The sequence below is a fragment of the Candidatus Marivariicella framensis genome (genome assembly GCF_982709265.1).
Genome location: NZ_CEXPNT010000005.1, coordinates 57,672 through 104,288, shown reverse-complemented (window position 1 = coordinate 104,288; position 46,617 = coordinate 57,672). Strand labels below are relative to the sequence as shown.

The window sequence follows — 46,617 nt, the reverse complement described above, 5'->3', positions numbered from 1 at the left end:
TTTTGTTTAACAATATAGTCTCATTCCCCCATTTAAAAATAAAATATTAAACAAAGTCACTTTGTCAGACTTGTATTTATAGATTTCTATAAAATATCTTTATATTTAAATATATTATCAAAAACTAATGAAGGAAATAATCAAAAAAACAATTGTAAAGGTACATCTAGTTCTTATTACATTGATATTTTCCTCCTCATTGTTAAGTCAAAATATACCAAATAAATGGGATGAATTGGTTGCGTCTGACTGGGAATTAGCTTTGAAAAAATCAAATTACACTTGCATTCTCCCAATAGGGATCCTAGAAAAACACGGCCCTGGAATACCAATAGGATCGGATCTAATTAGATCTAGAGAATGGGCAAACCGTGCAACTAAAAATGAATACGCTGTTGTTTTCCCAGATTATTTTTACGGCCAAATTAACGAAGCTAAACAGGAATATGGGACTTTTTCACTTCCATCGAAATTAGCTATGGAATTATTAGAAGCTACTACTGCTGAAATAGCCAGAAATGGATTTAAGAAAATTATAATTATTAACAGCCACGGAGGTAATCCACAGATGATTAGATACTTTATCCAAAATCAATTAGAAAAGAAAAAAGACTACATTATATATTTCTTCGAACCTGATATCCCTTTAAAGATTGCTGATCAAATAAAAGCTACTAGAAAATCTGACCCTTCTACTGACCAACACGGAGGTGAAAGAGAGGCTTCGGAGATATTGTACTTAAGACCTGAATTGATTAAATTAAACAGAAGCAATGAGGAGTCTGGAGATAATCAGGCTCGCTTAAAACTACCGAAAACTTTATATACCGCAATTTGGTGGTATGCTTCTTACCCTAATCATTATGCTGGACAAGCCGAATTCGCATCAAAAAAATTAGGCCGTATTGTTACAGAGAACACCGTATCATCTCTTACAAATGCTATTAAAGCTGTTAAAGAAGATAGTATTAGTATAGAGATTCAAAAAGAGTATTTTGAAAAAGTTAAACAATAATTATTTGTATTATATATAAAATTAATAGATAATTTTGTTTAATTAATAGTTAAATAAATTATGAATATTAATCAACGTATTATACTGTTAATTTTATATTCCTTCATCTTATTTATACCAAATAGTTTAATTGCTCAAACTCCAAGTTCAACTGTAACAATTACTCTGAATGATGTTTCAGTTGAAGCGTTAAAAATCGAAATATTACAAACCAAAGCTCCTTATTCAATTAGTGTTTTAGACTTTCGAAAAACTCAAAAAATTAGTCAACAGCTTTCTTTACAGGAATACATAGAAAGTGTTCCGGGTTTATTTACTTTAAATGCTAATAATTTCGCCCAAGATTTAAGAATTTCAATTCGAGGTTTTGGAGCAAGGTCCGCTTTTGGAATTAGAGGAATTAAAATTATTGTTGACGGTATACCTGAAACCACTCCTGATGGTCAAGGCCAATTAGATAATCTCCCAATTGGTTTGATTAATAAAATCGAGGTACTACGAGGTCCTTCAGCAAGCTTGTATGGAAACGCATCAGGAGGTGTAATATATATTAATACTTTGGATAGTCTTTTAGGAGAACATCATTCAGTAAGATCGTTATTTGGCAGTTACAATTTGAAATCACATCAATTAATGAGTTTTTTAAATAATGAGAATACAAGCGCTGTAATTTATTTAAATAACACTCAAACCGATGGATATCGAAATCATAGTGGTCTAAAACAAAATATTTTTAATGTTAAATTGAAACATAAATATTCTTCAAAGTCATTTATCAACTTACAATTTAATTACACAAATAGTCCCATTGCCCAAGATGCCGGTGGTCTTACTTTAAATGAGGTTGAAGGTAATAGAAAACAAGCTAGACAACGTAATTTTGATTATAATACATTTGAAAAAATTGATCAATTAAAAATTGGTCTTAATTGGGTAAAAAAGTTTAGCCCAAAATGGGATCTAAATTCATATACTTTTTTCTCAACAAGAGATTTCTATGGAAAGCTTCCTTTTGAATTTGGAGGAATTATTGATCTGGATAGAAAATATTATGGACTAGGTAGTAGATTAACTTATTCAAAGTCTAATCAAAACCTGTTTCATCAATTCCAAATTGGTTTAGAATCAGCTTTTCAAATCGATGAACGAAATCGTTTTTTAAATTTAAAAGGCATACAAGGAACTAATGTTTTTAGTCAAATAGAAAGTTTTAATAATTTTGCTTTTTATTTTTTAGATGAGATGAGATTTAATAATTGGGTTTTTAGATCAAGCATTCGCTTTGATAATTTATCTATTGGAACTGATAATTTTATTTTTAATAAAAAGTATAATGTTTTTAATCCTAGTTTTGGATTAAGTCGTGAAATAAAAAACAATCAATACTTTTTTATAAACTTTTCTACTAGTTTTGAAACACCTACTTTATCTGAGCTATCAGCTAACCCTTCAGGAAGTGAGGGACTTAACTTAAAACTAGAACCATCAAAGGCGTTTAATTATGAATTAGGGTGGAAAGTGTCAAAACCTAAATTTTTAATAGAAGCAAGCCTGTTTTACATTATGAGTTCAAATGATATTTTACCTTATGAATTAGAAGATTTTCCAGGGCGATCATTTTATAGTAATACAGGAGCCACAAAGAGAATGGGGCTTGAATTATTCACTCAATTAAACTGGAAAGATTTTCAAATTAAGGGGAGTTTTACAAAAGCTAAATATACATTTGATGATGATAAAATAATTGATCAAGGTTTTGAATCTAATGATCTTCCAGGTATTCCTAGAAATCAGTTTTTTTTTAACATTACCCATACATCTAAAAATGAATGGATCACAAAGTTAACTTTTGAAAATATCGGAAATTTTTATGCTAATAATTCTAACACTGTTTTAATAGATTCTTATCAAAAAACTCGATTTCAAATGGGTAAATCATTAAGGCTTAAATGGGGTAAAATTGATCTTTTTGGTGGAGTTAATAATTTATTAAATCTAAAGTATTTTGATAACATTCGCTTAAATGCTTTTGGCTCTCGATATTATGAACCAGCAGCTACAAGAAATATTTTCACAGGATTTTCTTTTAGTTTTTAGTATACATAATCTAATTTATTGTTAGATAAAATATTAATGAGTTTATGATAGTGTAAAATAATGCTGGCAATGTCATTTTTAAAGGATCCCTAATTTTAAACCTTACATAAACAGCCATTATCATTAAAAAAGTGAGTCCGCCAGAAGAAATTATTAATAATTCATCAATAAACAATCCTACTAATAAACCTATCCCTCCAATAAATTGAAATCCACCAATTAAATATCTATAATCTTTATAGCCCCATCTTATATATTCTGAGATCATTCTTTTTGAATTAAAAGATCCTATACCGTAGAATACAAAAGAAACTCCACTAAAAAGAACTAAGAATAAACTTAAATCCATCTGTTATATTATTCCATAATTAACTCCAGCTACAAATAGTGAGAGTATAAGAAGGATAAATGATGGAACATATTTTATCAAGGGGTTTTTAACTTTAATATGTGCTATTTGAGCACAAACCATTAAAAAGGCCATTGATAAAGAAGATGCTAAAACCACCTCATTATAAAAAACACCAACAATTAATAGGGTTGAAAGTGATATTTTAGTAGCTCCAACAATATTTCTAATTATATCAGAAAGGCCATATTGTTCGAACTCTTTAACAATATTATCAAAACGAAAAACCCAAACATTAATAACTGAAACGGCTATAATTATTTGAGAATAAACAGCTAAATTTTCCATGGGTACAATCTATGAAAAATATACATTATCTTTAGTGATATATATATATAATCATGAAATTTTTTTTTAATATCCCAATTATTGTCATAGGATTAGCCCTAATAATTTTAGGGGCTAGGTGGATGATTGTTGATCAGCCCTGGATGTTAGACCAGGTTGCAAATGAAGAGCGTTTAGGTATTACTTTCGATCAATTATTTAATAATGAAATAAATAGTACTTTACCTGATTATCTTAAACAAATATATAGATTTTTTGGTTTATGGGTTGTTGTTATAGGTCTTTTTGTTTTTGGTTTTTCTAGGCCAGTTATGACATCAGACTCAAGAATTAGAGTTTTACTTCTTGTTATTGTTGGAATCATGTGCTACTCTGGATTAGCACTTGCAATTTTTTGGATTCCAAGTTCTCCATTCATTTATCTGGGTTGTACAATGGTAGTTTTACATGTGGCTTCTTTTTATGCCCACATTAATTATAAATAGTGTATTTTTTTTAAAACCCAATAAATAAGGTGAAATTCAGAATAATTTTGGGAGTATATGCATCAATAACTTCACTTTCAATAAATCTAATTTTATTAAGAGTTAGACAAAATATTGATATAATCATAATACCATAACATAAGCATGAAAAAAATAATAAAGATTCGGCATGTATATATAATTTAAATTTATCTAATTTTAAAAATAAATTAAATAATTATGGAAACTTATAAATGTAATATTTGTGGAATGGCTGTAAACGCTAGCTGCTCAAATTGTAATGAACCTTTAATTAACGATTCAATAAAGCTTGATGATGGAAGTACTGTTCAGGTTTCTAAATGTCCTAAGTGTGAGGGTAAAATAAAATCACCTATGTGTTGTGGAAGTGACATGTCTTGTAAGGCTTAATTTTAACTTAATTAAATAATATTTTCTTTTTTGATTAAGTTTAGTGCGGAACCTTCTTTGTACCATTCAATTTGTTGAATATTATAAGTGTGATTTGTCATGATAAGATCCTTTCTGCCATCAGAATGAATAATCTCTATTGATATTTTTTTTCCTGGAGCAAAGTCTTTTAAGTCAATTAAATTAAAAACATCTTCTTCTTCAATAAGATCATAATCTGATTCTTTGTCAAAGGTGATACCTAACATACCCTGTTTTTTTAAATTAGTTTCATGAATTCGGGCAAATGATTTAACTAAAACTACTTTAACACCTAAGTGTCTTGGTTCCATGGCAGCATGCTCTCTTGAAGAGCCTTCACCATAATTATGATCTCCAACAACTATTGTGGAGATATTATTTTTTTTGTATTCTCGTTGAGTATCTGGAACACCACCATAATCACCAGTAAAATGATTCTTAACAAAGTTTGTTTTTTGATTAAAAGCATTTACAGCTCCAATCAAACAATTATTTGAAATATTATCAAGATGACCTCTGTATCTTAACCAAGGCCCTGCCATTGAAATGTGATCTGTTGTGCATTTTCCGTCTGCTTTAATAAGTAATTTAAGATTATTAAGATTTTTTAAATTCCATGGATCAAAAGGAGCTAACAATTCAAGACGTTCCGAATCTTTAGAAATATTAATAACTACTCCAGAGCCATCTGCTATAGGTTCTAAATATCCATTTTCTTTAACATCAAAACCCAATTTGGGTAATTCTAATCCTTGGGGAGGATCAAGTTTGACTTCTTGACCTTCTGAATTAATCAGAGTGTCTTCCATTGGGTTAAAATCTAATCTTCCAGATATTGCAATTGCAGCCACCATTTCAGGTGAAGCTACAAACGCATGAGTGTTTGGATTACCATCTGCTCGTTTGGCAAAATTTCTATTAAATGAATGTATTATTGAATTTTTTTCTTGATTTTCAGAACCATCTCTTGCCCACTGACCTATACATGGTCCACATGCATTTGTAAAAATTTTAGCATCCAGGTCTTCAAATATTTGTAAAAGACCATCTCTTTCTGCAGTATATCTAACTTGTTCAGAGCCGGGATTTATTCCAAATTCAGCCTTGGTAGATAATTTTTTATCCACCGCTTGTTTAGCGATTGAAGCAGCTCTTGAGAGATCTTCATAAGAGGAATTAGTGCAAGATCCGATTAAGCCCCATTCAACTTTCAATGGCCATCCATTTGATTTTACTTTTTCTTTCATTTCTGAAACAGGAGTTGCTAAGTCAGGAGTAAAAGGACCATTAATATGAGGAGTTAGCTCATCTAAGTTTATCTCTATAATTTCGTCAAAATATTTTTCAGGATTTAAATAAACCTCTTTGTCAGCTTTAAGGTGAGACTTAACATTATTTGCAGCATTTGCAATATCGTCTCTTCCTGTAGCTCGAAGATATCTTTCCATAGACTCATCATATCCAAAAGTTGAAGTCGTTGCTCCTACTTCAGCTCCCATATTACAAATAGTTCCTTTTCCAGTACAAGAAATAGCTTCAGCTCCATCTCCAAAATATTCTATTATAGCTCCTGTACCTCCTTTTACTGTCAATATTCCAGCTACTTTTAGGATAATATCTTTAGCAGCAGTCCATCCATTTAATTTTCCAGTTAATTTAACTCCAATTAATTTAGGGAACTTTAATTCCCATGCCATACCTGCCATAACATCAACTGCGTCAGCTCCTCCTACACCAATAGCTAACATCCCAAGTCCTCCAGCATTAACTGTATGCGAATCAGTCCCTATCATCATTCCGCCTGGAAAAGCATAATTTTCAAGAACCACCTGATGAATGATGCCTGCGCCAGGTTTCCAGAATCCAATTCCATATTTATTTGAAACAGACTCTAAAAAGTTAAAAACTTCAGAACTTGAAGAGTTAGCAGCTTTTAAATCATCAAATGCACCTGATTTTGCTTGAATTAAATGATCACAGTGAACTGTTGTTGGAACAGCTACTTTATCTTTTCCTGCTTGCATGAATTGTAATAAAGCCATTTGTGCAGTTGCGTCTTGACAGGCAATTCTATCTGGGGCAAAATCAACATAGTCTAATCCTCTTTTGTATATTCCAGATAATTTATTTTTCCAAATATGAGAATATAATATTTTTTCAGAGACTGTTAATGGTCGCTTTAAAAGGGATCTAATTTCAGAAATTTTTTCATCTAAACTAGCATAATGATTTCTGATCATTTCAATGTCAAAGGCCATAATTTAAATATGTTTTCATGATTTATAGATAGCTAAAATACATTATTTATTGTGCATGTAAAAGGTCACTTATATAAAATTTAATGATGGACTATTATTTTTACTTATTATAGATAATTGTATTTTGAAATTATTTTTTTTTAAGGATTATTATAAATAATTTAACAATACTCACTTTTGTAGATAAAAAAATCAATAAAAACAAAGCCTAATATAATTTTTTTTATAAATTTGCACCCTCTAAAAACACTAAAGAAAAATTCAATTATGGCTAAAGAAACTTTCGATCGGTCAAAACCCCATTTAAACATTGGTACAATTGGCCACGTAGATCATGGTAAAACAACACTTACAGCAGCTATTACAAAAGTTTTAGCAGATGCTGGATTATCTGAAGCTCAAAGCTTTGATCAAATAGATAATGCTCCAGAAGAAAAAGAGCGAGGTATAACAATTAACACATCGCACGTAGAATATCAAACAGTAAATAGACATTATGCCCATGTTGACTGTCCAGGTCACGCTGATTATGTTAAAAATATGGTTACTGGTGCTGCTCAAATGGATGGTGCAATTCTTGTCGTAGCTGCCACTGACGGTCCTATGCCTCAAACTAGGGAACACATCCTTTTAGGGCGCCAAGTAGGTATTCCTCGTATTGTAGTGTTTTTAAACAAAGCAGATATGGTTGATGATGAAGAATTACTTGAATTAGTAGAAATGGAAGTCCGTGAATTACTTTCTTTTTATGATTATGATGGAGATAATTCTCCTGTAATTCTTGGTTCAGCTCTTGGTGCTCTTAACGGAGAACAAAAATGGGTTGATACCGTAATGAAACTTATGGAAGAAGTTGACACATGGATTGAATTGCCTAAGCGTGATGTTGAGAAGGACTTCCTAATGCCTGTTGAAGATGTATTCTCTATTACTGGTCGTGGAACAGTTGCAACCGGAAGAATTGAAACTGGTGTAGCAAATACTGGTGACGAAATTGATATTATTGGTATGGGTGCTGAAAAATTAAAATCTACTGTTACTGGAGTTGAAATGTTCCGTAAAATTTTAGATAGAGGTGAAGCAGGGGATAACACGGGGATATTATTACGTGGTATTGAAAAAACTGATATTAAAAGAGGAATGGTTCTTTGTAAAGTTGGTTCAGTTACTCCTCATGCCAAATTTAAAGCTGAGGTTTACATTCTAAAAAAAGAAGAGGGTGGACGTCATACACCTTTTCATAACAACTATCGACCTCAGTTTTATGTAAGAACAACTGATGTTACTGGAAATATTATTTTACCAAGTGGAGTTGAAATGGTAATGCCAGGTGATAACCTAACTATAGAAGTTAATTTAATTCAACCTATCGCGCTAAGTCAAGGGCTTCGTTTTGCAATTCGTGAAGGGGGTCGAACAGTTGGTGCGGGTCAGGTAACAGAAATTTTAGATTAGAAAAAAGTTTTTAAACTGACACAAAAGGTGTCTCGCTTTAGCGTGTGACGCCTTTTGTGTCAAATAAAAACGGGTTTAGCTCAGTTGGTAGAGCACTGGTCTCCAAAACCAGGTGTCGGGAGTTCGAGTCTCTCAACCCGTGCATAAAAAAAAGGTATAAATGATTACAATATTGAACTACATAAAAGAATCATTTGAGGAACTTCAAAAGAATGTTTCCTGGACACCTAGATCTGAGCTTCAACGTTTAGTTCTTATTGTTTTAGTTTTTTCAGTGCTTTTTTCTCTTTTAATATGGGGAGCAGACACATTGTTGTCTTCTATAGTTCAAACTTACTTTAACCTCATTAATGGATAGTTTATGACTGAAGTAGCAGATAAAAAATGGTATGTTGTTAGAGCGGTAAGTGGTCAAGAATCAAAAATTAAAGATTACATACTTTCTGAAATAGATAGGCTTGGTTATTCAAAGATGGTAGAAGATATTCTGGTTCCTACTCAAAAAATTGTACAAATTCGCAATGGAAAAAAAGTAAGTAAAGAAAAAACATATTTTCCAGGTTATATTATGATAAAAGCAGATCTGTCAGGAGAGGTTCCACACATAATTAAATCTGTAACTAATGTTATTGGATTTTTAGGTGAAACTAAAGGTGGTGAACCTGTTCCTTTAAGATCAGCTGAGGTAAATAGAATGCTTGGAAAAGTTGATGAATTGACTCTTGCTTCAGAGCAAATAAATATACCTTACATAAGTGGTGAAAATGTAAAGGTAATTGATGGTCCTTTTAATGGGTTTACAGGTACAATTGAAAAGGTTAATGAAGATAAAAGAAAATTAGAGGTTATGGTTAAAATATTTGGCCGTAAAACTCCTCTTGAGTTAAGTTATATGCAAGTTGAAAAAATATAAATGTTACATAATAAAAATAGGATTTAGCTTCCACTAGAATCGTATTTAATTTAATTAATATAATGGCAAAAGAAATAGAAAAAGTTCTGAAACTACAAGTTAGAGGAGGTGCAGCTAACCCCTCTCCACCCGTAGGTCCAGCATTAGGAGCCGCAGGAGTCAACATAATGGAGTTTTGTAAACAGTTTAATGCAAGAACTCAAGACAAACCAGGAAAAATTCTTCCTGTTGCAATTTCTGTTTATAAGGATAAATCATTTGAATTTGTTGTTAAAACTCCACCAGCTGCAGTTCAATTAATGGAAGCTGCAAAAAAGAAAAAAGGATCTGGAGAACCAAACAGAATCAAGGTAGGAACTGTTACATGGGATCAAGTTCGAACTATTGCTGAAGATAAAATGCCTGATCTTAATGCTTTTAATATCGATTCTGCAATGAAAATGATCGCTGGTACTGCAAGATCTATGGGTTTTACCGTCAAAGGAAATGCTCCATTTAATTCATAATTTTAAAATGGGAAAAATAACAAAAAATCAAAAAGAGTCTAGGTCTAAAGTAGACCCTACAACTTTTTACACTCTAGAAGATGCTTCTAAGTTGGTTAAAGAAATATCAACTACTAAATTTGATGCTTCAGTTGATTTAGCTATCCGACTTGGTGTTGATCCAAAAAAATCTAATCAGATGGTTCGTGGTATTGTGACTTTACCTCACGGAACTGGTAAAAAATTACGTGTTTTAGCTTTAGTAACACCAGATAAAGAGTCTGAAGCTAAAGAAGCAGGTGCAGATTTTGTTGGATTAGACGAGTATTTACAAAAAATTAAAGACGGTTGGACAGATGTTGATGTTATAGTTACTATGCCAAGTGTTATGGGTAAATTAGGTCCTTTAGGTCGTATTCTTGGTCCAAGAGGCTTGATGCCAAATCCCAAAACTGGTACCGTAACGATGGATATCAAAAAAGCTGTTACTGATGTTAAAGGAGGTAAAATTGATTTCAAAGTTGATAAGTCAGGTATTATTCACTCATCAATAGGTAAAGTTTCATTTAGTGCAGATAAGATTTTTGAAAATGCAGATGAGCTTGTGAAAACAATTGTCAAACTAAAACCTTCAACCACTAAAGGAATATATATAAAAAGTATTTATATGTCAAGCACAATGAGTCCAAGTGTTCCTGTTGAAGCCAAATTTTCATAGATTTTAAAAAATTAAAAATGAAAAAAGAAGAAAAAATAAAAGTTATAAATGATTTGACATTAAAATTAAAGGCGACAAAGACTTTATATTTAACAGATATATCTGGATTAAATGCATCTCAAACTACAGCTTTAAGACGTGCTTGTCATAAAGCAAACGTTAAATTGTCTGTTGTAAAAAATACAATGTTATCAAGGGCAATGGATGCTTCTGACAAAAATTTTGGAGAAATCAAAAATGTATTAAAAGGTAATACCTCATTGATGTTTTCTGAATCTGGTAATGTTCCAGCTAAGGTTATCAAAGATTTTAGAAGAAAATTAGATAAGCCAATTTTAAAAGCAGCTTTTATAGAAGAAGCAATTTATATTGGTGATGATCAGATTGATACTCTCGCAGCTATTAGATCAAGAGAGGAGTTAATTGGAGAAATTATTGGATTATTACAATCTCCGGCTAAGAATGTGGTTTCTGCATTAAAGTCTGGAAGCAGTAATTTATCTGGTATACTGAAAACGTTATCAGAGCGTTAATTCTGAAAAACAATAGTGTTTAAATAAACAAATAGAAATATAAATTATAAAAATTGGTAAAATGGCAGATTTAAAAGAATTCGCAGAACAATTAGTAAACCTAACTGTAAAAGAGGTAAACGAGCTTGCTAACATCTTAAAAGATGAGTATGGTATAGAGCCTGCAGCAGCAGCTGTAGCAGTTGCTGGTCCAGCAGCTGGAGATGGTTCAGATGCCGCAGAAGAGAAAACAGAATTTGATGTTATCTTGACAGCAGCTGGAGGAGCTAAACTAGCAGTAGTGAAATTAGTAAAAGAATTAACTGGATTAGGTCTTAAAGAGGCTAAAGGTTTGGTTGATGAAGCTCCTAGCGCAATAAAAGAAGCTGTAAGTAAAGATGAAGCTGAGGGTCTAAAAAGCTCCTTAGAAGAAGCGGGTGCTGAAGTAGAGATTAAGTAGTCACATTCACACAAGTTTAAGGTTTAGGCTTTTGTACAGTTCAATCGTCTAAACCATTTTGTGCTTATAAATATTGATTAATAAATAACATATAGTTCATCTAAAACAACTACAGATGCCAAGTATTTTAAAGAAAAGAGTAAATTTTGCTGCAGCCCAGCATACCCCTAATTATCCTGATTTTCTTGATATTCAAATCAAGTCTTTTCAAGATTTTTTTCAATTAGAAACTAAATCTGATGAAAGAAACGAAGAAGGACTTTTTAACACATTCCAAGAAAATTTTCCCATATCGGATACAAGAAATCAATTTGTACTTGAATTTATTGATTATTTTGTTGATCCTCCTCGATATTCTATTCAGGAATGTATTGAAAGGGGTTTAACATATTCTGTCCCTTTAAAGGCTAGATTAAAATTATATTGTACGGATATTGAGCACGAAGATTTTGAAACTATAGTTCAAGATGTTTTTTTGGGCACCATACCCTACATGACTCCTAGTGGTACATTTTGTATTAATGGTGCTGAACGCATAGTAGTTTCTCAACTTCACAGGTCTCCAGGAGTGTTTTTTGGTCAATCTTTTCATGCTAATGGAACTAAACTTTATTCAGCCAGAGTAATTCCTTTCAAAGGTTCATGGATAGAATTCGCAACTGATATAAATAGTGTTATGTATGCTTATATTGACAGAAAGAAAAAACTACCCGTTACAACACTTTTTAGAGCTATAGGATATGAAAGTGATAAAGATATACTTGAGATCTTTGATTTAGCCGAAGAAATTAAAGTTTCTAAATCAGGATTGAAAAAGGTGCTCGATAGAAAACTAGCAGCAAGAGTTTTAAAAACATGGCATGAAGATTTTGTTGATGAAGATACAGGGGAGGTTATTTCAATAGAAAGAAATGAAATAATAATTGATAGAGATACCATTCTTGAAAAAGATCATATCGAGCAAATAATGGAGGCTGGAGTTAAAACAATTCTTTTACATAAGATTGATGCGCATATGTCAGATTATGCAATAATTAACAATACTCTTCAAAAAGATCCAACAAACTCTGAAAAGGAAGCAGTAGAGCATATATATCGCCAATTAAGAAATGCTGAACCACCAGATGAAGATACAGCCAGAGGAATTATTGATAAATTATTTTTCTCAGATCAAAGATATAATCTTGGAGAGGTTGGTAGGTATAGAATGAACAAAAAGTTGGGACTAAATGTGGAAATGGACAAATTAGTCTTAACTAAATTAGATATCATTACCATAATAAAATATTTAATTGAACTAATTAATTCAAAAGCTGAGATAGATGATATTGATCATCTATCTAATAGAAGAGTTAGAACAGTAGGAGAGCAATTATCATCTCAATTTGGAGTTGGTTTAGCAAGAATGGCTAGAACAATTCGTGAAAGAATGAATGTTAGAGATAATGAAGTTTTTACACCCATAGATCTTATTAATGCAAAAACACTATCTTCTGTTATAAATACATTTTTTGGAACCAATCAGTTATCCCAATTCATGGATCAGACAAATCCTTTAGCTGAGTTAACCCATAAAAGAAGATTGTCTGCTTTAGGTCCAGGTGGATTGTCAAGAGAAAGAGCAGGTTTTGAAGTTAGGGATGTTCATTATTCTCATTATGGCCGTTTATGTCCAATTGAAACCCCCGAAGGTCCAAATATTGGATTAATATCTTCTCTTGGGGTATTTGCTAAAGTTAATAATCTTGGATTTATTGAAACTCCATACAGAAAAGTTGAAAAGGGCAAGATTAATTTATTTGAAACCAAATACCTTAGTGCTGAAGAAGAAGAAAATCAATTAATTGCTCAAGCCACTATACCTTACGATAAAGATGGTAATATTACTGCAGAAAGAGTAATTGCTCGAGATCAAGCGGATTTTCCAGTAGTTACTCCTGATAAAATTAATTATACTGATGTAGCCCCAAATCAAATTGCTTCGATATCTGCATCATTAATACCATTTTTAGAACATGATGACGCTAACCGTGCTTTGATGGGGTCAAATATGATGCGTCAAGCTGTGCCACTTCTTAGACCTGATTCACCTATTGTAGGAACAGGACTCGAACGACAAGTAGCTTCAGATTCCAGAGTTTTAATAAATGCTGAAGGAGATGGTATTGTTGAATATGTTGACGCTAATAAGATTACTATTAAATATGATATTTCTAAAGAAGAAGAAATAGTTAAATTTGATAGTCCAGTTATAAGCTATAACCTTATTAAATTTCGTAAAACAAATCAAGGAACTTGTATAAACCTTAAGTCTATTGTAAAAAAAGGAGATCGTGTTATAAAAGGTCAAGTTTTATCAGAAGGTTATGCAACAGAAAATGGTGAATTAGCTCTTGGTCGTAACATGAAAGTTGCTTTTATGCCATGGAAAGGATATAATTTTGAAGACGCTATTGTAATCTCTGAAAAAGTAGTAAGAGAAGACATTTTCACTTCTATTCATATAGATGAATACTCGTTGGATGTTAGAGATACTAAGCTTGGAACTGAAGAGTTAACTGATGATATTCCTAACGTTAGTGAAGAGGCTACAAAACAACTAGATGAAAATGGGATGATACGAATTGGAGCAGAGGTAAACCCTGGAGATATTCTAATTGGAAAAATTACTCCAAAGGGAGAGTCTGACCCTACACCTGAAGAAAAACTTTTGCGTGCAATTTTTGGTGACAAAGCAGGTGATGTTAAAGATGCTTCATTAAAAGCGCCTCCTTCATTACACGGAGTTGTTGTTGATAAAAAATTATTTACAAGATCTCTTAAAGATAAAAGAAGAAGAAATCAAGATAAACAGGAACTAGAAATTCTAGAAGAAAATTTTGAACTTAAGTTTGATAAACTTAAAGGTCTTTTAATTGAAAAGCTATTCACAATCCTGAATGGTAAAACATGTCAAGGGGTTCAGAATGACCTAGCAGAAGAGATTTTGCCAAAAGGAAAGAAGTATTCTCTCAAAATGCTCTCTGCGGTAGAGGATTATACTCACTTAACTAAGGGAGTTTGGACTACTACAAAAGAAACTAATTCTATGATTGCAGATTTGATTCACAATTATAAAATTAAAGAAAACGATTTACAAGGATCTTTACGTCGTGAAAAGTTCACTATTTCTGTTGGTGATGAATTACCTGCGGGAATATTAAAATTAGCAAAGGTATATATTGCTAAGAAAAGAAAATTGAAAGTTGGTGATAAAATGGCAGGACGTCACGGAAACAAAGGAATAGTTGCAAGGATAGTTCGTGAGGAAGAAATGCCTTTCTTAGAAGATGGGACCCCTGTAGATATTGTCCTTAATCCTTTAGGTGTTCCCTCAAGAATGAACATTGGTCAAATCTATGAAACGGTTTTAGGATGGGCTGGACAAAATCTAGGACAAAAATACTCCACACCTATATTTGATGGTGCATCAATTGATCAAATTAATGATTTAACTGATGAAGCCGGAGTTCCACGATATGGTCACACGTACCTTTATGACGGTGGTACAGGAGAACAGTTTGATCAACCGGCTACTGTGGGTGTTATATATATGCTAAAATTAGGCCATATGGTTGATGATAAAATGCACTCTAGATCTATCGGGCCATATTCATTAATTACTCAGCAGCCTCTTGGAGGGAAAGCCCAGTTCGGAGGACAGCGTTTTGGTGAAATGGAAGTTTGGGCTCTAGAAGCATACGGGGCATCAAGTACTTTGCAGGAAATATTAACTGTAAAATCTGATGACGTTATAGGTAGAGCTAAGACTTATGAATCGATTGTTAAAGGAGATTCACTTCCAGAACCTGGATTACCGGAGTCTTTTAATGTTTTAATGCATGAATTAAAAGGATTAGGACTTGACATTAGATTAGAAGAGTAATAAAAAATTAAGTAACATTTAGAAAGCAATTAAAAATGGCTAGAAACAACGAAGTAGTTACACAGAAAAAATTTAATAAAATTGTAATTGGTCTATCATCTCCAGAGGTGATACTAAATAGTTCAAGAGGTGAGGTCTTAAAACCTGAAACTATAAACTACAGAACACATAAACCAGAGCGTGACGGTTTATTTTGCGAAAGAATTTTTGGACCAGTTAAAGACTATGAATGTGCTTGTGGCAAGTATAAAAGAATTAGATATAAAGGAATAGTATGTGATAGATGTGGTGTAGAGGTTACAGAAAAAAAAGTTAGAAGAGATCGCGTTGGTCACATTCATCTTGTAGTTCCAGTAGCACATATTTGGTATTTTAGATCTTTACCAAATAAAATTGGATATTTATTAGGTTTGCCTTCTAAGAAATTAGATATGATTATTTACTACGAAAGATACGTAGTAATTCAGTCTGGAATTGCCTTAAATTCGGAAGGAGAGCCGTTACAAAAAATGGATTTTCTAACAGAAGAAGAATATTTAAATGCATTAGAACAAGTACCTGCTGAAAATCAATATCTTGACGATACTGACCCAGATAAGTTTATTGCTAAAATGGGAGCTGAGTGTTTAATTGAATTACTTAGTCGAATTGATTTAGAGAAACTATCATATGAGTTAAGGCATAAGGCAAATAACGAAACATCAAAACAAAGAAAAACTGAGGCTTTAAAAAGGCTTCAGGTTGTAGAAGCATTTAAAGATGCAAATGTACGCAGAGAGAACCTTCCTGAGTGGATGATTATGAAAGTAGTTCCTGTTATTCCTCCTGAACTAAGACCCTTAGTTCCCCTTGATGGAGGACGTTTTGCAACATCTGATTTAAATGACTTATATCGAAGAGTTATAATAAGAAATAATAGATTAAAACGTCTCGTTGAAATAAAGGCTCCAGAAGTGATTTTAAGAAATGAAAAAAGAATGCTACAAGAATCTGTAGATTCATTATTTGATAATACTCGTAAATCTTCTGCAGTTAAAACGGATTCTAATCGACCACTTAAATCTCTTTCTGATTCATTGAAAGGAAAGCAAGGTAGGTTTCGTCAAAATCTTTTAGGTAAACGTGTAGATTATTCAGCAAGATCAGTTATTGTTGTTGGTCCTGAACTAAAACTTTTTGAATGTGGTCTCCCAAAGGGAATGGCTTCGGAATTATATAAACCATTTGTAATTAGAAAACTAATTGAACGTGGAATTGTAAAAACTGTAAAGTCAGCTAAAAAAATAATAGACAGAAAAGAACCTGTTGTATGGGATATTTTAGAAAATGTTCTCAAAGGACATCCAGTTCTTTTAAATAGAGCTCCTACACTTCACCGTTTAGGAATTCAAGCTTTTCAGCCTAAATTAATTGAAGGAAAAGCCATCCAGCTTCACCCTTTAGTATGTACAGCTTTTAATGCAGATTTTGATGGTGACCAAATGGCAGTTCATTTACCGCTTGGACCAGAGGCTATATTAGAATGTCAGATGTTAATGTTGGCATCTAATAATATTTTAAATCCAGCAAATGGTCAACCTATTACAGTTCCATCTCAAGATATGGTTTTGGGTCTTTATTATATGACTAAGGCAAGAAAATCAACTAAAGAAGCTCCAGTTAAAGGAGAAGGTTTAGTTTTTTATTCTGTGGAAGAAGTTCATATTGCTCATAACGAGAAACGAGTAGATTTAAATGCTGTAGTGAAAATAAGAGCTAAAGATTTTAATAATAATGGAGAGTTAGTTTATCAAATTATAGAAACAACAGTTGGAAGAATCTTATTTAATGAGGTGGTTCCTGAAAATGCAGGTTTTATTAATGAAGTTTTGACAAAGAAAAACCTTCGTGGAATAATTGGTGAAATATTGAAAGTAACTAGTGTTCCCGAAACCGCAGAATTTTTGGATAAAATCAAAGATATGGGTTATGGTTTTGCATTTAAAGGAGGATTATCTTTTAGTCTTGGTGATATTATTATTCCTCCTGAAAAATCAAAAATGATTGATGAGGCTAATGGTCAAATTGAAGGCATTGTTGGTAATTATAATATGGGACTAATCACAAACAATGAAAGATACAATCAAGTAATTGACGTGTGGACATCTACAAACGCTACTCTTACTGAGTTAGCTATGAGTAGAATTAGTGAGGATCAGCAAGGTTTTAATTCAGTTTTTATGATGTTGGATTCTGGAGCTAGAGGTTCTAAAGAACAAATAAGACAATTAACTGGGATGAGAGGTCTTATGGCTAAGCCTAAAAAGTCAAATGTAGGTGGTGGAGAAATAATCGAAAATCCAATCCTTTCTAATTTTAAAGAAGGATTATCAATTTTAGAATATTTTATTTCTACTCACGGTGCTAGAAAAGGTCTAGCAGATACTGCATTAAAAACAGCAGATGCAGGATATTTAACTCGACGACTGGTTGATGTTTCTCAAGATGTAATTGTTAATAATGAAGATTGTGGTACTCTTAGAGGAATTTTAGTTAAACCGTTGAAAAAAAATGAAGAAATAGTTGAAAGCTTAGGAGATAGAATTTTAGGTCGAGTTTCCTTGAATAACATAATTAATCCTTCTTCAGGAGAATTAATAATCGAGTCTGGAAATCAAATTACTGATTCAATAATTACTCAAATTAATGATGCTCAAATTGAATCTGTAGAGGTTCGTTCACCATTAAGTTGCGAAGCTAAACGAGGAATATGTGTTAAATGTTATGGAAGAAATTTAGCTACTGGAAATATGGTTCAAAAAGGAGAAGCAGTAGGTGTAGTTGCTGCTCAATCTATTGGAGAACCAGGAACTCAATTAACTCTCAGAACTTTTCATGTGGGAGGAGTTGCTGGAAATATTTCAGAGGAAAATAAAATAGTAGTAAAACAGAATGGCGTAGCGGTAATTGAGGATCTTAAAATTGCTAAAGGGATTGATTCAGATGGAAATCCATCAGATATTGTAATTTCAAGAACAGCTGAAATTAAGGTTGTAGATAAAAAAACAAAGATTGTATACAGCACAAATAATATTCCTTATGGTTCTTCATTATTTGTTGAAAACGGGTCTAAAGTTTCAAAAGGTGATATTGTTTGTAGTTGGGATCCTTTTAATGGAGTTATAGTCTCAGAGTTTGCTGGTAAAGTAGAATTTGAAAATATTACTCAGGGAGAAACATATCAAGTTGAAATTGATGAACAAACTGGTTTTCAAGAAAAAGTTATTTCTGAAACTAGAAATAAAAAATTAATTCCAACACTATTAATTAAGGATAACAAAGATATAGTCTTACGTTCTTATAATTTACCTGTTGGAGCCCATTTAATTGTTGATGATGGAATTAAAATTGAAGAGGGTAAGATACTGGTTAAAATACCAAGAAAATCTGCTAAATCTGGAGATATAACAGGTGGATTACCTCGTGTAACAGAGTTATTCGAAGCAAGAAATCCCTCAAACCCTGCAGTAGTTTCTGAGGTTGATGGAGTAGTTTCTTTTGGTAAGATTAAACGTGGTAATAGAGAAATTATAGTTGAATCAAAATATGGAGATATTAAAAAGTATTTAGTGAAACTCTCAAATCAAATATTAGTTCAAGAAAATGATTTTGTGAAAGCTGGAATGCAATTATCTGACGGATCTATAACTCCTGTTGATATTTTAAAAATAAAGGGCCCTTCTGCTGTTCAACAATATTTGGTAAATGAGGTTCAAGAAGTCTATCGTCTTCAAGGAGTTAAAATTAATGATAAACATTTTGAAGTTGTAGTAAGACAGATGATGCGTAAGGTTAAAATTAATGATCCTGGTGATTCAAGCTTTTTAGAAAATCAATTAGTTTTTAAAGCTGACTTCATAGAAGAAAATGACAGTCTTTTCGGTAAAAAAGTAGTTGAAAATGAAGGGGATTCAGAAAACTTTAAATCTGGACAAATTATTTCTGCTCGTCAATTAAGAGATGAAAATTCACTTCTTATAAGACAAGATAAAATTAAAGTTGAAGCGAGGGATGCTATTACATCTACCTCTACTCCTGAACTTCAAGGTATAACAAGAGCCTCGCTCCAGACTAAGTCGTTTATTTCAGCAGCATCATTCCAAGAAACAACTAAAGTTCTTAATGAAGCAGCGGTGAATGGGAAAGAAGACTATTTAGCCGGATTAAAAGAAAATGTTATAGTAGGGCATAAAATTCCTGCCGGAACTGGTTTGAGAGAGTATAGTAATGTTATTGTAGGGTCAAAAGATGAATATAAGAGCTTATTAGTTAACAAAGAAGAAGAACTTTCTGACATTTAATTTTTGTATAATGAGTGATATAAAAAAAGATCAAAAAATAAATATTCAATTAGATGAAAAGACTGCCGAAGGAGTATATTCTAACTTAGCAATCATTAATCATTCTGTTTCAGAGTTTGTTGTTGATTTTATTAATATGATGCCTGGTTCTCCTAAGGCTAAAGTGAAATCGAGAATTATATTGACTCCAGAACATGCTAAAAGGTTTCAAAAAGCATTATCAGATAATATAAATCGTTTTGAAAAATCTAACGGTGAAATTAAAACTAACGATTCTCCACCTATTCCAATAAATTTTGGCACTCAAGGAGAAGCTTAAAACATGAGTAGCTGGGTTTATTTATATTCAGATGTAAAATAAAACTTTATACTTGGATATTTATTTTTTGTCATTTGAAGTGTAAAATCTGAATCTGCAAGAAAAACTAATTGTTCTTTATTATCCTTAGCCAGAAACTTTTGTTTTACCCTTTTAAATTCTTCAACTTCATTATTTTTAGATTTCTCTATAGATATCCAACAAGCTTTATAAACATTAAGATTTTCAAAGTTACACTTTGCACCATACTCGTGTAATAGCCTATATTGAATTACCTCAAATTGAAGAGCTCCTACAGTTCCTATGACTTTTCTGTTATTGATATTAAGAATAAATAATTGTGCCACACCTTCATCCATTAGTTGATCGATTCCTTTTTCAAGTTGTTTAGCTTTCATTGGATCAATATTATTAATATATCTAAAATGTTCAGGAGAAAAGCTAGGTATTCCTTTAAAATTAATTTTTTCTCCAGTAGTTAAAGTATCACCAATTTTGAAATTTCCAGTATCATGAAGACCAACTATGTCTCCTGGAAATGAAATATCAACAATTTGTTTTTTTTCGGCAAAAAAGGCATTTGGACTTGAAAATTTTAATCTTTTATTCTGTCTTACGTGTAAATACGAAGTGTTCCTTTCAAACTTACCAGACACGATTTTAATAAACGCAAGTCTATCTCTATGTTTTGGATCCATATTGGCATGAATCTTAAAAACAAATCCTGTAAATTCAACTTCTTTAGGGTATATGATTCGTGTATCAGAAATTTTTGGTCTTGGTTTTGGAGCAATCTTAATAAAACAATCAAGAAGTTCTTGAACTCCAAAATTATTTAGTGCAGATCCAAAGAAAACTGGTTGTAAGCTACCAGACAAATATTTTTCTCTATCAAACTTTGGATATACGCCAGTAATTAATTCTATATCTTCTTTTAATTGTTTCAATTGTTTGGATCCAATACTTAGTTTTAATTTTTGATCATCAATTGATCCATACTTTATTTTTTTTGATATTTTTTGCTTATCATCTGAATTAAATAGCTCTAAGTTTTTCTCCCATATATTATATATACCCTTAAAATCATAGCCCATTCCGATAGGGAACGTTAATGGAGTTACAGTAAGACCGAGTTTGATTTCAACTTCATCCATTAGATCAAAAGCATCTTTACCTTCTCTATCCAATTTGTTAATAAACACTAGTATTGGGATAGATCTTAGCCTGCATACCTCTACTAGTTTTTGAGTTTGTTCTTCTACACCTTTTGCAACATCGATTACTACAATTACTGAATCAACAGCTGTGAGCGTTCTAAATGTATCTTCGGCAAAGTCTTTATGTCCTGGGGTGTCAAGAATGTTTATTTTTTTATCCCTATAAATAAAGGCTAAAACTGATGTTGCTACAGAAATCCCTCTTTGACGCTCAATCTCCATGAAGTCACTTGTTGCTCCTTTTTTAACTTTGTTTGATTTAACTGCACCAGCCTCTTGAATAGCCCCTCCATACAACAAAAGCTTCTCCGTTAAGGTTGTTTTTCCAGCATCTGGATGAGAAATTATTCCAAAAGTTCTTCTTCGCTCTATTTCACTTAAAAAATCCATCAGGATATTATTTTTAACAAAAGTATCTAATATTATCAAAAGAAAAATACCTAATAGGTTTTTGTTTAAATAATAGGTATTTTTGAATGTTTAATGAAAGAAGAAGAAGTTATTTTGGTCGATTCTCAAGATCAAATTTTGGGTACAATGCCTAAAATAGAAGCTCATGAAAAGGGGATTCTTCACAGAGCATTTTCAGTTTTTATTTTAGATTATAAAAATAAAATCTTACTTCAAAAAAGAGCCCTAAATAAATACCATTCTCCTGGTTTATGGACTAATACTTGTTGTAGTCATCAAAGACTAAACGAGACTTCTCTTCAAGCAGGAAATAGAAGACTGATAGAGGAGATGGGAATTGATCTAGAATTAAAAGAAATTTTCACATTTAAATATAAGGCCCCTTTTTCTAATGGTCTGACAGAAAACGAATTAGATCATGTTTTAATAGGCTATACTGAAAGAAATCCAATTATTAATCCAGATGAGGTTTCTGATTGGAAATGGGCAGATATTGAACTTATTCATCAAGATCTAGCTTTAAATCCAAAAAACTATACAATTTGGTTTAAAATAGTTTTTGCTGAGTTTATTAATTATATAAAAAAAAATGAAAGTAACAGTAAGTAGAAAAGCACATTTTAATGCAGCTCACAGACTTTATAGATCAGATTGGGATGATGAAAGAAATAATTCTGTCTTTGGTAAATGTTCAAATAAAAACTTTCACGGTCATAACTATGAACTAATTGTTAGTGTTCGAGGTGAAATTGATTCTGAAACCGGCTATGTGATTGACATGAAAACACTAAAAGATTTGATTAAATTTGAGATTGAAGAAGCTTTTGATCATAAGAATCTTAATATTGAAGTTTCTGATTTTCAAAACTTAAATCCAACTGCTGAAAACATTGTAGTTGTTATATATAACAAGCTTTTTAAACATATGCAAGATGATCATGACCTGGAAGTTGTTTTGTACGAAACACCTAGAAACTTTGTCAAATATTCTGGACAATAAATAACGTTAAATATTACAGAACATATGGATCTCAGACTCCTATTTAAATGTATATTTGAAAAAAATTAATTATGGCTAGTGTTAAACAATTAAAAAAAGATATTAATAACTCTATTGGATCTTTTATTGAAGACATATACATGTGGGAGCTATCTAATCCAAAGGCTGATATTAAAAAAAGCAATTCATTAATTGACGAATCACTTTTACTGTTTGATCAATTAATCCAAGAAGTTAATCTGTCAAAGGTTAAAAAAACTAAACTTCATTTTAATTCTATTAAAGAACAATTAAATTCTGGCTTAGAAAAAATGATAAAAAAATTAGAAAAACTTAAATAAGTCTAATCTAGTTTCACTTCTTTTTTATTCCTCTTTAAAATCCTGAAAAACGATTTACCGTATTTTGAGTTTCTAATATTTTCAGGCATTTTTTTTGCAATTGTATCAAGATAAGAAGGATTTGCATTATCCATTTCAGTTATTATAATGAATGGAGAAATCATTTTATCTGAATGAGTATTTGCAAAATTTAGTGTATATAAGTAACGACGCTTATTTAGCCTGTTGATTTGTTTCTGAAATGAATCAATTAATTTTATATTTTGACTCTTTTGAGCTTCTAAATAAAGTTTTAAAAGTTCTAAATTTTTTGAATTGAATTTTCTGGATATTGATTTATACTCTTCTAGTAGATCATTGTTTTCCGAACCTTCAATGTAAGCACTGCTTTCAAATGTTTTAAGTCTTGTTTTTATTTTTATATTTCCTTTCGAACCAAAAAAAATAATACGATCGTTTAGTGAATCTCCATCATCTTTTTTTAAATATAAATGGAAAATTTCAGGTCCATTCAATTCTGCTTTTAAATTAAAAACACCATTTCCTTTTATTTCAAATGAATCTATAGTTACTAAAACGGAATCTTGATACTTTTTTAAAAAAAGAGATCCTTTTCTGAGATCTGAAATTACACCATCAATTTGCATCAAATTATTATTATCAATTGGGGTATTACAAGAAGTAATAAAAATAATTATATAAAAAATATAAAAGGATTTTTTCATGATTATATATTTAACCAGTAAGTTAGTTTTAAATTTAAACTCCTTTGTCTAGGAATAAATGAATCAGTGGTTATATAATTATCATTATAAACAATATAAAGATCAGATAAAGGTGCAAAACGCCACTGAAGTCTTGAATTTATCCCTAAGTTTTCAGCCTGAGAACTATATTGTACATATGAAGACCAAAATATATTTTTTGTAAAGGTAAAATCAATTTTTGGTCTTATTAACCAAATGTTTTCTGTTGGAAAACTTTTTCCTAATGCAATATGATCATAATTTACAGATAGTGATGTTGACATGAAAGGTTGAAAACGCCAATTGAAAGTGCTTCCTATTGAATATTTCATTCCATTATAAAATTGTCCAAAATCAGGCTCAATTCTATAAGAAAAGTTTTTTCTGACATCTGAATTGTATGACAACCTCAAACTTGTATATCTATATGTTTTTTCTCCGGGAATAGGATTGTCAGGATTTAGCCCAGTAGGATCAAAATCGCCATAGAGATAAGTTGATCTGCTAAAAACTCTAAAGTTCATTCTTACTCCATTTCTATAAACAAAATTAGCCGAAGGACTTATAGTCCTATCTGAGTTTCTGTTGCTATCATTAGGGCGGAAAAAGTTCCACATTCCAACTCCTATTTCATATTGAGTTAAATTTTTGTTTATTGGATAAAATTTTAATTTATATTCTGGAGTTATTTTAAGTAAATCAGTTCTTCTTATAAAACCAAGATCTGATTTAAAATCTTCACCAATCATAGAAACTCCTAATTCAACTGTGCTTTCCCGGGTATTTCTTTCTAACTTCAATCCATAACTACTATCATCATCATCATTTTTAGAATCGGGTTTAAAAGATTTATGAAAATAGGCTCTTCCTACATAAACATTATCTGGGGAGGCTAAGTTATAATCTAAACCTATAAGTCTATTAAATGTTTCATTATCTTCAGTGAAATCATACTTTTTTCTATTTTCCCTATTAATCATTAATAAACTTATGTTTGACCGTGTAAACATTTTTTTCTGAATTGAAAATACAGTATTGTTGTTTGAAGGAATTTCATTAGCTAAATCTTCGTCGGTAATCATATGTAAAAATCCAATTCTCCAATCTTCATCAATTTTTCCGCTTAATCGAGCCCCTGCTATAATTTTATTTTCTATAGTATTACCGTCTAGATCTTTGGCAACACCAATTCTTCTAGAAAAAAATGGACGGCCATCTCTAGAATCACCATAATTTGTAAATAAATCACTGTTTTGAATAAAAAATTGTCTTTTTTCTGGAAGTGAAACTTCAAATCTAGTCAAGTTAACTACTTGGTCATCAACCTCAACTTGAGAAAAATCTGGATTTAATGTAAGATCAAGATTTAATCCATTACCTATAGGTATCTTAGCATCTCCTCCAAAACTTATGTTATCTAATTTTTTTTCATTAACAAAGTCTTTAGAAGTTATACCATTCACATATGGGATAATAGCTAGAGGGGCTTTTGATTTACCTAAAGGATCTTCAAAAATCATGTTTCCTAAAAAAGCAAGACTTACTATTTGTTGATTTCTTGATCTACGTATCCATGTTGTCCACTCGTTTAAATTGCTATCAAATCTGTAAGCGTTGAATCCCCAAGATTTAGCACCTTCTGGAAAGTTTAAAAACTTTAATGGTATTTTAATTTCGTTTATGATGTAGTTGTCAAAAACTTGAGCTTCAGTTGTCCATTTAGTATCCCAGCTACTATTTGCATCTCTTCTGTAATCGGTTGCACCATTTGATAAGAGTGATTCTCGTTGAACTCCTTCAGGATTAGTTCCAAAAAAGAAAGCATTAGTTCGGTCATTATAAGTGTCAAACACAAATGTGATCCCATCAATACCCCAACCGGTCCAATCTCTTCTTAGTGAAGGAACTACATATTTTTTATTTTTTGTATTTGATATTGCTAATAGATAAATATTACTTTCATCCCTTATTATTTTAATAGTGGTTTTTAGCTCAGCCATTGAACTGTCACTAGGGAAATGTTGAAAAAAATCATTTATTTCATTTGCATTTTCCCAAGCTTTATCATTACCTAAGCCATCAATAATGATTTGTTTATTTGTAGTTTTTACTATAATATCTCTTGATTGAGAATATATTTTGTAACTGTTTATTAATACTATTAATAAGCAAAATAATAATGATTTATTTTTCAATTTCACCTCGATTTATTGTTAAAAAAAGTACAGTTGTTAATCACAACTATATTGACTAAATAATTGTTAAAAGGTTTAATGAATATTTTTTTAATTTAATTTAAATTCTTGAGATCCAAATAATCTTTAAAGTATAAGAGTTCATTATTGTGTAATGAACTCTTATTAGGGTAACAACTATTTAATTAAATCAAGACTCCTTTGAAGAAACTTTGTTAGAGCCTCTCCTTTTAATAGTCCTTGTGAAAGTTTTGCTAAATCTAGAGCTTGAATTATAAGTCTTTCTCTTTTTTTTGCAGCCTTAGTTTTGAGAATATCACTTATTAACTCATGATTAGTGTTAACTAGTAGGGTATACATTTCGGGCATATTACCCATCATTCCGCTTCCACCATTTTGTTGCATTTCTTTCATTCTTCTCATAAATTCAGGCTGAGCTAAAACAAAAGGTAATGATTTGCTATCCATTGATTCCATTTGAACGATATAACCATTTTCCTTAACTATTTCTTCGATCATAGGCTTAAGTTTTTCTTTTTCTTTATCAGAAAGTTTAGATATAATTACCTCATCTTTTTTAATTAGATTTTCAATTGAATCTCCATCAACTCTAGCAAAACTTATCTTGTCTTTGCTTCCTTCCATTTTTTGAATCAAATGTGAAATTATAGGTGAGTCAAGTAAAAGTACGGTATACCCTTTATCCTCAGCAGATGATATATAACTATGCTGTTCCTCGATGTTACTCGTATAAAGAATAACTAATTTATCATCTTTATCAGTTTGAGTTGTTTTAATTTTTTCTTCTAGTTCTCCATATGTTAAAAACTCACCTTTTGTTGTTGGATATAGAGCAAATTTTTCTGCCTTTTCAAAAAACTTATCCTCACTCAGCATCCCATATTCAATGACTACTTTTATGTCATTCCATTTTTCCTCAAATGCTTTCCTGTCTTTTTTGAATAAACTACTTAGCTTATCACCGACTTTTCTTGTTATATAATTACTTATTTTTTTAACTGCACCGTCAGCCTGAAGGTAACTTCTTGAAACGTTTAACGGGATATCAGGTGAATCAATTACACCTCTAAGCAAAGTAAGAAATTCAGGAACAATTCCTTCAACATTATCAGTTACAAAAACTTGATTTTGATATAATTGTATTCTGTCTTTTTGGACATTTATATCATTATTGATTTTAGGAAAATATAAGATTCCTGTCAAATGAAAAGGGTAGTCAACATTTAAATGAATATTAAATAGGGGTGTTTCAAATTGATTTGGATAAAGTTCCCTGTAGAAACTGTTATAATCATCATCACTTAGTTCTTTAGGGGTTTTTGTCCATGCAGGATTAGAGTTATTGATGATATCATCAATAGTTTCTTTTTCTGGCTTTTGATCTTCAGGAGCTCCTTCTGGAAGTGGAATCTCAACTTCTTTAGTACCCAATTTAATAGGTATAGGCATAAATTTGTTATACTTAACTAGAAGCTCTCTGATTCGAGATTCTTCTAGAAATTCTTTTGAATCCTTGGATATATGAAGTATAACCTCTGTTCCTCTTTCTTTTTTGTCAGATTTGACAAGGTTGTATTCTGGAGATCCATCGCATGTCCAATGAGCACCTGTTTCTTTTTGATGAGATTTAGTTATAATTTCTACTTTGTCAGCTACCATAAAAGCTGAATAAAACCCAAGACCAAAGTGCCCTATAATCCCTGAATCTTGGGCTGTGTCTTTATATTTTTCTAAAAACTCCTCAGCTCCAGAGAAAGCAACTTCATTAATATATTTATTAACTTCATCCATTGACATTCCTACACCCTGGTCAATTACACGTAAAGTTTTCTTTTTAGAATCAATTTTAATTTCAATTTTTGGTAATCCTATATCTCCTTTTATCTCTCCTATACTACTCAGGTGAGCTAATTTTGTTGTCGCATCAGTTGCATTTGAAATAAGTTCTCTCAAGAAAATTTCATGATCACTGTATAGAAATTTTTTAATTAGCGGAAATATATTTTCTACCGCTACATTGATTTTACCTTTTGACATATTTATTTATTTTATTTATTTATTCTATTCAAAAAAAATACCAATTAATAAATAATGACATTTTGGCACTATATAAAATTAATATAATATGATTTTTAAGCTTATTTTAAATAAATTGCATTGGTAAAAGATAAAACATGTATAATTCAAAAATAGTAGGATTAGGAAAGTTTCTTCCTGACAATATTGTGACAAATGAAGATTTAGCAAAAAAAATTGAAACTTCTAACGAATGGATTATTGAAAGAACTGGGATTGAGGAAAGAAGGCATATTGTTAAAGGAGATGGAAACACAACAGCATCTATGGGTGCTAAAGCCGCAAAGATTGCACTTAAAAATGCAAATATGTCAGCTAATGAAATTGACCTTATTCTTTTTGCTACTTTAAGCCCGGATTATTATATGCCAGGCTCAGGTGTTTTTGTTCAAAAAATTTTAAACATCCCTACATGTCCGGCTATGGATATAAGAAACGCATGTTCAGGCTTTGTTTATGGAATGGCAACAGCAGATCAATTCATAAAAACAGGAATGTATAAAAATATACTTGTAATTGGATCAGAAACTCAATCTGGAGCTATAGACATGACCACAAGAGGTCGAGATATTGCTGTTATTTTTGGAGATGGTGCAGGAGCTGCTGTTGTAACAAGAAGTCAATCTAAAGATTCAGGTATTTTGTCTTCACACTTGCACTCTGAGGGTGAGCATGCTGATGATTTGGTTATGATTGCTCCGAACACAAATAAATGGGTGACAGAAATAGTTTCTGAAAATGATCCCGAGGATTCATCATATTATCCTTACATGAATGGAAAAGTAGTTTTTAAAAATGCAATTTCTCGTTTTGAAGAAGTGATTAATACTGGTTTAAACCATAATAACTTAAAAACTGAAGACATAGGTCTGCTAATTCCACATCAAGCTAACCTTAGAATTTCTCAATTTATTCAAAGAAAATTAAAATTAAGAAATGATCAAGTTTATAATAATATAATGAGATATGGAAATACTACAGCAGCCTCTATTCCTATTGCTTTAACTGAAGCTTGGGAGGAAGGCAAAGTAAAAGAAGGTGATATTGTAGTTTTAGCTGCGTTTGGAGCTGGTTTTTCATGGGGAAGTACCATTATCAAATGGTAGCTAAATCTACATTGATTCTTGGAGCTTCATTAAATGAATTAAGGTATTCTAATAAAGCAATAAAAAAACTTGTAAGTAATAAAATTAAAGTTTTTGCAGTTGGAAAAAACATTGGAGAAACTCATGGAGTTAAGATTCTAAACAATTTCCCTAAAGATGCTAAAATTGATACTATAAGTGTTTATTTAAATATTAAACTTCAAGATCAATATGTTGATTCAATTATAGATATTTCTCCAAGAAGAGTAATTTTTAATCCTGGAACAGAAAACCCTAAATTATTTAAATATTTCTCTTATAAAGGTGTTGAGTGTGAAAACTCATGTACTTTGGTTTTGCTTTCTACCAACCAATATTAAACAGATAAACGTGATTAAACCATTTAATGGAAGTAATTCATAACCAATTTTATAACCCCACAAGTTTTCTGTGGAAACCCACCCTATATAAAAAAGGAGTTTAGGTAGACTTATTATAAAAACTGACAGTAGGCTAATCCATAAAACTTTTTTATCATCAATTTTATAATTAGTAAATATACCCAAAGAAAAAATTCCTAGTAATGGTCCGTAAGTATAAGAAGCAACTGTCAAAAGGCTGTCAATTACATTTCGGTCTAATACATGTTTAAAAATTATAACAACTATAATCAGCAAAATACTCATTCCAATATGTGCTTTAACTCGAATATATTTTTGTATTTCTGGCTTATACTGATCAATATTTATAAAATCTATACAAAACGAAGTTGTTAAAGACGTCAAGGCACTATCAGCACTACTGTAGGCTGCCGCAACTAGACCCAAGATAAAAGTAATTCCAACAGCAGCTCCTAAATTATGATTCAAGGCAATTTCTGGAAAAAGCAGGTCAGTACTTTTTTTGCCTTCAAATAGAGGAATATTTATACCCATCTCATATGAATAGGTGTATAATAAAACCCCTAATATTAAAAATAAAAATGTAATAAAAACCAAGACAAAACTGAAAGAAATCATATTTTTTTGAGCAGAAATCAAATCTTTACAAGCTAAGTTTTTTTGCATCATATCCTGATCTAATCCAGTCATACAAATTGTAATAAAAGCTCCACCGATTATAGATTTTATGAAATAATTACTTTCATTGAAGTTATCAGTAACAAACAATTGACTCATGTTTTTAAATGAATCACTTTCTATAAATGTTAATAAACTTAAATCTAATTCAGTTAATATGTAGCTTATAGATAAAATAACTGACAAAATCATTAATGTTGTCTGAAGAGTGTCTGTCCAGATGATTGTATTAATCCCTCCCTTTCGTGTATAGACCCATATTAATAAAACGGATAGTATAACACTTATTTCAAAAGGCACACCCCACATTTTAAAAACATATTGATATAAGACTAAAGCAACTAAAAACAGCCTAAATGCAGCTCCAAGAACTCTAGATATAAAAAAGAAAAAAGCTCCAGTTTTCTGAGTTTTTGGACCAAATCTTATATTGAGATATTCATAAATAGACGTAACATTATTTTTGTAATAAACAGGTAAGAGAACAAATGCTACAATAATATAACCAATTAAGTAACCTATAACTACTTGAAAATAAGTTAGTTGAGATTCTTCTACCCATCCAGGAACTGAAATAAATGTCACTCCTGATAAACTAGCGCCAACCATTCCATAAGCAACAAGGAACCAAGGCGCTTTTTTATTTGCATTAAAAAATGTAGAATTAGAGGCTTCTTGACTTGTATATTTTGATATTATAATTAATACTAAAAAATATCCAAGAATAAGACTTAATATAATTTCAGGTGACTGCATATATGGGTAAAAGGCAAATATAGAAAAACCTTTTTCCATATGATATTTTTGTATTTTTGTATAATGGAATTTTCTTCAAAATTATTATCAGATGCTGTAGATGAAATATCTAGATTACCAGGAATAGGTAAAAGATCAGCACTCAGACTTGCTTTGTATTTACTCAAACAACCAAAAGAAAATACGATATTATTAGCTAAAACATTAGAAAAATTAAGAAATGAAATTGGTTATTGTGAAAAGTGTCATAATTTATCTGAAAATAACATTTGTGAAATATGTTCTAACGAAAAACGTAATAAAAAATTACTGTGTATTGTTGAAGATATAAGAGATGTTATGGCTATTGAAAACACTAATCAATATAATGGACTATATCATGTTTTAGGAGGAATAATTTCTCCAATTGAAGGTGTGGGTCCAAATGATCTTAACATTAATTCATTAGTTGAAAAAGTAAAATCTAAAGAAATTAATGAATTAATTTTAGCACTTAGTAGTACATTAGAAGCTGATACTACTAACTTTTATATTTTTAAAACGCTTTCTGATTTTGACATTAAAATAACTACTATTGCAAGAGGAATTTCAGTTGGAGATGAATTAGAATATGCTGATGAAGTGACATTAGGCAGAAGTATTTCTAGAAGAATACCTTATGAAAGTTCAATAACGGAATAGTAGTGCTTTATTCATAATTTTGGTACTTTTGTTTTAATAATTAAGTATGGGTAAGTATTTTTTAAAACTCCCAAAAATGGGAGAAAGTGTTGCTGAAGCTACATTAATAACTTGGCTTAAAGAAGTTGGTGACATCATTGATGCTGACGAGTCTATTGTTGAAATAGCTACTGATAAAGTTGACTCTGATGTTCCTTCAGAATTTTCAGGTAAGTTAATAGAAAAACGCTTCAATATAGATGATACAATTAAGGTTGGAGAGGTTATAGCTGTAATTGAGAGTGACGATTTGAAAAATGAAAATATTACAAATAATTATAAAAGTGTAAAAAATATTACTGAGGATTTAGTTGAAACCAAACCTATTGTTGAATCATCAATAGTTCATGAGACATCTAATCTTTTTGATAAAGCTGAATCTGTAATTAATTCTATCCCTACAGAAATTAAACGTTTTTATTCTCCATTAGTAAAGAGTATTGCTAAAAAAGAAAACTTATCTAATGAAGAGCTAGAAAATATTTTTGGAACAGGAAAAGATAAAAGAGTAACTAAAAAAGATATTTTAAAATATCTAAATTCCAAAAGACCATTTATTTCAGAACCAATTTCTGATTCAAAAAAATCATACACTGAAGATGTTGGATCTAGAGGACAGTTAATTGAAATGTCACGTATGGGCAAATTAATAGCTAATCACATGGTTGAAAGTAAAAAAACTTCTGCACATGTTCAGTCTTTTGTTGAAGTTGATGTAACTAATTTGTGGGAATGGAGAGAAAAGATAAAAAAATCGTTTTTTAGTCAAACTCAAGAAAAATTAACTTTTACACCTTTATTTATTTTAGCAGTAATTAAAGCATTAAGAGATTTTCCTATTCTAAACAGCTCTTTACAAGGTGAATCAATATTTCAGAAAAGAAATATAAACATTGGAATGGCTACATCTTTGTCAGATGGAAACTTAATTGTTCCTGTCATAAAAAATGCAGACCATTTAAACTTAATTGGTCTAACAAAAGCAGTCAACGACTTGTCTTATCGTGCAAGAAATAATCAACTTTTACCTGAAGATGTTCAAGATGGAACATACACTGTTACTAACGTGGGTAATTTTGGTTCGATTATGGGTACTCCGATTATCAATCAACCGCAAGTAGGGATTTTAGCAATTGGTGTAATTAGAAAAATGCCCTCAGTTATTGAAACATCAAAAGGAGATTATATTGGAATCAGAAAAAAACTAATATTATCTCATAGTTATGATCATAGAATCATTAATGGAGCTGTTGGGGGACAGTTTGCAAAAAATATTGCAAATTATCTAGAACAATGGGATCTAAATTTTTCTTTTTAAAATGAAATTAAAAATAGAAAGACCACTTTGTTTTTTTGATCTTGAAACAACAGGAATAAATATTACAAACGATCGAATAGTTGAAATGGCAATTTTGAAATTACACCCTGATGAAAAAATAGAAAAACAGGTTTGGCTAGTTAATCCTGAAATGCAAATTCCTCTAGAGGTTTCAGAAATTCACGGAATAACTAATGATAAAGTTGCTGACGCTCCAACTTTTAAAGAAATTTCTAAAATCATTTATAATTTTATTAAAGGGTGTGATTTGGCAGGGTATAATTCTGACAGGTTCGATATTCCACTTCTAATGGAAGAGTTTTTAAGATCAGAGATAGATTTCTCAACAAAAAACTTAAAAACAATAGACGTGCAAACTATTTTTCATAAAATGGAACAAAGGAATCTTACAGCAGCTCTTAAATTCTATTGTGATAAAAAGCTTGAAAATGCTCATTCAGCAATGGAGGATACTCAAGCCACTTTTGACGTCCTCATGTCTCAACTTGACAAGTATAATGATTTAGAGCCATCCATGTCTTTTTTGAGCGACTTTACTACCAGAAGAAAAACTGCTGATTTTGCTGGATACATAGTTTTTAATAAAGAAGGTGAAGAGTGTTTCTCATTCGGAAAACATAAAGGACAAACGGTTGATTATATTTTAGAAAAAGAACCTGGATATTTTGGCTGGTTATTAAAGGCAGAGTTTCCTATGTACACAAAAAAAATATTAACACAAATCAGAATGCGTAAAAGTAATCTTCAAAAATAAATAATTTTGAAAATAATTTGTATTGGAAGAAATTTCACGGACCACATAGAAGAGTTGGATAATCAAAAACCGAAAAATCCAGTTGTTTTCATGAAGCCAGATACTTCATTAATTCAAAAGAATCAGCCATTTTTTACGCCTGCCTTTTCAGATGATATCCATCATGAAGTAGAATTAGTGATTAAAATTAATCGAATTGGCAAGTATATTGATCAAAAATTTGCTCATAAGTATTATGAAAACATAACGGTTGGTCTTGATTTTACTGCACGAGATCTTCAAAACGATTTAAAAGTTAAAGGATTACCGTGGGAAAAATCAAAATCATTTGATGGTTCAGCACTAATCGGAAAGTGGTTAAATAAAAATGAATTTAATTTAAATAATTTAAATTTTCATTTAAACATAAATAATACATTAATTCAAAAGGGAAATACTTCTTTAATGTTGTGGAAAATAGATGAAATCATTTCTTATGTTTCACAATTTTTTACTCTTAAAATAGGAGATTTAATCTTTACAGGAACTCCAGCAGGAGTAAGCAGGTTAAATAAAGAGGACGTTTTAGAAGGTTTTGTTGAGGAGATTAAATGTTTTCAAATTAAGATAAAATAGAAATTATGATAGCTGAATTGGTTACCATAGGAGATGAGATTTTAATTGGTCAAATTGTAAATACAAATTCTGTTTTTTTATCAAAGTCATTAAACTCTATCGGTATTGCTGTTTCTCAAATCACATCAATTTCTGACAAGTCTACTGATATAATAAATACCGTTGAGAGATCTAGAAAAACGTCAGATATCATAATTATAACTGGAGGTTTAGGGCCGACAAGTGATGATGTGACTAAGCATACCTTAACATCATATTTTGATGATAAACTTATTTGGTATCCTGAAATTAAAAATCATATTGAAGAGTTATTTAAAAAATTCATTTCTACTCCAATAAGTGACATGAATAAAGAGCAAGCCCTTTTACCATCAAAAGCTAAAATTTTTAAAAATGAATATGGAACAGCTTCCGGAATGTGGTTTTCGTCAAAAGATGTTGAAGTTATAGCTTTACCGGGAGTTCCTTATGAGATGAAATCTTTAATGCAAAATTCAATTTTACCCGCTTTAAAAAAATCATTTAATAGGCCTTTTATTTATAATAAAACATTACTGACTTATGGCCTAGGAGAAAGTGCAATTGCCCTTAGAATTTCAGACTGGGAAAGTAAACTTCCTAATACTATAAAATTAGCTTACCTCCCTAGTTTAGGCAGGGTAAGATTAAGACTTTCGTCATCTGGAATGAGTGAAATTAAAGTTAGAAAAAAAGTTGATATGCAACTTTCAAGCTTGAAGCACTTAATTAAAGATATATATGTTGGAGATGAAGATCAAGGTTCAATAGAGGTTTTGATTGGAAATATTCTTTCCTCTCAAAATAAATCTTTATCAGTTGCGGAAAGTTGTACCGGAGGTAATATATCATCAGTTATTACATCTCAAGCAGGAGCTTCCAAATTCTTTAAAGGTGGCGTCATAGCTTATTTAAACGAATTAAAAATATCATTATTAAATATTCCGGCTGAATTAATTTTAGAAAAAGGAGTTGTTAGTTCTGATGTAGCAAAAGCTATGGCTTTGGGTATAAAAAAGCGATTTAATTCAAATTATGGAATAGCAACAACTGGTAATGCAGGGCCTACGTCTGGAGATGACATTTCAAAAATAGGTGAGGTTTATATAGCAATATCTAGCCCTGACGGAGTTTTTTGTGAATGTCATCAAATGGGAAACCACCGTGAAAGAGTAATTAGCAAAACAACAAATAAAGCGCTTGAGATGCTTTACAGGTTAATTAAAAGGGATTAATTATAAATTTTAAATAAGTTTTGTAACTACATAAAAATATGTAAATTTGCAATCTGTTTAAAAATAAAACAGATATAAACTAAATGTTATGGCTAGAGTTTGTGATGTTACCGGTAAAAGAGTCATGTTTGGAAATAATCGTTCTAAAGCCATGAATAAAACTCGTAGGCGTTTTGATATTAACTTGGTAAAAAAACGTTTTTATATACCTGAAGAAGACAAATGGGTTACCTTGAAAGTTAAAGCGTCAGTTTTAAAAACAATTAATAAAAAGGGTATTTCAGCCGTAATTAAGGAAGCTAAAGAAAAAGGTCTTTTAAAATAAAAGAAATAAAATGGCAAAAAGAGGTAATAGGGTACAAGTTATATTAGAATGTACTGAGCATAAAACATCAGGACAGCCTGGAACATCGCGTTATATAACTACAAAAAATAAAAAAAACTCACCCGATCGTTTAGAAATAAAAAAATTCAACCCAATTTTGAAAAAAATGACGGTTCATAAAGAAATTAAGTAGTCATGGCAAAAAAATCAGTAGCAACACTTCAAACTGGATCTAAAAGATTAACTAAGGCTATTAATATGGTCAAAAAAGAAAATTCCGGAACATATAGTTTTGTTGAAGCAATTATAGACCCAAAACACGTGAAAGACTGGATGGCTAATAAGCCAATTAGGCAAGAAGTGATTCCAGTAAAACCTATTGAAAAACTTCAAATTATTCAGGAAAATGTTGTTGAATCAACAAAAGATTCTTAAAACACTCCTTCATTTAAACTTATTTAAAAAAAGCTACTTTTGAAGTAGCTTTTTTTATTTTTATAGAATGGGAATATTTAAAAAAATTTCATCTTTTTTAAAAGATAACGACAAAGAAACTTTAAAAGATAAGTTAAATGATTCCAGTGATTTAATTCATTCCACAGAATATAAATCAAAGTTAAAAGTAATTTCAGAGTCAGAAAATATAAACACGGATTCCTTAGAAGCTAAAAATGGCCTAGATAAGGGTTTAGAAAAGACTAAAAATACATTTTTCTCTAAACTAGGAAAAGTGCTGATTGGGAAAAGTAAAGTAGATGATGATGTGTTGGATGATTTGGAAGAAGTTCTTATAACATCAGATGTAGGCGTAAAAACCACAATAAAAATAATTGAAAGAATAGAAAAAAGAGTTTCTAGAGATAAATTTTTAGGGTCAAAAGAATTAAACAAAATTTTAAAAGAAGAAATTGTAGGAATTCTCTTAGATCAACATTCTAATGATGGTTCAACTTTTGAAGCTCTTCTCCCACATAATCCGTATGTAATTATGGTTGTAGGGGTAAATGGCGTAGGGAAAACAACTACGATTGGGAAGCTTGCTAACAAATATAAACTAATTGGTAAAAAAGTAATGCTTGGGGCTTCCGATACATTTAGAGCTGGAGCTATAGATCAACTTCAGGTTTGGGCAGATCGAGTTGGTGTAAAGCTTGTAAAACAATCTATGGGGAGTGATCCAGCCTCAGTTGCATTTGACACTCTAAAGTCAGCAAAAGCTCAAAAAATTGATGTAGTTATAATAGATACAGCAGGTAGACTTCACAATAAAGTAAATTTAATGAATGAACTTTCTAAAATAAAGAGAGTTATGGATAAAGTTATTCCTGAATCACCTCATGAAGTTTTACTCGTTCTAGACGGATCAACTGGCCAGAATGCATTTGAGCAAGCTAAACAATTCTCTTCTGCTACTGATGTTTCATCTTTAGCAATAACTAAATTAGATGGAACTGCTAAAGGTGGAGTAGTTTTAGGAATTTCTCATCAACTCAAAATCCCTGTAAGGTATATTGGGGTAGGAGAGAAAATGGAAGATTTACAAATTTTTGATCCGAAATCTTTTGTAGACTCTCTTTTTAGATAATAAATTATTCTAGTTCTTTATAGCTTCTATTTCCAGTAAAAAATATTGCATTTGCCATGAATAGTTTTCCGTTTTCCCAAAAAGCTCTAAATAGTGGATTATCTACCATATAAATTATATTGCCTTGACCCAGGTTCTGGTTTCCAAATAACAAACTTTCACCTTGTTTTGAAGATACATTTGAACCTACAAAACCAGAGTGAGGTTTAATATTGTTTTTTAGATAGGCTATGTTTTGATTTTTTAAAAGCTCATAAGCACTTCCAGAGAGTTTTAAAGTGTAATAATAGTCTTCATATCCATATGCCATTGGATGAGATTGATCAATTGAAGCCTTGAAAATACTTCCAGTTATTAAATTACTTATATATTTTCTTTTTCTTGAACTATTTGAACTTGTGTCAGGAGTCTTGTTTATTGAAGGTTCTTTTAATGATATTTCGAATGGTTCAATTCCTGTTAAAGCATCCAAAGCCCTACCTAATGCAATTAATGTTCCTCCATTTCTAATCCAGCTTATTAAATCAGTTTCTATATTCTTAAAATTATAGTAGCCTGATGGTAAAATCAAGACATCAGTTTTTAAAAGAACTTCTTTATTTAATCTTGATTCACTTACATAATTAGCTTGATAACCTAATTGTTTTTCAAAAAAGTGTATTATTTCACCTGCATTATAAGTTGATGAGTTTCCTTCAGTTATAACACTTATCCTGGGCGGAGAGATTAAAGATAATTTATTAGAGCCAAGATCAGGGCCAGACGAAGAGTAGCCTGAAGATAATTGAGTTATTTTACGATTATTATTATCTGCAATAGTAAGAATTAGATTTTCAAGATTTGATTCTGGAAAGTTTAAATTATCTCCCTTTAGAATAAAAAGAGACCCTCTTTTCCAATTAATATTTTGATTTTTTAGTAGAGTGTTGTTAAATCTAACCTTAATTTTCGATTTCAATAAATCTCCTAAAAACTTAGCATCTTTCAAACTGTTCCATTTAGAAGCCCAACCGTATGCATTTTTATCAGTTTTGGAGTTAATATGTTTTTCGCTTTTATGGTTTATTAAATTAATATTTTCTTTTGTTGCTAAAGCTTTTAATCCATAGGCATAGGGAAGGGCCCAAGCAGTGATATCATAAGTTAGTGAGTCTGATAAAAAAGTTTGAGGCTCAAATAATACGTGAACCATTTTACCTTTAACTTGATTCGTGGTAATTATAAGATTATCAGGTTTAAGTTTAATTGATTTATTTTTTTTTGAATTGAAATCAAAACCTTTAACAACTTTATTTAAACTTGGTGATCCATACTTAATTTCATGTCTATCAAGGAGCTTTTTCAATTTATTAATATTATCAACATTTCCACTAAGTATAAAATTCTTGTATTTAGTTGATTTATTTTTGTAAAATTCTTGATAGGCTGTATTTAGTTTTTTAATATTTTGTGAAGCAATTTCTATGGTTGATATGCTAGTTGTGTAATGGTGATTAATTCGATCAATTAAAGTAAGTTCAATTCCTTCTTTGTTGTAAAGTCCAAGGCCAGCTCTTCCACCTCCTGCTTGCTCATAAGTCATTCCAATTGCGCCAAGAAATGAAGGGTATGAATCTCCATAACTGGGATAGAGTAGGTCAAACCTTTCTTTGGTGTAGTAAAACCAACCATTTTTATCAAAATATTTAATATGATTTTTCGCAATTAAATCTTGAAAAGATTTTTGAAAATCTGTAATGCTTTCATGAATAGGCTCGGCAGCAGGTGCAAAGTAATATGGAGAGTTTGCTCCTTGTTCATGAAAATCAACATGAATATGTGGTAACCACTTATTATACTTAACTAGCCTTTGTTGAGTCTCAATTTGTGTTGCCCAAGCCCAATCTCTATTAAGATCAAATGCATAGTGATTTGTTCTTCCATTTTGCCAAGGTTCTTTGTGTTCTCTTGAATAAGAGTTAGGGTTGTACGGAAACCTTTTCTTTTGTTTATACCAATTTACATATCGATCTCTTCCATCAGGATTAATACATGGATCAATAATAACAATTGTATCTTTAAGCCAATCCTTGTATTTGGTAATTAAATTATAAATTGTTTTCATTGAAGCTTCTGTACTTGAAGACTCATTGCCATGAACATTATAGCTTAACCAAACTATAGCCTTATCAGAGTTTAATTCACCATTTTTAGACCCTGAATTTTTTAGATGATTATCTCTTATTTTTTCAATATTTTTTAAGTTTTCAGGACTAGAAATGAATGCTAATTGAAGTGAACGTCCTTCATTGGTTTTCCCATATGATTCCACTTTTACCCAATTTGAGTTTGAGTCTAAATAGTTATAATAATCTACTACTTGATGATGTCGAGAAAAAACTGTTCCAAGTTCATAACCTAAAAAAGAACCAGGTGAAATTATATCTTGAGATTTAGAATTAAAGCTTATTATTGACAAACATAAAAGAATATACTTTTTTAACATAATATTTTAATTTAACAGTAAAATTAATTTTTTTTAAACATAAAGGGTGATTAGTGTTATGAAAAATGAAATATCTTTACAAAAATAACTTAGAATGAAAGCCCATAAAATCCCATCTAATTCATTAGATATTTATTCTGAATTAATCAAGGACTATCAAGATGAAAACAAGGGTTTGATTTCATCTACAACTTCTTTTCCTAAAATGGATTCTCTCGCTAATTTATCTGCTGTAAAGTCAAAAGAATTTACAGATACTAATAGGAAAAAATTAATTAAAGCTTTTAAAGAACAATATGACAATATAAAGATCTCTAAGAATGTTGAAAAAAATCTAAACTTATTATCTAAAAATAACTCAGTTACAATAACAACAGGTCATCAATTAAGCTTAATGACTGGTCCTTTATATTTTATTTATAAAATTGTAAGTGTCATAAAGCTATCTATTATTATGAATAAAAAAAAAACTGGATATAATTATATTCCAGTTTTCTGGATGGCTTCTGAAGATCACGACTTTGAAGAAATTAGTAGTTTTTACTTTAAAGGAAGGAAAATTATTTGGAAACAATCAATGGGAGGGCCAGTTGGAGAAATTAGTTTAGATAAGCTTGATTTTTTATCCTTATTTATAGAAAATGAGCTTGGAACTTCAGAGTCTTCTTTATTTATTAAATCAATTATTAAAGAAAATTATTTAACAACAAAAACTTTATCAGAAGCAACATTTGGATTGGTTAACAGACTTTTTTGTGATTATGGACTGTTAATTTTAGATCCCAATTCAAGAAAATTAAAGGAAATTATGATTCCTTTTTTTAAAAATGAATTATTTAATCATAACTGTAAAAAACAAGTTGATAATCAGATAGAGATATTAAAAAATGATTATAATAAAAATTATAAACCTCAAGTGAACCCTAGAGAAATAAACCTTTTTTATATAACTAAAGGAGAAAGAAAAAGAATTATAAAAACTGAAAATGGATTTGAATTGAGTGATTCAAATAAAAAATTTACTAAACCTTTAATTGAAAAAGAGTTAATTGAATTTCCTGAAAGATTTTCTCCAAATGTTTTGCTTCGCCCTTTGTATCAGGAAGTGATACTTCCTAATATTGCATATGTAGGTGGTGGTGGGGAGATTTCTTATTGGTTACAACTAAAAGCTTTTTTTGAAAATCAAAATATTACTTTACCTATTTTAGTTATACGAGATTCAGCACTATTAGTGCCTTCTAAGACTTTGAAAAGTATTGAAAAGCTTAATGTTTCTTACTCTGATTTATTGAATGGAAAAGATCACTTAATTAAAAATAAAATTAAGGAACTTTCAAGTATAAGTTTGGATTTACAATTTTTAAAGAATAAACTTGATTCACAGTTTAGTTATTTAGAAAAAATTGTTTCTAAAACCGACTCATCTTTTAAAGGTGCTGTAAAAGCTCAAAAAGCTAAACAATATAAGGGAATAGATAATCTTGAGAAAAGACTTTTAAGAGCTCAAAAAAGAAAACTTAATGATCAGGTTAAAAAACTAGAAGTAATATATAATTCACTGTTTCCAAATAACAAACTCCAGGAGCGAACAGAAAATTTCTTTGATTATTATTTGTATTTTGAACATAATTTTATTCCAGATTTGATTGATAATTTTAATCCACTTAATAAAAATTTTATTGTATTTGAATCTAAATAAAACCAAAAAAATAGTCCAATTTTAAATTTCCGCCCTAATAAATAATTGTATTTTTGCTTATGCAAGACAAAGTTCTAATTCTTGATTTCGGATCTCAATACACACAATTAATTGCCAGAAGGGTAAGAGAACTCTTTATTTATTGTGAAATATTTCCATACAACAACCCACCCAAAGACTATTCTGTATACAAAGCAATAATTTTATCTGGATCACCTTATTCAGTTAGAAATGAACATCCCCCTCATATTGACCTTTCTTTAGTAAAAGGCAAAATCCCTTTATTAGGTATTTGCTATGGAGCACAGTATTTAGCACACTTTTTTGGTGGTAAAGTTAGTCCCTCCAAATCAAGAGAGTATGGTCGTGCAAACTTAAAAAGTATAGATTCAAAATCTATGTTTTTTAATGATATTCCTGACAATAGTCAAGTTTGGATGAGCCATGGTGACACCATTAATAATCTTCCTCATGGCGCAAGAATCATTTCCAGTACTTCAGATGTTAAAAATGCAGCTTTTGAGATTAAAGGGGAAGATACTTATGGAATTCAATTTCATCCAGAAGTATATCACTCTTCTGATGGTTCAAAGATGTTAGAGAATTTTTTGATAAAAATTTCAAAAATTAAACAAGATTGGACACCTGATTCTTTTGTCGAAATGACAATAAGTAAATTAAAAAATCAAATAGGAAATGAAAAGGTTATTTTAGGCCTTTCTGGAGGTGTAGACTCTACAGTTGCAGCAGTCTTATTAAATAAATCAATTGGTGATCAATTAATCTGTGTTTTTGTTAATAATGGCCTTCTAAGAAAAGATGAGTTTGATTCAGTTCTTAACCAATATAAGGGTATGGGGCTTAATGTAAAAGGAGTTGACTCTTCAGAATTATTTTTAAATAACTTGAAGGGTGAATCGGACCCTGAATCAAAACGAAAAATTATTGGCAATACATTTATTGATGTTTTTAATGATGAAGCCAAACAAATAAACGGAGCTTCCTGGCTTGCTCAAGGAACCATATACCCAGATGTAATTGAATCAATTTCAGTCAATGGACCTTCAGTAACAATTAAATCTCATCACAATGTTGGTGGTCTACCTGATTTCATGAAATTAAAGATAGTTGAACCTTTGAGAATGCTATTTAAAGATGAAGTTCGAAGAGTAGGTCATAGTTTAGGGATTAATCCCAAAATTCTAGGAAGACACCCTTTTCCTGGGCCTGGTTTAGCGATTAGAATTTTGGGAGAAATCACACCTAAGAAAGTGAAAATCTTACAAGAAGTTGATTCAATTTTTATTGAAGGGTTAAAGAATTGGAACTTATATGATTCCATATGGCAAGCTGGAGCAATTCTTCTTCCTGTGAATAGTGTAGGAGTAATGGGTGATGAGAGAACTTATGAAAAATGTGTAGCATTGCGAGCCGTTCAGTCTACCGACGGAATGACTGCTGATTGGGTAGATCTTCCGTATGACTTTTTACAAAAAATATCAAATGAAATAATAAATAAGGTCCCAGGAGTAAATAGAGTGGTTTATGACATTAGCTCCAAGCCTCCAGCCACAATAGAGTGGGAATAGTTGTCATTGCATTATGAATTATAAAATTAAAATTACATTAATATTTCTAATACTGTCTGTCCAATTTGGATATGGTCAAGATGATTTAACACCTGAAAAATTTATAATTCATAAAGTTAAAAAAGGAGATAATATTTTTAATCTTACAAAAAAGTATAATATAAGTGAAAGTCAAATTGAAAACTATAATCCGAGAATTAGTAAAAGGGGATTAAGAAGAAGAATGCAACTAAGAATACCTGTTTATGCTAAAGTTGAGATTGAAAAAGAACCATCTAAAAAAACAGCAACATACTTAGTTAAACCCAAAGACACCAAATGGAGAATTGCGTATACTTATGGTTTAACTATTGATGAGCTAAATGAATTAAATCCAAAGATAAAAGAAGGTCTTAAGTTTGGCCAATTTATAAAGGTGCCAGTTAAGTCAGATGAAGAAATAAAAGTTATAGAACCAGATTTTTATTATTACAAAATAAAACCTAAAGAAGGATATTACAGGGTTAAAGTTAAAACTGGATTTGACAAACCTACTATAGACTCTCTTAATCCTTTAGTTATTGATGAAGGATTAAAAAAAGGCATGATTTTAAAATTACCTAAAACTTCTTCTATAAAATTAAATGTAGATAAGGACCTTCTTCTTACTGAAAAAACTAGACTTCTAGATTCTGTTTTTATAAGAAAAAAAATTAATCTTGTTTATTTTCTTCCATTTAAAACATCAGTCATTGAATTTGATTCTTTAGATAAAACAGTTAGATATTTAAAAAGACGAACTCTGACCTCAATTGCCTTAGATTTTTATTCTGGATCAATTTTGGCAATGGAAAAAGCAAAGAATATTGGAATAGATATAAATGCAAAAATATTTGATACTCAAAATAAAAAAAGTGAAATTCAAAGACAGATTGACATTCTTGATCCAACAATAATAGATGTTATAATAGGACCAATGTTACCTAAAAACTTTAATTTCCTATCCTTAAATAAGAAGTTAGAAGACGTTCCTAAGGTAGCTCCATTATCTTCAAACCCAGTTGTAATGAGAAAAGGAGTTTTTCAAAGTATTACCCCTAAATCATTTATTCGAACTGAAATGAAGGAGTATTTACTAAACATTATAAATGAAGATGACAATATTTTGATTGTTTCTGACTCTGTAAACAGAAAAATAGAGAGAGAGCTTAATCTTTTATTCCCGAGTGCGGTTAAGTTAAGACCTGAATTTGGAAATTTTTTATTACCGGACTTAGTAGACTCACTAATTGTGGATACTCTTCCAAATAAAGTAATTTTAGAAACAGAAAAATTTTCATTGATTTCTAGTGCTACTTCTCAAATTCGTTCTCAGCTCAGTGATGAGAAAAAAATTACACTTTTTACAACATATCATGGGCCTTCATATGAAGACTCTAATCTTTCAAACACGTTGTTTGGAGACCTTATGTTTACATACATGTCAGATTATTATCCAAGAAAGATAGAGGATTCAAATTTGATTGATGAATTTGTGAATCGTTTTGGTATTCCGCCAAATAAAACATCAGTAAGAGCATTTGATTTAGTTTACGATTTAATATTAAGAATTGCTACTCAAAACGACTTATACTCTAGCACTAAAATAGGAGAAACAGAGTATGTAAACAATAAGTTTAATTACGTTCCTTTAATAGGAGGAGCTTATATAAATCACGGATATTACTTATTGCAACATAAGCAATATGATGTTTTAGAAATAAATAAATAATATAATTTTAGCTTTAACATCATTCATATTTTGTAAATTTGAGCCCGGTATATAAAGATATAGACAATATGTCAGAAACAAAATACATTTTCGTTACCGGAGGAGTTACCTCATCTTTAGGGAAAGGTATTGTAGCAGCGTCCTTAGCAAAACTACTCCAATCACAAAAATTTAGGGTTACTATACAGAAGTTTGATCCATACATAAATGTTGATCCAGGAACTTTAAACCCATATGAGCATGGAGAGTGTTATGTAACTGATGATGGAGCAGAAACAGATTTAGATTTAGGCCATTATGAACGTTTTCTTAATGTGAAAACTTCTCAAGCAAATAACGTTACAACCGGAAGAGTTTATCAAAGTGTGATTGAAAAAGAACGTCGAGGAGTTTTTTTGGGTAAAACAGTTCAAGTAGTTCCTCATATTACAAATGAAATTAAAGAAAGAATTTTATTGCTTGGTAAAACAGGAGAATACGATATAATTATAACAGAGATTGGAGGAACAGTAGGTGATATTGAATCTCTTCCGTATATAGAGGCTGTTAGGCAATTAATTTATGAGCGTGGGGATAAAAATGCAATGACAATTCATTTAACCTTAATACCCTTTTTGTCTGCTGCAGGTGAGCTTAAAACTAAACCAACACAACATTCAGTTAAAACATTAATGGAAAGTGGAATTAAGGCTGATGTTTTAGTGTGTAGAACTGAACATGAATTATCAAATGAATTAAGAAAAAAATTAGCGCTATTTTGTAATGTTAAATATGAAGCAGTAATTCAATCAATTGATGTAGAAACTATTTATGATGTTCCATTGAAAATGCAGGATGAGGGTCTTGATCGAGTTGTGATAGATAGATTAAAATTAAAACCAAAACAGTCTTCTGACTTAAAAAAGTGGAAAGAGTTTTTAAAAAAATATAAAAATCCAAAAAGTAAGATTAAAATTGGGTTAGTTGGAAAATATGTTGAGTTACAAGATTCATATAAATCAATTCTTGAGTCATTTATTCATGCAGGAGCTATAAATGAAGTTGAGGTTGATGTAATAACAATTCATTCTGAATTTATATTAGAGAAAGGAAATATAGATAAACTTATGGATTTAGATGGAATACTAGTTGCTCCTGGTTTTGGAGAAAGGGGGATAGAAGGTAAAATTAAAGCGGTTGAATTTGTTAGAAAAAACAAAATTCCTTTTTTTGGAATTTGTTTAGGAATGCAGATGGCTGTAATAGAATATTCTAGAAATGTTTTAGGTTTAAAGGATGCTAATTCAACTGAAATGACAGATAAAACATCAAATCCAGTCATAGATTTGATGGAAGATCAAAAAAACATTAAAAATAAAGGAGGAACTATGAGGTTAGGCTCCTGGGAATGCTCTTTGTCTAAAGGGAGTTTAGTTAATAGAATTTATGATAAAAGTTTAATAAATGAACGTCATCGTCATCG

The 46,617-nt window shown here is 30.6% G+C and carries 40 protein-coding genes, 1 tRNA gene and 1 pseudogene (1 of these 42 cut by a window edge); 33 read left to right on the top strand and 9 right to left on the bottom strand.

Going from position 1 to position 46,617, the window contains the following annotated elements; translation table 11 throughout:
• The first annotated feature begins 127 nt into the window (after positions 1 to 127).
• Positions 128 to 1,015 (top strand): creatininase family protein, encoded by an 888-nt coding sequence (locus AC34EU_RS03230; RefSeq protein ID WP_489696050.1) that lies wholly within the window; start codon positions 128 to 130, stop codon positions 1,013 to 1,015.
• Between the two features lie 60 nt (positions 1,016 to 1,075).
• Positions 1,076 to 3,112: a TonB-dependent receptor family protein gene (locus AC34EU_RS03225; protein ID WP_487533724.1), complete on the top strand. Its 2,037-nt coding sequence runs from the start codon at positions 1,076 to 1,078 to the stop codon at positions 3,110 to 3,112.
• 10 nt (positions 3,113 to 3,122) lie between these two features.
• Here the strand turns inward: AC34EU_RS03225 and AC34EU_RS03220 are convergent, their stop codons facing one another.
• Together AC34EU_RS03220 and AC34EU_RS03215 are read right to left on the bottom strand one after the other, a co-directional pair.
• Positions 3,123 to 3,461 carry a DoxX family protein gene (locus AC34EU_RS03220; protein ID WP_489666986.1) on the bottom strand — a complete coding sequence of 113 codons (339 nt, stop codon included), beginning with the start codon at positions 3,459 to 3,461 and terminating at the stop codon, positions 3,123 to 3,125.
• 3 nt (positions 3,462 to 3,464) lie between these two features.
• Positions 3,465 to 3,809 carry a DoxX family protein gene (locus AC34EU_RS03215; protein WP_487533722.1) on the bottom strand — a complete coding sequence of 115 codons (345 nt, stop codon included), beginning with the start codon at positions 3,807 to 3,809 and terminating at the stop codon, positions 3,465 to 3,467.
• A 53-nt stretch (positions 3,810 to 3,862) separates the two neighbouring features.
• On the opposite strand from AC34EU_RS03215, the gene AC34EU_RS03210 reads away from it, so the two are divergent.
• Positions 3,863 to 4,294, top strand: coding sequence for a hypothetical protein (locus AC34EU_RS03210; protein ID WP_487533721.1), 432 nt, complete (start codon positions 3,863 to 3,865; stop codon positions 4,292 to 4,294).
• 219 nt (positions 4,295 to 4,513) lie between these two features.
• The gene (locus tag AC34EU_RS03205; protein WP_487533720.1) at positions 4,514 to 4,705 is read left to right on the top strand and encodes a hypothetical protein; all 192 of its coding nucleotides are present in this window, start codon (positions 4,514 to 4,516) and stop codon (positions 4,703 to 4,705) included.
• An 11-nt stretch (positions 4,706 to 4,716) separates the two neighbouring features.
• Here the strand turns inward: AC34EU_RS03205 and AC34EU_RS03200 are convergent, their stop codons facing one another.
• Positions 4,717 to 6,984: an aconitate hydratase gene (locus AC34EU_RS03200; protein ID WP_489696049.1), complete on the bottom strand. Its 2,268-nt coding sequence runs from the start codon at positions 6,982 to 6,984 to the stop codon at positions 4,717 to 4,719.
• A 267-nt stretch (positions 6,985 to 7,251) separates the two neighbouring features.
• On the opposite strand from AC34EU_RS03200, the gene tuf reads away from it, so the two are divergent.
• The 11 genes from tuf to AC34EU_RS03145 all read left to right on the top strand — a co-directional run bounded on the left by tuf (position 7,252) and on the right by AC34EU_RS03145 (position 20,111).
• A complete protein-coding gene (tuf, locus tag AC34EU_RS03195) occupies positions 7,252 to 8,439 on the top strand; it encodes an elongation factor Tu (RefSeq protein WP_487533718.1) in 1,188 nt (395 codons plus the stop codon).
• A 69-nt stretch (positions 8,440 to 8,508) separates the two neighbouring features.
• Positions 8,509 to 8,581: transfer RNA gene (locus tag AC34EU_RS03190), tRNA-Trp, on the top strand.
• Between the two features lie 18 nt (positions 8,582 to 8,599).
• Complete coding sequence (secE, locus tag AC34EU_RS03185) at positions 8,600 to 8,797, top strand: preprotein translocase subunit SecE (RefSeq protein ID WP_487533717.1); 198 nt, start codon at positions 8,600 to 8,602, stop codon at positions 8,795 to 8,797.
• Between the two features lie 3 nt (positions 8,798 to 8,800).
• A complete protein-coding gene (nusG, locus tag AC34EU_RS03180) occupies positions 8,801 to 9,352 on the top strand; it encodes a transcription termination/antitermination protein NusG (RefSeq protein ID WP_487533716.1) in 552 nt (183 codons plus the stop codon).
• A gap of 62 nt (positions 9,353 to 9,414) precedes the next feature.
• Positions 9,415 to 9,858: a 50S ribosomal protein L11 gene (gene rplK / locus AC34EU_RS03175; RefSeq protein WP_487533715.1), complete on the top strand. Its 444-nt coding sequence runs from the start codon at positions 9,415 to 9,417 to the stop codon at positions 9,856 to 9,858.
• 7 nt (positions 9,859 to 9,865) lie between these two features.
• Positions 9,866 to 10,555 carry a 50S ribosomal protein L1 gene (gene rplA / locus AC34EU_RS03170; protein WP_487533714.1) on the top strand — a complete coding sequence of 230 codons (690 nt, stop codon included), beginning with the start codon at positions 9,866 to 9,868 and terminating at the stop codon, positions 10,553 to 10,555.
• A 17-nt stretch (positions 10,556 to 10,572) separates the two neighbouring features.
• Complete coding sequence (gene rplJ, locus AC34EU_RS03165) at positions 10,573 to 11,088, top strand: 50S ribosomal protein L10 (RefSeq protein ID WP_487533713.1); 516 nt, start codon at positions 10,573 to 10,575, stop codon at positions 11,086 to 11,088.
• Between the two features lie 61 nt (positions 11,089 to 11,149).
• The gene (gene rplL / locus AC34EU_RS03160) at positions 11,150 to 11,527 is read left to right on the top strand and encodes a 50S ribosomal protein L7/L12 (protein WP_487533712.1); all 378 of its coding nucleotides are present in this window, start codon (positions 11,150 to 11,152) and stop codon (positions 11,525 to 11,527) included.
• 115 nt (positions 11,528 to 11,642) lie between these two features.
• The gene (rpoB, locus tag AC34EU_RS03155; protein WP_489696048.1) at positions 11,643 to 15,452 is read left to right on the top strand and encodes a DNA-directed RNA polymerase subunit beta; all 3,810 of its coding nucleotides are present in this window, start codon (positions 11,643 to 11,645) and stop codon (positions 15,450 to 15,452) included.
• A gap of 35 nt (positions 15,453 to 15,487) precedes the next feature.
• A complete protein-coding gene (rpoC, locus tag AC34EU_RS03150; RefSeq protein WP_489696047.1) occupies positions 15,488 to 19,792 on the top strand; it encodes a DNA-directed RNA polymerase subunit beta' in 4,305 nt (1,434 codons plus the stop codon).
• A 10-nt stretch (positions 19,793 to 19,802) separates the two neighbouring features.
• Positions 19,803 to 20,111 carry a DUF3467 domain-containing protein gene (locus tag AC34EU_RS03145; protein ID WP_487533709.1) on the top strand — a complete coding sequence of 103 codons (309 nt, stop codon included), beginning with the start codon at positions 19,803 to 19,805 and terminating at the stop codon, positions 20,109 to 20,111.
• Positions 20,112 to 20,128: 17 nt separating this feature from the next.
• On the opposite strand, the gene AC34EU_RS03140 is transcribed toward AC34EU_RS03145, so the two are convergent.
• On the bottom strand, positions 20,129 to 21,718 hold the full coding sequence (locus AC34EU_RS03140) for a peptide chain release factor 3 (protein WP_487533708.1): 1,590 nt from the start codon (positions 21,716 to 21,718) through the stop codon (positions 20,129 to 20,131).
• 93 nt (positions 21,719 to 21,811) lie between these two features.
• On the opposite strand from AC34EU_RS03140, the gene idi reads away from it, so the two are divergent.
• The 3 genes from idi to AC34EU_RS03125 all read left to right on the top strand — a co-directional run bounded on the left by idi (position 21,812) and on the right by AC34EU_RS03125 (position 23,080).
• The gene (idi, locus tag AC34EU_RS03135; RefSeq protein WP_489696046.1) at positions 21,812 to 22,348 is read left to right on the top strand and encodes an isopentenyl-diphosphate Delta-isomerase; all 537 of its coding nucleotides are present in this window, start codon (positions 21,812 to 21,814) and stop codon (positions 22,346 to 22,348) included.
• Positions 22,329 to 22,739, top strand: coding sequence for a 6-pyruvoyl trahydropterin synthase family protein (locus AC34EU_RS03130; protein WP_487533706.1), 411 nt, complete (start codon positions 22,329 to 22,331; stop codon positions 22,737 to 22,739). Before idi ends, AC34EU_RS03130 begins: the two co-directional genes overlap by 20 nt.
• Positions 22,740 to 22,810: 71 nt before the next feature.
• Positions 22,811 to 23,080 carry a hypothetical protein gene (locus tag AC34EU_RS03125; protein ID WP_487533705.1) on the top strand — a complete coding sequence of 90 codons (270 nt, stop codon included), beginning with the start codon at positions 22,811 to 22,813 and terminating at the stop codon, positions 23,078 to 23,080.
• Positions 23,081 to 23,082: 2 nt separating this feature from the next.
• On the opposite strand, the gene AC34EU_RS03120 is transcribed toward AC34EU_RS03125, so the two are convergent.
• From AC34EU_RS03120 to htpG, 3 genes are all read right to left on the bottom strand, one after another.
• A complete protein-coding gene (locus AC34EU_RS03120; protein ID WP_489696045.1) occupies positions 23,083 to 23,805 on the bottom strand; it encodes a DUF4369 domain-containing protein in 723 nt (240 codons plus the stop codon).
• A gap of 2 nt (positions 23,806 to 23,807) precedes the next feature.
• A complete protein-coding gene (locus AC34EU_RS03115; protein WP_489696044.1) occupies positions 23,808 to 26,021 on the bottom strand; it encodes a DUF5916 domain-containing protein in 2,214 nt (737 codons plus the stop codon).
• 177 nt (positions 26,022 to 26,198) lie between these two features.
• Positions 26,199 to 28,079, bottom strand: a complete 1,881-nt coding sequence (htpG, locus tag AC34EU_RS03110) for a molecular chaperone HtpG (RefSeq protein WP_487533702.1) — start codon at positions 28,077 to 28,079, stop codon at positions 26,199 to 26,201.
• Positions 28,080 to 28,216: 137 nt separating this feature from the next.
• Here htpG and AC34EU_RS03105 point away from each other — a divergent pair, with 137 nt between their 5' ends.
• Complete coding sequence (locus AC34EU_RS03105; protein WP_487533701.1) at positions 28,217 to 29,224, top strand: 3-oxoacyl-ACP synthase III family protein; 1,008 nt, start codon at positions 28,217 to 28,219, stop codon at positions 29,222 to 29,224.
• Entirely contained in the window at positions 29,197 to 29,583 is a 387-nt protein-coding gene (locus AC34EU_RS03100; RefSeq protein WP_489696043.1) for a CoA-binding protein, read from the top strand. Before AC34EU_RS03105 ends, AC34EU_RS03100 begins: the two co-directional genes overlap by 28 nt.
• Here the strand turns inward: AC34EU_RS03100 and AC34EU_RS03095 are convergent.
• Entirely contained in the window at positions 29,545 to 31,077 is a 1,533-nt protein-coding gene (locus tag AC34EU_RS03095; RefSeq protein ID WP_487533699.1) for a sodium:solute symporter, read from the bottom strand. The genes AC34EU_RS03100 and AC34EU_RS03095 overlap by 39 nt on opposite strands.
• Positions 31,078 to 31,101: 24 nt before the next feature.
• On the opposite strand from AC34EU_RS03095, the gene recR reads away from it, so the two are divergent.
• The 9 genes and pseudogenes from recR (at position 31,102) to ftsY (ending at position 37,629) form a co-directional block, all read left to right on the top strand.
• Entirely contained in the window at positions 31,102 to 31,719 is a 618-nt protein-coding gene (gene recR / locus AC34EU_RS03090) for a recombination mediator RecR (protein WP_487533698.1), read from the top strand.
• A gap of 46 nt (positions 31,720 to 31,765) precedes the next feature.
• The gene (locus tag AC34EU_RS03085) at positions 31,766 to 33,076 is read left to right on the top strand and encodes a dihydrolipoamide acetyltransferase family protein (protein ID WP_489696042.1); all 1,311 of its coding nucleotides are present in this window, start codon (positions 31,766 to 31,768) and stop codon (positions 33,074 to 33,076) included.
• A 1-nt stretch (position 33,077) separates the two neighbouring features.
• The gene (locus tag AC34EU_RS03080) at positions 33,078 to 33,851 is read left to right on the top strand and encodes an exonuclease domain-containing protein (protein WP_487533696.1); all 774 of its coding nucleotides are present in this window, start codon (positions 33,078 to 33,080) and stop codon (positions 33,849 to 33,851) included.
• A gap of 6 nt (positions 33,852 to 33,857) precedes the next feature.
• Positions 33,858 to 34,466, top strand: a complete 609-nt coding sequence (locus tag AC34EU_RS03075) for a fumarylacetoacetate hydrolase family protein (protein ID WP_487533695.1) — start codon at positions 33,858 to 33,860, stop codon at positions 34,464 to 34,466.
• A gap of 5 nt (positions 34,467 to 34,471) precedes the next feature.
• Complete coding sequence (locus AC34EU_RS03070) at positions 34,472 to 35,719, top strand: CinA family nicotinamide mononucleotide deamidase-related protein (RefSeq protein ID WP_487533694.1); 1,248 nt, start codon at positions 34,472 to 34,474, stop codon at positions 35,717 to 35,719.
• 88 nt (positions 35,720 to 35,807) lie between these two features.
• Positions 35,808 to 36,044 (top strand): 50S ribosomal protein L28, encoded by a 237-nt coding sequence (gene rpmB / locus AC34EU_RS03065; RefSeq protein ID WP_487533693.1) that lies wholly within the window; start codon positions 35,808 to 35,810, stop codon positions 36,042 to 36,044.
• 10 nt (positions 36,045 to 36,054) lie between these two features.
• Positions 36,055 to 36,237, top strand: coding sequence for a 50S ribosomal protein L33 (gene rpmG, locus AC34EU_RS03060; protein ID WP_487533692.1), 183 nt, complete (start codon positions 36,055 to 36,057; stop codon positions 36,235 to 36,237).
• Positions 36,238 to 36,239: 2 nt separating this feature from the next.
• A pseudogene (locus AC34EU_RS03055) lies at positions 36,240 to 36,389 on the top strand (DUF4295 family protein); the annotation flags it as partial.
• Positions 36,390 to 36,546: 157 nt separating this feature from the next.
• Entirely contained in the window at positions 36,547 to 37,629 is a 1,083-nt protein-coding gene (gene ftsY, locus AC34EU_RS03050; protein WP_487533691.1) for a signal recognition particle-docking protein FtsY, read from the top strand.
• 4 nt (positions 37,630 to 37,633) lie between these two features.
• Here the strand turns inward: ftsY and AC34EU_RS03045 are convergent, their stop codons facing one another.
• Positions 37,634 to 40,114, bottom strand: a complete 2,481-nt coding sequence (locus AC34EU_RS03045; RefSeq protein WP_487533690.1) for a M14 family metallopeptidase — start codon at positions 40,112 to 40,114, stop codon at positions 37,634 to 37,636.
• Positions 40,115 to 40,208: 94 nt separating this feature from the next.
• Here AC34EU_RS03045 and bshC point away from each other — a divergent pair, with 94 nt between their 5' ends.
• From bshC to pyrG, 4 genes are all read left to right on the top strand, one after another.
• Positions 40,209 to 41,816, top strand: coding sequence for a bacillithiol biosynthesis cysteine-adding enzyme BshC (gene bshC, locus AC34EU_RS03040; RefSeq protein WP_487533689.1), 1,608 nt, complete (start codon positions 40,209 to 40,211; stop codon positions 41,814 to 41,816).
• Between the two features lie 59 nt (positions 41,817 to 41,875).
• Complete coding sequence (gene guaA, locus AC34EU_RS03035; protein WP_487533688.1) at positions 41,876 to 43,405, top strand: glutamine-hydrolyzing GMP synthase; 1,530 nt, start codon at positions 41,876 to 41,878, stop codon at positions 43,403 to 43,405.
• Between the two features lie 13 nt (positions 43,406 to 43,418).
• Entirely contained in the window at positions 43,419 to 45,155 is a 1,737-nt protein-coding gene (locus AC34EU_RS03030) for a LysM peptidoglycan-binding domain-containing protein (protein WP_487533687.1), read from the top strand.
• 68 nt (positions 45,156 to 45,223) lie between these two features.
• Positions 45,224 to 46,617: the 5' portion of a CTP synthase gene (gene pyrG, locus AC34EU_RS03025; RefSeq protein WP_489696041.1), read on the top strand. The gene runs 226 nt beyond the window's last position; only the first 1,394 of its 1,620 coding nucleotides appear in the window; the start codon lies at positions 45,224 to 45,226; the stop codon falls past the right edge of the window.

Coding starts and splice junctions, on each gene's coding strand:
- AC34EU_RS03230 (WP_489696050.1), top strand. CDS start 128: ATGAAGGAAATAATCAAAAAAACAATTGTAAAGGTACATCTAGTTCTT.
- AC34EU_RS03225 (WP_487533724.1), top strand. CDS start 1,076: ATGAATATTAATCAACGTATTATACTGTTAATTTTATATTCCTTCATC.
- AC34EU_RS03220 (WP_489666986.1), bottom strand. CDS start 3,461: ATGGATTTAAGTTTATTCTTAGTTCTTTTTAGTGGAGTTTCTTTTGTA.
- AC34EU_RS03215 (WP_487533722.1), bottom strand. CDS start 3,809: ATGGAAAATTTAGCTGTTTATTCTCAAATAATTATAGCCGTTTCAGTT.
- AC34EU_RS03210 (WP_487533721.1), top strand. CDS start 3,863: ATGAAATTTTTTTTTAATATCCCAATTATTGTCATAGGATTAGCCCTA.
- AC34EU_RS03205 (WP_487533720.1), top strand. CDS start 4,514: ATGGAAACTTATAAATGTAATATTTGTGGAATGGCTGTAAACGCTAGC.
- AC34EU_RS03200 (WP_489696049.1), bottom strand. CDS start 6,984: ATGGCCTTTGACATTGAAATGATCAGAAATCATTATGCTAGTTTAGAT.
- tuf (WP_487533718.1), top strand. CDS start 7,252: ATGGCTAAAGAAACTTTCGATCGGTCAAAACCCCATTTAAACATTGGT.
- secE (WP_487533717.1), top strand. CDS start 8,600: ATGATTACAATATTGAACTACATAAAAGAATCATTTGAGGAACTTCAA.
- nusG (WP_487533716.1), top strand. CDS start 8,801: ATGACTGAAGTAGCAGATAAAAAATGGTATGTTGTTAGAGCGGTAAGT.
- rplK (WP_487533715.1), top strand. CDS start 9,415: ATGGCAAAAGAAATAGAAAAAGTTCTGAAACTACAAGTTAGAGGAGGT.
- rplA (WP_487533714.1), top strand. CDS start 9,866: ATGGGAAAAATAACAAAAAATCAAAAAGAGTCTAGGTCTAAAGTAGAC.
- rplJ (WP_487533713.1), top strand. CDS start 10,573: ATGAAAAAAGAAGAAAAAATAAAAGTTATAAATGATTTGACATTAAAA.
- rplL (WP_487533712.1), top strand. CDS start 11,150: ATGGCAGATTTAAAAGAATTCGCAGAACAATTAGTAAACCTAACTGTA.
- rpoB (WP_489696048.1), top strand. CDS start 11,643: ATGCCAAGTATTTTAAAGAAAAGAGTAAATTTTGCTGCAGCCCAGCAT.
- rpoC (WP_489696047.1), top strand. CDS start 15,488: ATGGCTAGAAACAACGAAGTAGTTACACAGAAAAAATTTAATAAAATT.
- AC34EU_RS03145 (WP_487533709.1), top strand. CDS start 19,803: ATGAGTGATATAAAAAAAGATCAAAAAATAAATATTCAATTAGATGAA.
- AC34EU_RS03140 (WP_487533708.1), bottom strand. CDS start 21,718: ATGGATTTTTTAAGTGAAATAGAGCGAAGAAGAACTTTTGGAATAATT.
- idi (WP_489696046.1), top strand. CDS start 21,812: ATGAAAGAAGAAGAAGTTATTTTGGTCGATTCTCAAGATCAAATTTTG.
- AC34EU_RS03130 (WP_487533706.1), top strand. CDS start 22,329: ATGAAAGTAACAGTAAGTAGAAAAGCACATTTTAATGCAGCTCACAGA.
- AC34EU_RS03125 (WP_487533705.1), top strand. CDS start 22,811: ATGGCTAGTGTTAAACAATTAAAAAAAGATATTAATAACTCTATTGGA.
- AC34EU_RS03120 (WP_489696045.1), bottom strand. CDS start 23,805: ATGAAAAAATCCTTTTATATTTTTTATATAATTATTTTTATTACTTCT.
- htpG (WP_487533702.1), bottom strand. CDS start 28,079: ATGTCAAAAGGTAAAATCAATGTAGCGGTAGAAAATATATTTCCGCTA.
- AC34EU_RS03105 (WP_487533701.1), top strand. CDS start 28,217: ATGTATAATTCAAAAATAGTAGGATTAGGAAAGTTTCTTCCTGACAAT.
- AC34EU_RS03100 (WP_489696043.1), top strand. CDS start 29,197: ATGGGGAAGTACCATTATCAAATGGTAGCTAAATCTACATTGATTCTT.
- AC34EU_RS03095 (WP_487533699.1), bottom strand. CDS start 31,077: ATGGAAAAAGGTTTTTCTATATTTGCCTTTTACCCATATATGCAGTCA.
- recR (WP_487533698.1), top strand. CDS start 31,102: ATGGAATTTTCTTCAAAATTATTATCAGATGCTGTAGATGAAATATCT.
- AC34EU_RS03085 (WP_489696042.1), top strand. CDS start 31,766: ATGGGTAAGTATTTTTTAAAACTCCCAAAAATGGGAGAAAGTGTTGCT.
- AC34EU_RS03080 (WP_487533696.1), top strand. CDS start 33,078: ATGAAATTAAAAATAGAAAGACCACTTTGTTTTTTTGATCTTGAAACA.
- AC34EU_RS03070 (WP_487533694.1), top strand. CDS start 34,472: ATGATAGCTGAATTGGTTACCATAGGAGATGAGATTTTAATTGGTCAA.
- rpmB (WP_487533693.1), top strand. CDS start 35,808: ATGGCTAGAGTTTGTGATGTTACCGGTAAAAGAGTCATGTTTGGAAAT.
- rpmG (WP_487533692.1), top strand. CDS start 36,055: ATGGCAAAAAGAGGTAATAGGGTACAAGTTATATTAGAATGTACTGAG.
- ftsY (WP_487533691.1), top strand. CDS start 36,547: ATGGGAATATTTAAAAAAATTTCATCTTTTTTAAAAGATAACGACAAA.
- AC34EU_RS03045 (WP_487533690.1), bottom strand. CDS start 40,114: ATGTTAAAAAAGTATATTCTTTTATGTTTGTCAATAATAAGCTTTAAT.
- bshC (WP_487533689.1), top strand. CDS start 40,209: ATGAAAGCCCATAAAATCCCATCTAATTCATTAGATATTTATTCTGAA.
- guaA (WP_487533688.1), top strand. CDS start 41,876: ATGCAAGACAAAGTTCTAATTCTTGATTTCGGATCTCAATACACACAA.
- AC34EU_RS03030 (WP_487533687.1), top strand. CDS start 43,419: ATGAATTATAAAATTAAAATTACATTAATATTTCTAATACTGTCTGTC.